The organism is Streptomyces sp. NPDC058664 (genome assembly GCF_042716635.1).
Lineage (GTDB): Bacteria > Actinomycetota > Actinomycetes > Streptomycetales > Streptomycetaceae > Streptomyces.
Map to the genome: position 1 here is coordinate 52862 of NZ_JBHXRW010000012.1, position 56818 is coordinate 109679.

Sequence of the window (56818 nt, forward strand, 5' to 3'; positions counted from 1 at the left end):
GACCCGGTCCGCGATCCTGCGGTACTCCTCCACCCGGACCCCCTCACCCCTATTGCACCGAGAGCAAAAATCTTATTGCACCGAGTAGTTGCGGCTGCCTAGCCTGCGGCCATGCCCGTTTCCAGAACAGTCCAGGCCGAGACCTTCTACGAGGACCGGGGCACCGGCCCCGCCCTCCTCCTCGTCCACGGCCACCCCTTCGACCACACCATGTGGCGGCCCCAGATCGAGCGGTTCTCCCGCACCCACCGCGTGATCGCCCCCGACCTGCGCGGCTACGGCGACACGCCCCTCGGCCCGGCGACCGGCTCCACCGACCTCGGCGTCTTCGCCGAGGACCTCGTCGCACTCCTCGACGACCTGGAGATCGAGGACTGCGTCCTCGTCGGCCTCTCCATGGGCGGCCAGATCGCCATGGAGCTCTACCGCCGCCACCCCGGACGCGTCAGCGGCCTCGTCCTCGCCGACACCTTCCCCGCCGCCGAGACCGAGGACGGCAAGGCCGCCAGGAACGCCATGGCCGACCGGCTCCTGCGCGAGGGCATGCGCGGGTACGCCGACGAGGTCCTCGACCGGATGGTCGCCCCGTACAACACCCACGCCGCACCCCACGTCCACCGCATGATGTGCGCCACCGACCCGGTCGCCGCGGCCGCCGCCCTGCGCGGCCGGGCCGAACGCCCCGACTACCGGGAGACCCTCACCACGGTCCCGTTCCCCGCGCTCGTGGTCGTCGGCCGGGACGACACGTACACCCCGGTCGCCGACGCCGAGGAGATGCACGCGCTGCTCCCCCACGCCACGCTCGCCGTGATCGAGCGGGCCGCGCACCTGCCGAACCTGGAGAGGACCGAGGAGTTCGACGCCGTACTGGAGACCTATCTCCGCTCACCCGTACGGCCCATCTGAAGATTCGCGGCCGCGCGAACGCCCCGACGATGGGGCCATGAGCCAGAACACCGCACCACCCCGCAGGCCGAACTCCTCCTCCAGCGCCTGGGCCGCAGGCGGCACGCTCTTCGCCGGCGTCCTCATGCTGGTCACCGGCTTCATGGACATCTTCCAGGGCATCGCCGGCATCGCGAAGGACGACATCTACACCCGCGTCGGCGACTACGTCTTCAAGTTCAACCTCACCACCTGGGGCTGGATCCACCTCATCCTCGGCGTCATCCTCGTGATCGCCGGCTTCGGCATCCTCAAGGGCGCCGAATGGGGCCGGGTCACCGGTATCGCACTCGCCTCCCTCAACATCCTCCTCCAGTTCCTCTTCCTGCCGTACCACCCGTGGTGGGCGCTCTTCTCCATGGCCGTCTCGGTCTTCGTGATCTGGGCGCTGGCGACGAACGAGGCGTACGGCCGCGACGAGCGACTCTGAGGACGGGCCACCCATGAGACGGTCACCCACGGGACGGTCCCTCACGAGGCGGTCGGCCACCGGGCGGTCACCCACGAGGCACACCACGGCGGTGGCCCTCTCCCTCGCCGCGACCACGGCACTCGCCCTCACCGGCTGCGACACCGTCGCCGACAAGGCGGGCGAGGTCGTCTCCTCCGCCACCGCCGCCGTCGCCTCGGCCGCCCAGGACAAGATGAACGAGGTCAAGGACGGGGCGAACGCCGGCGGCGACGTGCGCGCCGGGCCGACGAGCACCGACGGCGACCGCACGGTCGCCGAGATCACCGCGACCAACCCGAAGGACAAGAACGCCGACTACACGGTCATGGTGAACTTCCGGGACGGCCAGGGGAACTTCCTCGACTCCGTCGTCGTCAGCATCGACGGCGTCGGGCCCGGCTCGTCCAAGACCGGTACCGCACGCAGCAACCGGACGCTCTCGGGCGACACCAAGGCGGAGATCGCACAGGCGCTGCGGCACTGAGGACCGCGACGCCGAGGACTACGGCACCGAGGACTGCGAAACTGAGCTACGTGGACCGAGCCCTCACCGCCGTGCCGGAACCCCCGCCCGCGACGAGCGCCGCCCCGGCGGCCTCCGAACCACCACCGCTCCGGCCCAGGCACCGCCTCACCGCCTGGGCCGCCGGGCTGCTCCTCGTCATGCCCGCCTTCCTCACCGGCTGCCGTCTCCTCGACACCGACGGAGACACGCCCGTACCGCAGCTGCTCTCCCTCCTGCCCTGGTTCGCCGTGCCCGCCGGGCTCGCGGTGCTCCTCGCCGCCGTCGCCCGCCGCCGCGTCCTCGCCTTCACGGCCGTCGTCGTCCTCACCGCCACCGGCTGGGCCTCCCTGCCCTACATGCCGCAACTCGTCACCTCCTACGGGCTCCCCCTCACCCAGGTCCGGGTGCTCGCCGCCAACGTCGAGTTCGGCCAGGCCACCGGGGCGCTGACCGACGCCGTCCGGCGCGAGCGGCCCCAGCTGGTGTTCGTCTCCGAGTGCGACCGGGCCTGCGGGCGCGCCCTCGCCACCGCGTTCGCGGCCGAACTGCCCCACCGGGCCTCGGTCGAAGCCGACGGATCCGTCGGCTCCGTCCTGCTGAGCGCCTACCCGCTGACCGACGAGCGGGTGATCCCGGCGGCCATGGGCATGCCGGGCGCCACGGCGGAGATCGCCGGAGTGCCCGTACGCCTGCAACTCGCCCACCCGATGCCGCCGGTGCCGGGCCAGGTGGACGAGTGGAAGCGGGAGCTCCGCCGGATCGAGGACGCGGCCCTGCACCACACCGGCCCCCTCCTGGTCGCCGGCGACTTCAACGCCTCCCAGGACCACGCGGCCTTCCGCTCGCTCCTCGACGGAGGCGACCTCCAGGACGCCGCCCGCCTCGCGGACGCGAGCCGCACCCCCACCTGGCCCATGGAGGGACCCCTGCCGCCGTTCGTCCAGATCGACCACGTCCTGGTCAGCCAGGACTTCAGCGTCCGGGACCTCCGCTTCCTCGACCTGACGGGCTCCGACCACCGTGCCGTCCTCGCCGATCTCGACCTGCGCGGCGGGCGCTGATCGGCCACGCTGGAAGACATGGACAACGAGGAGATCCTGGACGACATCGGTGCCCTCGTCGAGGAAGAACGCGCCCTGCGGCAACGGACCGGCGGCCTCCTCCCCGAGGAACTCACCCGCCTCGCCGAACTGGAGGTGCGCCTCGACCAGTGCTGGGACCTGCTGCGGCAGCGACGGGCGAAGGCGGAGTTCGGCGAGGACCCGGACACGGCGACGATCCGCCCGGCCGCCGAGGTCGAGTCCTACCGCAACTGATCGGCGGACCGAGCGGCCGACGGCGCCGTCGGCCGGACGCCGTCGCCCCGGGCATCGCCGCCCTAGGACGAAAGGACCAGGGCGATCACCGCTCGGCGCCCGAGGCCGCCCCGCCTCCCGGCTGCGTAGGGTCGCGGCGTGACGAACAACGAAGACAGCGTGACGCACGACGAAGACACCCCCCGGGGCACCGCCCCGCGCCCGGACCTCGACGCCTACCTCGCCCGCGTCGGCTGGACCGGGGAGCGCCGCGCGGACGCCGCGACACTCAGGTCCCTGCACCGCGCGCACATGCACGGCATCCCGTTCGAGAACCTGGATCCGATCGGCGGCTCGGCCCCCTCCCTCGCGCTGGCCGACCTGGAGGCGAAGCTGGTCGGGGGCGGCCGGGGCGGGTACTGCTACGAGCACAACACCCTCTTCTCCGCCGTCCTCGAAGCCTTCGGCTTCGGCGTCACGCGCCTGTGCGCCCGCGTCGTCCTCGGCGCCCGCGGCGCGATCCGGCCGCGCACGCACATGCTGCTCCTCGTCGACGTGCCGGGCGAGCCGGTCCCGTACGTGGCGGACGTCGGCTTCGGCGCCTCCGGAGCGCTGCTCGAAGCGGTCCCGCTGGTCGCGGACACCGAGTTCCGTGACGCGCCCCGCCGGCACCGCCTGGTCCACGAACCGCACCGCGGGCCGCTGGAGCTGTGGGTGCTCCAGGCGTACGAGGACGAGGCGTGGACCGATCAGTACGCGTTCACCGTGGAGCCGTACGAGGCCCCGGACTTCGAGGTCATCAACTGGCACGTCGCGACCAACCCCCGCTCCCCCTTCTCCCACCTGCTCTACGTCCAGCGCACGACACCGGACGCCCATCTCGCGCTCAGCGGCCACCACCTCGTCGAGACCCGCGCGGACGGCTCCCGGAAGGAGCGGGAACTGTCGGGAGAGGACGAGATCGCGCGCGTCCTGACCGCCGACTTCGGCATCGCGGCCCCGGCCGGCCTGCCCCTGGACCGCCGGGAGCAGTAGGCGAGGGCGGGGCCCCTACGTCACCCCGGCCCGCTCCCGGGGCGACGTAGGTTGGTCGCATGGCTCGTCCCGCACGGCCCGTACGGGTCGCTCCGCCCGTCTGGCTCACCGCCGGTCTCAAGCCCGCCCCCGCGCCCGTCCCCTGGGCCGCCGTCCTCCGTGCCGCCGTCGCGCTCTCCGTGCCGCTCGCGGCGGGACTGGCCGCCGGGCAGCCGGCGTACGGGGCGCTCGTGTCGATGGGCGCGCTGTCCGGGGTGATCGGCGACACCGCCGACGCCTACCGGATGCGGATCTTCAACATCGCCGTGCCGCAGCTCTTCGGGGCCGTCGGCGTCACCCTCGGCACCCTCGTCTTCGGTCACGGCTGGCTCGCGGTCGGCGCGCTCACCCTGGTCGCGCTCGTCTCCGGGATGATCTCCTCGATCGGCGCGGTCGCCTCCGTGTCCGGCCTCCTCCTGCTCCTCAACGCCGTCGTCGGCGCCGGCCTGCCCATGCCCGACCCGTGGTGGAAGGCGCCGCTCCTCCTCGGCGTCGGCGGGCTCTTCGTCCTCGCGCTCACCCTGCTCGGCTGGCCGCTGCGCCGGGCCGTCCCCGAGCGGGCCGCCGTCGCCGCCACCTACCGGGCCCTCGCCGAGCTGTACGAGGCCACCGGCACGTCCGCGTACGAAGAGAAGCGGCAGGCCGTCACCGCCTCGCTCAACAAGGCGTACGACCTGATCCTGGCGCACCGGGCCCGGCAGCACGGCCGCGCGCCCTCCCTGGTCCGGCTGCTCGCGCAGCTGAACGTCGTCATCCCGCTCGCCGAGGCCGCGCCCGCCGCGCATCTGCGCGCCCGGCTGCACGGCCCGCTGCCCGCCTCGGTCCCGGCGGCCGTACGGGAGCTCGCCGACGCCGTCGAGGAGGGCCGCACCGGGGTCCCCGTACTCGATCTGCCGGTCCCGGAGCGGCCCTCGGAGAAGGCCGTCGACCACGCCCTGCGGCACGCGGCCGCCGTCGTCCACAAGGTCGACCCCGACCCGTACAACGTGGACGACCGGCTCGGCCGGCCCGCGGCGCTCCGGGTCCGGGTCCGCAGGAGCACCCGCGCCGTGCTGTTCTCCGGAGCGTCCTGGCGGTACGGGCTGCGGCTCGCGCTCTGCATCGGTCTCGCGCAGGCGCTGGTCTCGCTGATCGCCGTGCCCCGCTCGTACTGGGTGGCACTGACCGTCACCTTCGTCCTGAAGCCGGACTTCGGTTCGGTCTTCTCCCGGGCGGTGCTCCGCGCCTTCGGCACCGCCCTCGGCCTCCTCCTCGCCGCCCTCGTGCTCGCCGAGGTCCCGCGCGGCTGGTGGGACGTGCCCGTGATGTGCGTGCTCGCCGCCCTCATCCCGGCGTTCTCGGCGAAGGGGTACGCCTTCCAGACGGCGGCCATCACACCGGTGATCCTGCTGCTCTCCGACACCCTCAACCAGCAGGGCTTCGACCTGGTCCTGCCCCGCCTGTACGACTCGCTCATCGGCTGCGGCATCGCGCTGATCGCCGGCTACCTGCTGTGGCCGGAGTCCTGGCACACCCGGATCGGGGACCGGCTCGCGGACGCCGTCGCCGACACCGCCGCCTATGTGACCCGCGCCTTCACCGGGGACGGCGCCGATCAGGGCGAACGGATCCGGGCCCGGCGGAAGCTCTACCGGGATCTGTCGACGGTCCGTTCCGAGTTCCAGCGCGCGCTGACCGAGCCGCCTCCCACCGGGGCCCGCGCGGCCGCCTGGTGGCCGCTCGTCGTCGCCGCCGAGCGGATCGTGGACGCGACGACGGCCGCCCGGATCCGGGTCGACCACGGCGCCCCGGCCCCCGATCCGGCCGAGGTCGCCGCCGTGGAGCGGGAGTTGCGCGAACTCGCGGACGGGCTGCGCGCTTCGGACACCCTCGTGGAGGTCCGATCGGAACTCGCGGGAGACGAGAACGGAGTCCTCGCGCCGCTCCGCCAGGAGGTCCGCGCGGCCCGTGCCATCGCCGGTCCCGACCTGCGGTAAACCTTCGCGCGGGGGCGCACGGGAGGACTTACCGGCGGTCACAGAACGGAACCCTCCCCACCGCCGTTACCGGAATCCACCCGGGCGACTACGATGCGCTCGATTCACCGTGATCCGCGCCCGCCGCCGTCGGCAACCGGCCCGGCGGACGGCCCGCTCAGCCCTGCCACCGCCCCGTCACCGCCCTGCCATCACCCCGTCACCGCCGCCCCGCCTCACCACCGCCCTGCCTCACCCCCCGCGCCCCGAGGACCCCGCCATGCGCACCACCACGAGCAGAGGGCTCCAGCCCAATGTCCTCGGCACCTTCGACACGATCGTGATGGCCGTCGCCGGCAGCGCCCCCGCCTACTCGCTGGCCGCGACCACCGCCGTCCTCTTCGGCGCCGTCGGCCTCGCGGGTCCGGCGGCCCTGCTGTACTGCGCGATACCGATGCTCGGCATCGTCCTCGCGTACGCCCGCCTCGGCCGCATCGACGTCAACGCGGGTGCCGGCTACTCCTGGGTGGGCCGCACCCTCCACCCCTTCCTCGGCTTCCTCTCCGGCTGGGCGCTCGTCTTCGCCGCCACCGTCTTCATGGTGGCGGGTTCGCTGCCCGCCGGCGCCCTCACGCTCTCCCTGATCGACCCGGACCTCGCCGACAGCACCCCGCTCGCCACCGCCGTCGGTGCCGGCTGGTTCCTGATGATGCTGCTCGTCGTCCTGGGCGGCGCGCGGCTCACCGTACGGGCCCAACTGATCATGTCGGGCGTCGAGATGGTCATCCTGATCGGATTCGTCCTGGCGGCCGTCGCGCACCGGGGGCGGGCCACGGCCTTCGACTGGTCCTGGTTCGGCCTCGGCCAGTTCGACGGAACGCAGGGCTTCGCCGCGGGCGCCCTGATCGCCGCGTTCTACTACTGGGGCTGGGACGTCACCAGCAACCTCAGCGAGGAGACCCGGAACAGCCGCCGCACCGCCGGACTCGCCGCACTCGTCGGCGTCGGCTTCGTCTTCGTCCTGTTCGAGGCCTTCACCGTCGCCGTGAACGTCCTGCTGACCGCCGAGGAGATCCGCACCGCGGGGCCCAACGTCCTCGCCGTGCTCGGCCAGGAGATCTGGCCGGGCGTCGGCGGCAAGCTCCTCGTCGTCGCCGTCGTCCTGTCGACCGTCGCCACTCTGGAGACCACCCTCCTCCAGGTCACCCGCTCGCTCTTCGCCATGGGCCGCGACCGGACCCTGCCCGCCGCGCTCGGCACCGTCCACCACCGCTGGAACACCCCGTGGGTCGCCATCGCCGCCGTCGGCGGCGCCGCCCTGGTGATGTTCGCCGCCGCCGCGGCCGCCGGCTCCGTCCAGCAGATCCTCAGCGACGCGGTCTCCGCGATCGGACTGCAGATCGCGTTCTACTACGGCCTCGCGGGCATCGCCGCGGTCGTCGCGTACAAGTCCGTCCTGTTCCGCTCCGTGAAGAACCTGGTCCTCGGCGGCCTCTGGCCGCTGCTCGGCTCCGCGTTCATGCTCTGGGCCTTCGTCGAGTCGCTCGGAGAACTCTCCACGACCGCCCTCACGATCGGACTCGGCGGCCTCCTCGTCGGTCTGCTCCCCCTGCTCGTGTACTGGCGGAAGGGCAGCGACTACTACCGCCCGGCCCGCCTGGACGCCGTCCGCGCGCTGGCCGCGACGGAGGGCTCGGGCCCCGTCACGCGCACGCGTACGGGCACCAGGGACAAGAGCTACGCGACGGACTTCTGAGCCGGGCCCCACCCACGACCACACAGCACCCCACCACTGACTCGGCACTCCACACTCCACGACTTCTGACGGCAGCCGAACCGAAGGAGGCCCCCATGGCCGTACGCCGACGCTCCGCGCGCTCCGCGCGTCCGGGGCGCTTCGTGCCCGACTTCGACCAGGACTTCGGGGACCGCGCGCTGACCGAGGCGCGCCACGACATCGTCATCGGCCGCTGGCAGGGCGTACGGGACCTGCTCGCCGCCACCGGTGACGACTGGGCCCGCCGCACCCACCGGCTGCGGCTCCTGTCGCACGCCGCCGCCGGCAGCTCCACCGTGGAGACCTGGCGGGCCGCCGAACCGGGCAACCCCGACGCGGCCGTGCTGCGCGCGGCGACCGAGGTGGTACGGGTCTTCGACGCGGCCATCGCGGCCGGCCGGGGCGCCGCCGTCGAACGGGGCCGGATCGACGCCGCCGTCGACGCCTGCCGGGGCGCGGCGGACGCGGCGCCCGCCGACCCCATGCCGTGGGTGTCGCTGCTCTCGGTGGCGAGGCTGTACGAGGGCGGGGTGCCGCGCCGTGAGCTGCGGCACTGGTTCGACGAGCTGCGGCGCCGCGACCCGTACAACACGGAGGGGCACATCCAGGTGCTGCGCTACTGGTCGGCCCGGTGGCACGGGACGCACGGCAGCATGTACGACTTCGCCCGCGACGCGGCGGGCGTGGCGCCGCCCGGCTCCCCGCTGCCGGTCCTGGTGCAGGTGGCGCGGGTCGAGGAGTACCGGTACATCGCGGACGGGGCGCTCGGGCGTGGCCCGGTGCGCGGCTTCGACCAGCACTGGAAGCACGAGCTCGCGGTCACGGAGCTGCGCCGTACGCACGCGCGGTGGATCGGCGGCCGGGACCCGGGGGCGCCGGTCGCGCCGGAGGAGGTCGGTGACCTCAACTTCCTGGCGCACGCGGCCTGCTACGCGGGCCAGGTGGACATCGCCAGGGAACTCCTCGGGCTCCTCGGCACGCGGGCGGCGTGGGTGCCGTGGGCGTACACGGGGGAACCGGAGGAGCAGTTCGTACGGTTCAGGGAGGGCCTGGGGGTGACGTGAGGCCCGGGGGTGGAGCGAGGCGCTCCGCCCCCGGACCCCCGCGGTGCTACACGCCGATGTCGCGGCCGTCCGTACGCCAGACGGCGACGACCGACGGGCGGACGAGCTTCCCGGGTCCGTCGGGCCACTGGGACAGGGGGTTCTCGACGGAGGCGCCGTCGAGCTCGCCCGGGTGCTGCACGGCCACCAGGACACGACGGTCCTGGATGATCGGACCGCAGGTCTCGGCGCCCTTCGGCACGGTCAGGAACTGCTTGAGCTCACCGCGCCGCTCACCGCGCGTGGCGACGCCGAACAGGCCGTCGTGCGAGCCGAGCTGGTTGCCGTCGGTGGAGATCCACAGGTTGCCGTGCGGGTCGAAGGCCACGTTGTCCGGGCAGGAGATCGGGGAGACCTTCTCCTTGGGGTAGCCGGCGAAGTAGGTGGCCGGGTCGTCCGGGTCGCCGGCGACGAGGAAGAGACGCCAGGCGAAGCCGTCGGCGGCGGGGTCGTCCCAGTGCTCGGCCAGTTCGAGGATCTGGCCGTGCTTGTTGAGGTTGCGCGGGTTGGCCTCGTCGGCGCCCGGGTTGGTGCCCTTGCCGCGGTTGGAGTTGTTGGTGAGCGCGACGTAGACGCGGCCGGAGCGCGGGGACGGCTCGACGTCCTCGGGGCGGTCCATCTTCGTCGCGCCGACCTTGTCACCGGCGAGGCGGGTGAAGACGAAGACCTCGTCGGCGGTCATGCCGGGGACGTGCGAGACGGCACCGTCGGGACCGGCCGTGGCGATCGGGATCCACTGGCCGGAGCCGTCGAACTCGCCGTCGTTCGGGAGCTTGCCGGTGCCGTCGATCTCGGCGGCCGGGGAGTCGCCGGTCAGCTTGGCGACGTACAGGGTGCCCTCGTCGAGCAGGGTGAGGTTGTGCTCACGGGCGGCCCGCGAGCCCCCCTTCTTCATCCGCTTGCTCGACACGAACTTGTAGAAGTAGTCGAACCGCTCGTCGTCGCCCATGTAGACGACCGGGCGGCCGTCCTCGGTGAGCCGGGGCTGCGCGGCCTCGTGCTTGAAGCGGCCGAGCGCGGTCCGCTTGCGGGGCGTGGAGTCGGGGTCGTACGGGTCGAGCTCGACGACCCAGCCCTGCCGGTGCACCTCGTTGGGCTCCTGGCGCAGGTCGAAGCGCTTGTCGAACCGCTCCCACTTGCGCTCGGAGGCGCCGGTGCCGACGCCGTACCGCTTGTCGGTGGCGGAGGACCCGTACGCGAAGTACTGGTTGAAGTTCTCCTCGCCGTGGAGGGTGGTGCCCCACGGGGTGGTGCCGCCGGCGCAGTTGTTGAGCGTGCCGAGGACGGTACGGCCCTCGGGGTCGGCGGAGGTCTTGACGAGGTCGCTGCCGGCGGCGGGCCCGGTGAGCTCGAACTCGCTGGTGGTGTGGAGGCGCCGGTTGAGGTGGTGGCGGGTGACCGGCGTCAGCTTGCCGGAGCGGTGCTCCTCCTGCACGACGACGACCGAGAGGCCGTGCGCGGCCCAGGCGATCTCGACCTGCTCGCGGGTCGGGTTCTCGGCGTCGTAGCCACGGAACATGAGGACTTCGTCGGTGTACTCGTGGTTGGCGACGAGGACCTGGCGGTGGTGCTCCCCGCGCAGCGGCAGCAGGGAGAGGAAGTCGTTGTTGTAGCCGAACTGGCCGGCCTGGGCCTTCGCCGACTGCTTCTCGGAGTCGAAGGCGGGGGCGCCGCGGAGGATCGGCTCGCCCCAGCGGATGACGATGTTCTGCGCGTAACCGGCGGGGACGGTGACCTGGTCGGCGGTGTTGGGCGCGACGGGCGCGAAGCGGAGACCGCGGGCGCCGTCGGTGCCGACCGGCTTCCCCGGCTTGCCGGGCCGGGCGGTCGCCTCGGGGGCGCTCCCGAGGACGACGGCACCACCGGCGGCGGAGGCGACGGTCACGACGGCGGCGGCGCGGAGCGCGGAACGGCGGGAGAGCACACCGGCTATGACGTCGCCGACGTACTCGTTGTCGCTGGTGTTGGGCACCTCGTGGAAACAGGCGTCACCACACCGGAACCGGCAGGTGAGAGCGGAACGGCCGCCTCCGTGGGGGTTGGTGCTCAGCAGCGGCAGCAGTTTGCGCACTTCGTCCTCCTACGGCGCACCACTGCGCCGACATGGTGTCGGGATACCTTCGGCGGCGACGCTATGTGCGTAGATCTGCACAGGAACGGCGGCGGAGTGAACGCCGAATGAATGCGCGGCAACCGGGGGCGACCGGGTCACGGAGGGGGGAAGGGGCGGCCGCTAACCTTACGTGTCCGCCCTGGCCAGGGATGAACGTCCCGAAACGCCCAGTACGGACATTCCCACTGCACCCCACTCATGCGAAAGGGTTCGCCCATGGGTATTCGGAGCATGCTGCGCAAGGTATTCGGTCGGGACCGCGAGGAATCCCCGGCAACCTCCGTCCCGCCCCAGACGCGTGAGACCCCGACCCCGGACACCCCGGGCACTTCGGACGCCCCGGGCACCTCCGACGACGCGGCCCGCCGCGCGGCGGACGACCTGGTGGCGGCGTCGTTCGACAACCCGCAGATCCCCAGGGCCCGGGCGAAGACGCCTACGGCGGGAGCGGGTGCGGGTACGGGGTCGACGGCTGGGACTGCGGAGCCGAAGGCGGCGCCTGCGGCTGAGGCGAAGACGAAGACTACGGAACCGGTGAGCACCGGGGGTCCGGATTCGGCCACGGAGACGGCGGACACGGAGGTGTCGGCGACGACGACGGCGGACGACGAGGCTGCGGTTTCCGCTGTCGAGCCGGCTGCCGCCGAGACCGAGGAGTCGGCTGACGCGGACACGGCGACGGCGACGGCGACGGCGACGGCCGAGGCTGCGGCTGACGCCGACGTGGCGGAGACCGAGGAGTCGGCTGACGCCGAGGTCGAGGTTGCGGCTGACGCCGACACGGCGACGGCCGAGGCTGCGGCTGACGCCGACGTGGCGGAGACCGAGCAGTCGGCTGACGCCGAGGTCGAGGTTGCGGCTGACGCCGACACGGCGACGACGGCTGAGCCCGTGGCTGACGAGTCGGCGGAGCCGACCGAGCCGGTCGAGCCGACCGATTCGACCGAGCCGGTCGCCGAAGAGTCGGCCACCGCGACGGCGGATGCGGCGGTCGAGCCCACCCCGGCAGAGGCGGAGCCGGAGGAGACCGCCGACGCGGTGGAGGCCGAGACGGAGGCGTCCGCCGACGCCGATGGGCCCGAAATCGCTCCCGAGCAGGAAGAGGCGGCCGAGGCCGCCCCCTCCGCACCGGCCGAGGAGTCGACGCCCGAGAAGGCCGAGGCGGCCGAGTCGGAGGCGTCCGCCGATGTCGACGGGCCGGAACTCGCTCCCGAGCAGCAGGCGGCGGCGGAGCCCGAGGCGGCTTCCGACGAGCCGCAGGCCCAGGCCACCGAGCCGGCGGAGCCGGAGACGGCGGCCGACGCGGACGCCGACGCGTCCGAGGTCACGGCGGAGCCGGAGGCCGAGGCCGAGGCCGCCGAAGCGGACACCGACGCCGAGCCGCAGGCCGAGACCCCGGAAGCCGAGCCGGAGGCCGACGCCCCGGAGGCCGACGCCCCGGAGACCGAGACCCCGGAGACCGAGACCGAGACCGAGCCCCAGGCCGCCGCCCCGCAGGGCCCCGCTCTTCCCCTCGCCACCGTCAAGGCCGCCGCCCCCCACCTCGCCGACGCCTACAAGGCCGCCGGGGCCCAGCTCAAGAAGCAGGGGCTCGACGGGGCGCGGGCCGCCGTGTACCTCGTGGTGGACCGGTCGGGTTCGATGCGCGGGTACTTCAAGGACGGCTCCGTGCAGCGGCTCGCCGAGCAGGTCACGGCCCTCGCGGCGCACCTCGACGAGGACGCCGCCGTCACGACCGTGTTCTTCTCGACGGACATCGACGGCACGGCCACCCTGACGCCCGCCGATCTCACCCCCACCCGCGTGGAGGAGATCAACGGCACCCTCGGCCGCCTGGGCCGTACCAACTACCACCGCGCCGTGGAGGAGGTCCTGGCCCACCACGCGAAGGCGGACCCGGCCCGTCCGGCCGTGGTGGTCTTCCAGACCGACGGCGCGCCGGAGTCGAAGACCGCCGCGACGCAGGCCCTGGCCGAGGCCGCCGACCGTCCGCTGCACTGGCGGTTCGTGGCCTGGGGCGAGGAGGACAACAAGGCCTTCGACTTCCTCAGGAAGCTCGACGGCACGCCCCGTACCGCCGCGTACTTCCCCGGCGCGACCCCGGTCGAGACCGCGCACCCCGCCTTCTACCGCGGGCTGCTCGAAGGCCTGGAGCTCTAGGACGGAGAGCCGGGGGTGGTGGTGACCGACAAGGTCGCCGCCACCCCCGACCCGTCCCGGCGGGCCCCCGGTATATCGATGTGAGTGGATCTTCGTCCGCCCGTTAGGATTTCGACCATGGCGGCCACTGGATCCGAGAAGCAGGGGGCGAAGGCGTTCTACGTCACGACCCCCATTTACTACGTCAACGACGCTCCTCACCTGGGCCACGCCTACACGACCGTCGCAGGCGACGTGCTCACGCGCTGGCACCGTCAGCGCGGCGAGAAGGTGTGGTACCTCACCGGCACGGACGAGCACGGTCAGAAGATCATGCGCACGGCCGAGGCGAACGACGTCACGCCCCAGGCCTGGTGCGACAAGCTCGTGGAGGAGGCGTGGAAGCCCCTCTGGGAGCACCTGAACATCGCGAACGACGACTTCATCCGCACCACGCAGAAGCGTCACACCGACCGCGTGCAGGAGTTCGTGCAGGACCTGTACGACAAGGGCGAGATCTACAAGGGCGGGTACGAAGGCCCGTACTGCGTGGGCTGTGAGGAGTACAAGCTCCCGGGCGATCTCATCGAGGCGGAGGACGGCACGAAGCTGTGCGCCGTCCACAAGAAGCCGGTGGAGATCCTCAAGGAGGAGAACTACTTCTTCAAGCTGAGCGAGTACGGCCCGAAGCTCCTGGAGTTCTACGAGACGAACCCGGGCTTCATCCAGCCGGAGTCGGCCCGCAACGAGGTCCTGAACTTCGTCAAGCAGGGCCTGGAGGACCTCTCCATCTCGCGCTCGACGTTCGACTGGGGCATCCCGGTCCCGTGGGACGAGAAGCACGTCATCTACGTGTGGATCGACGCGCTCCTGAACTACGCGACGGCCGTCGGCTACGGCTCCGACCAGGCGAAGTTCGACGAGACCTTCCCGGCGAACGTGCACCTCATCGGCAAGGACATCCTCCGCTTCCACGCGATCATCTGGCCCGCGATGCTGATGGCGCAGGGCCTGCCGGTCCCGGGCCGCGTCGCCGCGAACGGCTGGCTGATGGTCGGCGGCGAGAAGATGTCGAAGTCGAACCTGACCGGCATCAAGCCGCAGGACCTGACCTCGCACTTCGGCGTGGACGCGTACCGCTGGTACTTCCTGCGGGCGATCGCGTTCGGGCAGGACGGCTCGTTCTCGTGGGAGGACTTCTCGGCCCGCTACACGAGCGAGCTGGCGAACGACTACGGCAACCTGGCGTCGCGCGTCGCGGCGATGGTCGGCAAGTACTTCGACGGCAAGCTGCCGGCCTCGGCGGCCGACGGCGACGCGGAGACGGCGATCCACGAGGGCCTGGCCAAGGCCGTCGCGACGGCGGACCAGAAGATCGGCGAGGAGCTGGACTTCCAGTCCGGCATCCTGGCGATCTTCGACTTCGTGAAGCAGGTCAACGGCTACATCACGGAGCAGGAGCCGTGGAAGGTCGCGAAGGACGAGTCGGAGGAGGGCCGGGCCCGCCTGGCGACGATCCTCTACACGGCCGCCGAGTCGCTCCGCGCGGTCGCGGTCCTGCTGAACCCGATCATGCCGGAGACCTCGCAGGCCCTGTGGGACTCGCTGGGCGCCGAGGAGTCCCTGGGCGCCCTGGCGGACCAGCCGGTGCAGACCTCCGCCACGTGGGGACAGCTCCCCGCCGGCGCGACGGTGACGAAGGGCGCGGTGCTGTTCCCCCGCCTGGAGGAGAAGAAGGACTGACGGTTTCCCGTACGGCGAAGGCCGCCGCCCCTGCCGGACAGGGACGGCGGCCTTCGCCGTGTGTCAGGCGAGTACGAGCACGGCGACGGCGGGCGCCATGTAGACCAGCGGAAAGGCCACGTGCCCGTACGAGCGGGCCCGGAGAACGGTGATGACGGCCCCGGTGAAGTACAGGACGAGCCCGGCGGCGGCGAGCGTCCCGATCACGGGCACGAAGAACCCGACGAGGAGCCCGACGGCCCCGGCGACCTTGGCGGCCCCCAGCCAGTTCCACCACGCCCGGGGCACCCCGTACGCGGCGAGCGGCCCGACGACGAACGCGGCCCTGGCGAAGACCGACGCCCCGGAGAACCCGGCCATGAGCGCGGCGACGACGGTGACGACGACGGCGGCGGTGGACATCTCGGTGAACATCTCGGCTCCTTCGGCCATCCGGACGTCCGCCTCGACCGAGCCGGACACCACACTGACGGAGCCCGCGAGGAATGTGTGACAGCCGACGACGGGCTGACCCATGGCAAACCGAGGCGGCTCCTCCCCACTCGTACGTGTGGCCCGGACGCGCGCCGCCCCGTTACCGGCGCCCAGCTACGTGATCATCGTCCACGTCGCCCGCATCAGCGGCCCCGATCACTCACGGCCATCACAGGAGCAGAGGAGCGCCCCCCATGACGGACAGCACGGCAGCGCACGAGGGACCGTCGGACCCGGGCGGGACCGTCGGCGGGTCGATCCCCCTGCCGCCGGCCGGCGTCGACGCCCCTTGCGGCATGGACGCCGCCGACGTGCCGTTGAAGCTGAACATCCTCGGTGCGCTCACGCTCGACTTCAAGGGCGGCATCAACGTCCGCGTCAGGACGAGCATGGCCGAGGGGCTCGTGCTGGAGATCCAGGGCTTCCGCATGGAGGCGGACACCAGCCCGTCCACCCCGGGCGTGGGCACGCTCGTCGCTCTCGCGATGTCGAACGCGAGTCTCACGCCGCTCAGCGTCCTCCGGACCACGACGGCCGACGGCCTGGAGATGCTCCTCCACCTCTCCCTGACCGTCGAGGTCATCGACAAGGCCACGGGCGAGACGATCAGCACGCTCGCCACGGATCCAACGAAGTACGCCACGCTGCGGGCGACGAACCTCACGTCGTTCCCGCCGGTCGACCAGCTCTGCACCCTCCAGGAACCCGTGCAGCTCTACGCGTCCCAGGGCGGCACCGTCCAGATGGACAACCCGGCGGGCGAGCTGCAGGACTTCGACGTCACGGTCAGCCAGAGCGCGTGATCGCCGCCTGCTCAGGAATCCTGCCGAAAGGAGGCCGCCGGAGAAGAGGCGGGATGAGGCCGGCCGGTTACCCGAGATCGAGGACGGCTTTGCCGTGGAGGCGCCGGCCGAGGAGAGCCTGTACTGCCTCGGAGTGGCGGGTCCAGGGGCCGCGCCAGCTGATGCCCGGATCGAGGCGGCCTGCGGCGACCTCTCCGGCCAGCCAGGTCAGATCGGTGGAGAAGTCGGTGGTGGGGGCGCCGAAGAGGAAGAAGGTGCGGATCGACCGGTCGTGCCGTCCTTCGTTGCCCAGCAGGGCATCGGGTGACAGCACCACGTCGGCCTCGGAGGAGCGGCCCACGCTGTAGAGGGTGCCACCGGCCGACAGGGTGGCGAAGGCGTCGACGAGGTACTGCCCGCCGACGTTGTCGAGAACGGCGGACACGGGCTGCCGCGCGGCGGCCGGCTCGGGGTGGACCTCGTGGGCGCCCAGGGCTCGCAGTCCGTCCGCCTGGGCGGGGTTCCGGCTGATGGCAACGACGTGCGCGCCCGAGCGGGCGGCCAACTGGACGGCGTAGCGGCCGACGCCGCCGGAAGCGCCGGTGACCATCACGCGGCGACCGAGCAGCGATCCCATCCGGCGCAGCACGTGCAGGGCGCTCAGTCCGGCGACGGGGACGGTGCTCAGTGCGCCGGGGTCGGCGTCCTTCGGTGCGGTGCCGAGCCGGGCGGCGGGTACGGCTCGCAGCTCGGCCCAGCCGGTCTCGCCGAGGGTGACGACCCTCTCCCCCTCGGCCGGGCCGGAGCCGTCGGCGGCCGCCTGGACGACCACGCCGGCCGCGTCCCAGCCGAGCACGGTGCCGTCCGGCATCTGCGGACGGGTCGCCTCATGGACCTCACCGAAGTTCAGCGATACCGCCTCGACCCGCACGAGCGCCTCGTGGGCGGCGGGCCGTGGTGCGGGGACATCCGTCAGTAACAGGTGTCCGGGTGAGGTGTGGTCGACGACGAGTGCGCGCACAGGAAGACCCCTTTCACGAAGTGCCACAGTGTGGCGTTTGCTCTAGTAGAGCATATGCGCGATCTCGGCGTGCTTGGTAAAGTGCTCACGATGACCACCTCCGAACAGCCCGCCACCCTGCGCGAACGGAAGAAGCTCCGCACTCGCCAGGCGTTGGCCGACACCGCCGTCACGCTCTTCGGCGAACGCGGCTTCGACAACACTCCGCTGGACGCGCTACTGGAGCAGGTGGAGGTGTCCCGGCGGACCTTCTTCCGCAACTTCCGCTCCAAGGAGGACGTGGCACTCACCGCCGTCAAGCAGCTCTGGGACGTCTACCTGGAGGTCTTGGACGGCATCAAGAAGTCCGGGCCGCTGGCCGACGTCTTCCTCGACACCATGCTGATCACTCTGGAGCGCATGGACGAGGACTGGTACCGGCGCTTCCCGCTCACGCTCCGGCTGATCGCCGACTCGCCCGCACTCGACGGGCACACGCTGCGGCACTGCGCCGAAATCCAGGCCGAGATCGCTCGCCGACTCGACGGACAGAGCAGCATCGAGCTCCGGCTCCTCATCGAGTTCTTCGTGGCATCCTGGCGCTGCGCTCTGGACGAATGGCTGCCCGACTGCGTACCGGGCGAACTGCCCGCCCTCTTGCGCCGGACCTGCTCATCCATGCACTCCGCCCTGAGCTTGTCCTTCACGGTCTGAGGTCGAAATGGCCACGAGGGCGACTCCGGACGCGGGCTGCTCCTGGTCGAGGCGCTGTCGGACCGGTGGGGCGTCGAGCCGGGACCCGTACCCCGGAAGACCGTATGGGCCGAACTCGATCTTCCACGCCCCTGACCTGCGCAAACGACTCAGCCACCGGATTCCGGAAACCTGGTCTTCGGCGAGTCGGGCGGTCTCCCAAGACGACAACCGGAGAGAAAGAAACCCACCAAGCCCCACCCCTCCCCCCGCTCGGGCAGGCACTCACTCACTCGGGTGAAAAACACCAACACAGCTGGCTTTGGGGCGGGTTGCCTGTCTTACGCTCTGCCCCACTGGCATATGACCGCCGGTCTCAGACATGCGTCGGCCCCCGCCGGGACTAGCGATCCACGGCGAGGGCCTGACCACCAAGGAAGTAAGAGGCTTCCCGATGGGTACCCGGCACACTAGCGCGCGCCCGCACGTCGAGTCGCGTAACGACGGGAAAAACCTCCCTTCTCGGCGAGCCGGAGCGGCCACGCGTCGCGGCGGCGTCACGCACGACAACGTCCGCCACACCACCCGCTTCACGGTGATCGGCAACCACCTCGCCCAGCACGCCGAGCTGTCGCTGACGGCCATCGGCCTGGCCGCGCACATCCAGTCGCTGCCCAGCGGCGCGGCCATCGACATCAGGAGCCTCGCCGCCCGCTTCCCGGAGGGGACGACCCGGATCGCCTCCGCGCTGCGCGAGCTGGAGGCCCACGGGTACCTGCGCCGCACCCGCGAGCGTACGAAGGACGGACTCATCGTCACCCGCACGGTGTCCTGCAACAAGCCGGGCCGGACCGCCGCCACGGAGGAACCGAAGCCCAAGCGCCCCGCGCAGCGGGAGAAGAAGCCCGAGCGCCGCGCCCTGCCCGCCGTGCCGCAGCCCGCGTACCCCCATCCCGACGTGCTTACGACCGCCCTCGGGGTCCTCTCAGGGCTCCGCCGTACGGACCCCCGGCTCCTGATCTCCGCCACGGACGCCGAACACCTCGTCCCGGGCGTCGCCGCCTGGCTGGAGCGGGACCTCACCCCCGAGGCCGTGCACCACGCCCTGACCGCCGGCCTCCCGCAGGAACCCCTCCACCGCCCGGCCGCCCTCCTGGCCCACCGCCTCGCCGCCCAGCTCCCGCCCCTGCCGCCGTTCCGCACCCCGGAGAACTCGGCCGCCCACCACCCCCTCCAGAACTGCGACACCTGCGACCGCGCCTACCGCGCCCCCGAACCCGGAAACTGCGGCGCCTGCCGCACCTGACCGACCTCCGACGCCACACCCCTGGGGAACCCCGTGGTCAACCCACCGCACGAAGCGATGCACCACATCTAAGGACCCGTCGAAGCCGGCGAGCTGGGCGTACTACGTCTCGCACCTGTGGACGAAGTACGGGCTGCCGACCACCCTCCTTGTCGTCTGCCAGGACCGCGCCACGGCGGAATGGGCGGCCCGGCCCGTGGCCAGCGGACCGACCTACATGCGACGTCCGCGCCCGCGTCACCGGCTGCGGCGACCCCGAGACGCTGCGCGTCTGGCTGGCCCGCGCCGGCACGGCGGGCGGCAGCAACGACACCGTCACCGCGGACCTCGCCACCCTGGACCAGGTCACGCACACCTGCGAGACGGTCCACCGCGGCTGACGCCCCGGCGCACCGACCGACCGTCCTCGCTCGACGTGCGGCCCTGGCCTCGCGCTTTCGGCGGGAAGTCGGAAGGGCCCGGGGACGACGTCCGTTCCCGGGCTCTCTGCGCACCGGCCGGGCCCATGGCGCGCAGCGCGGAGGCAGAACGCGTGACAGCCGAAGGACTACCGTGTCGGAGGCCGGTGTGCTCCGGATCCACACCGTGGTCGAGCACGGCCCCGACGGCGGTGCCCGCATCGTCCGCCGCGCCGGGGGTGTCCTCCGGCCCGGGCAGGTCTTCGCCGCGAGGGGGCCGACGAGGACGGTGTGTCAGATCACGGCGAACCGGTCCACCAGCAGTTCCACCCTCCGCTCGACGTCCGCCGCCGGCATCCGTCCCGCCCGGATCAGGGTGGCCACCCCGTGCAGGGCCGCCCAGAACACCTCGGTGAACAGTCCTGGGTGGACGCCCTCCCCGGCGACCTCGCCGAGGCTTTCCAGCAGGGCGGCGAAGGCGTCCTTCAGGGGCTCCGGAGTGTCCTCGTGCGCGAACGCCAGGTCGCCGTCCAGCCGGAACATGGCGTCGTAGACCGCCGGGTTGCGCTCGGCGAAGTCGAGGTAGGCGCGGGCGAGGGCGGTGACCCGGGCGCGAGGGCCGTCCGCGGCGGCGGCCGCGGCCCGCAGCGCCGCGGCCATCTCGGCGGCACCCTCGAGGGCGACGGCGCCGATTATCTCGCGCTTGCCGCGGAAGTGGCTGTAGAGGACGGGCTGGCTGTATTCGATGCGCTCGGCGAGCCGGCGGGTGGTGACCGCGTCCCAGCCCTGCTGCTCGGCGAGTTCACGGGCCGTCGCCACGATGAGGCGTTCGCGGTCCGCCCGTTCGCGCTGCTTGCGTTCCTGTACCGACATGAACCGATCCTAGCATCGCTAGACAATCGAGCGGCAGTAGTACTAGCCTTGCTTCATCAGCTAGCAACGCTAGATTCCAGAAGGGGTCACCGTGCTCAACGCACTCGAGGTCTTCACCACCGTGGTCGTCGGCCTGATGGTGGGGGTGGAGTTCGCCGTCGCCTTCGTCCTCAACCCGATCCTCAACGGACTCCCCGACGACAGCGGTCAGCTCGGCCGCGCCCACGGGGGCCGGATGCTCGGCGCCGTCATGCCGGTCTGGTACATCGGCTCGCTCGTCCTGACCGCGGTCTGGGCCGTCGCCGGATGGCATGACCCCGGCACCGGCCTCGTCGTCATCGCCGCCGCGCTGCTGATCCTGAGCGTGATCATGTCGATCCTGCTGCTCGTCCCGATCAACAACCGGGGCAAGACGTGGACCCCCGAGAACCGGCCCGAGGACTGGAAGGAGCAGATGAACCGCTGGGACCGCTTCCACTACATCCGCGTCGCCGTCATCATCGCCGCCTTCACCCTGCTGGTCACCGCCCTCACCTGAGCCGCGGGCCGATACCACGCCGCTGGCGCACGATCCCCTGGGGCAGAGCGGGAACGGTGGCGGGATCACCGGCGGGCGACCGGCCCGCCAAGTCCCCGCTCCGGGAGAGACATGACGAAGCGACACGAAGGCGAGGACCGCGGAGTTCGCGACCGGGTCGAGGAGCTCGCGCGACAGGGCCTGGTGGAGGCCGGTGGAGGGGTACCGGAAGACGCACCGGACCCCAGGAGAGCGTTCCTCGCCGTGGTCGGGTACGAGGTGAAGCCCACCACGACGGTCCTTCAGACGGACCCGAACGTACGGGAACGAGTGGACGCCCTCTGGTACGAAGAAGCGGATCGGATGGGACTGTTCGACCGGGACGGGGAGTTCCTCCTGTTCTCCTGGCCCCCGGGCAGCCCGAGCGGGGAATGGCGCAGGATGCGGGACGCGACCGGCACCCGTCTCCCCTCCCGCATCGCCACCGCGACCGGAAACCCCGAGTTCATCGCGGCCTCCCTGGACGGCAGGTCACTGTGCGCGGTCTCGGTCGAGGAGTACGAGGACTGGATCATCACGCACTCCTTCTCCTGATCCGGCCCCGCTCCTGGTCCTGATCCTGGTCCTGATCCTGGTCCTCGACGGCCTCACGGCCGCCCTGGACGGGCCGGGGACCTGAGCCCGAAAGACCCGAGGCACGTCGACCTGACGAGTTCGGGTTTTTGTTCGGCGGGACGGGTGACGGCCGTCCACGCGAACGACTGGACGGAGCGGTACGCCTACGACGAGGCGGGCAACCAGACGGAGGCGTCCTGGCCGGCCACGCACCCGCCCCAGTCCGCAACGGGCGGGCGCACCTACGAGGGCACCCGTATCACCGGCGCGGGGGCCGTCCGCTACGAACACGACGACCAGGGCCGGATCGTCCTGCGCCGGAAGACCCGTCTCTCCCGCAAGCCGGACACCTGGCGCTACGAGTGGGACGCGGAGGATCGCCTGACCTCGGTGACGACCCCGGACGACACGGTGTGGCGGTACGCGTACGACCCTCTGGGCCGCCGCATATCCAAGCAATCCCCGCTGGAAACGGTCCACTTCACGTGGGACGGCACGACCCTCTGCGACCAGACGACGGCCGACGTCACCCTCACCTGGGACCACGCGGGCCTGCGCCCCCTGGCCCAGACGGAACGCCGCACGGACACGGACGACGAACGCTTCTTCGCCATCGTCACCGACCTGATCGGCACCCCGACGGAACTCGCCGACGAATCAGGCGGCTTGGCCTGGCGAACCCGCACGCCTCTCTGGGGCACGACGACCTGGACCAGATCGGCCACCGCCTACACCCCGCTCCGCTTCCCGGGCCAGTACTTCGACCCCGAATCGGGCCTGCACTACAACCACTTCCGCTACTACGACCCGGAAAACGCCCGCTGCCTCTCCCCGGCCCCCCCTGGGGCTGACCCCGGCCCCGAACCCGGCGACGTACGTCCATAGTCCACATAAGTGGTGCGACCCGCTGGGACTTGCGCCCGACGGGTGTCCTCCCGAGGATCACCTCTTTCGCGGTACGACCACAGGATTCGGCGCCAGCGGCGGAACTGCAGCATCAGGGTTCACCCCCACGTCAACCGGCCCTGGCGTTGCGATGGCGTTCGCTCGGCATTCGGAGCAATATGGCGACGCCGTAGTGCACCTCATACCGAGAAGTGCTCTTGAAGGGATTCCGGTGGAACGCGGGTTCATTCCACCAGAGGCAGAAGTCGCAATAGGCTTTCCTGCCGCCGAGCTCGCCAGACGCGCCGGAGCGACGATTCCCTCAAGTGTCGCGAGGGACATACTCGCAGGAATGGACATACACGTCCCGAAGATCAACAACTATGGCGACATCACTGACGCTCTCAGGTTTGACATGCTCAAGCTGACTACCGACCAGGTAGCAAGGTTTATCCAGGAGGCGTACAGACGTGCCGGAAACCAGTAAGCTTCAAATCTACTCAATCGAACAGGAGAACGCCGACGGCGGCGTTTGCGTCGTCCGTTGCATCGGCGGGATCGCACGAGTAGGTCAGAATTTTCTCGAGCAGGGGGAAGAACCAGAATCATCCACCCGGCACTTCACCCTGAATCGCATTGTTCGATATAGCCGGGATGTGGAATTATTCGACCCCCCGCATAACGCCAGAGTCCATCTGACGGGCCGCCCACTCGCCGGTCTGGGCGAAGGGTCCGTGCTGGTTCCGTTCGACGAGGAAAGACAGTCATGAGGCGTCGCGAGACGTGCTGACGGCATACGGGGACGGCAGCGGGTCGCCGTGCATGCGAAAGGGCCCGGACTCCTTGCGGATTCCAGGCCCTCGCTTCGCTCATCCGTCAGGCTTACCGCGCCGCGTCCGGGTGGACCGCTTCCGTCACCGGGCGGTCGTCCGCCGGCTTCTCCGCCGTCTTCGCGACCGGCTTGCGGAGCTGGATGTTCAGCTCGCGCAGGCGGGACTCGTCCAGTTCCGTCGGGGCGCCCATCAGGAGGTCCTGGGCGTTGCCGTTCAGCGGGAAGGCGATGGTCTCGCGGATGTTCGGCTCGTCGGCGAGGAGCATCACGATGCGGTCGACGCCCGGGGCGATGCCGCCGTGCGGCGGGGCGCCGTACTCGAAGGCGCGGAGCATGCCCGCGAACTCGTGCTCGACGGTCTCGCGGGAGTAGCCCGCGATCTCGAAGGCCTTGAACATGATCTCGGGCTCGTGGTTCCGGATGGCGCCGGAGGAGAGCTCGATGCCGTTGCAGACGATGTCGTACTGCCAGCCGAGGACGTCCAGCGGGTCCTGGGTCTCCAGGGCCTCGAGGCCGCCCTGGGGCATCGAGAAGGGGTTGTGCGAGAAGTCGATCTTGCCGGTCTCCTCGTCCTTCTCGTACATCGGGAAGTCGACGATCCACGCGAAGCGGAAGACGTTCTCCTCGAACTGGCCGGCGCGCTTGGCGGCCTCGACCCGGACCGGGCCCATGATCTTGGAGACCTCGTCGAACTCGCCCGCGCCGAAGAAGATCGCGTGGCCGGGGGCCAGGCCGAGGCGCTCGGTGAGGACCTTGACGTTCTCCTCGGTGAGGAACTTGGCGATCGGGCCGGTGAGGGCGTTGCCCTCGCCGACGCGGACCCAGGCCAGGCCCTTCGCGCCGAGGGAGACCGCGAAGTCGCCGAGCTGGTCGAAGAACTTGCGCGGCTGGTCGCCGGTGTTCGGGACGGCGAGCGCGCGGACGTGCTTGCCGGCGAAGGCCTTGAACTCCGACGCCTCGAAGACGTCGGAGATGTCGACGAGTTCCAGGGACGTACGCAGGTCGGGCTTGTCGTTGCCGTACTTCAGCATCGACTCGCGGAACGGGATCCGCGGGAACGGCGAGGTGACGTGGCGGCCGCCGCCGAACTCCTCGAAGATCTCCGTCATGAGCTTCTCGATCGGCTGGAAGACGTCCTCCTGCTCGACGAAGCTCATCTCGACGTCGAGCTGGTAGAACTCGCCCGGCGAGCGGTCGGCGCGGGCGTCCTCGTCGCGGAAGCAGGGCGCGATCTGGAAGTACCGGTCGAAGCCCGAGATCATGAGCAGCTGCTTGAACTGCTGCGGGGCCTGCGGCAGCGCGTAGAACTTGCCCGGGTTCAGGCGGGACGGGACGACGAAGTCGCGGGCGCCCTCGGGGGAGGTCGCGGCGAGGATCGGGGTCGCCATCTCGTTGAAGCCGAGGGCCACCATCTTGGAGCGGATGGCGGCGATGACGGCGGAGCGCAGCATGATGTTGCGGTGCATGCGCTCGCGGCGCAGGTCGAGGAAGCGGTACTCCAGGCGCCGCTCCTCGTTGACGCCGTCGTCGGTGTTGACGGTGAAGGGGAGCGGCTTCGAGGCGCCCAGGATCTCGACCTCGGCGGCCTCGATCTCGATCTCGCCGGTGGGCAGCTCCGGGTTGACGTTCTCGGCGCCGCGCGAGACGACCTTGCCGTCCACGCGGACGACGGTCTCCTTGGTCAGCTTGTCGAGGACCTCGGCCGCGGCGGTGCCGGGGCGGGCGACGAGCTGCGTGATGCCGTAGTGGTCGCGCAGATCGATGAAGAGGATGCCGCCCAGGTCGCGCCGATTGTGCAGCCAGCCGCTCAGCCGGACGTCGGTGCCGACGTCAGAGGCGCGGAGCTCGCCGCAGGTGTGGGACCTGTACCGATGCATCGTCGTTCATCCAGTCTTCGGGATTCGTGGGTCGTGGGCCGCCGCCCGTCGCCTCTGCCATCGGTGCCACCGGCCCCGCAGGGTCGGAGTCACGGATGTCACAGGACACGCGGGCGGACCCGTCCAGGGTACCGGCCGGGCCGTGATCGCTTTTCGAATACTCTCGGTGGCGACCTGGAGTCCGATATTCATAAAGTAGGGCAATGCGCACCGAGGACGTCCTGGCCGCGATCGCGACCGGCCTGTGGCGCTGGGACAACGCGTCGGGGATCGTCTCGCTCGACGCCGAGGCCGCCCGGCTGCTCGGGCTGCCCGCCGAGCCCGCCCGGCTCAGCGAGGCGGCCGTACGCTCCCGTTTTCATCCGGTCGACTGGAACGAGATCGACGGCGTCGTCAACCTCGCCGTCGCCGAGGGCACCCTCGCCGAGGCCCGGCTGCGGATCATGGACGAGCACGGACGGGTGGTCCGTACCGTACGGAGCAGGTCGAAGCCGCTCGTCGAGGGGAACGACTACCAGTTGGTCGGCACCCTCCAGGAGGTCGCCGAGATCCTTCCGGGAACAGCCGCCCGCACTCCCGTCACAGGCGACTGGCGCCGCTCCCGCGAGGCGTTCCTCCTCGACGCGGGACGGGCGCTCGCCGAGGCCCGGTCGACGGCCGAGGTGCTGCGGGTGGCCGCCTCCCTCTCGATGCCCGGCTTCTCGCCGGACGGACTCGCCGTCTTCGGGGTGGCGGGCGACCGGCTGACGGTCATCGGCCACCACGGGCACAGCGAGGGCGACGAGGGGCCCTTCACGTCGATGTCGCTCGACACCGACTATCCGGCGGCGGAGGTCGTACGCACCGGCCGGGCGATCTACCTGTCCTCCCCCGACGATTACCTGCGCCGCTTCCCCATGACCTGGCCGCTCGCCCAGCGCTTCGGGCGCCGCTCCTGGGCCTTCGTGCCGCTGGTCGTCGCCGGGCGCACGATGGGCGCCTGGATGGCGGCCTTCAAGCACCCGGTGGTGTTCTCGCCCGACGAGCGCTCGGTGCTCACGACGGTGGCGCGGATGCTGGCGCAGGCCCTCGCACGCGCGGGCGTGGCCGAGTCCGAGCGCGAGCTGTCGCTCGGACTGCAGCGGACGATGATGCCGTTCCTCGGGCCGGGGATCCCCGGCATCCAGGTCGCCGCCCGGTACGTGCCGACCGGCGGCGGCCTCCAGGTCGGCGGCGACTGGTACGACATGATCCGGCTGCCCGGCGGCACCTCCCGCGCCGGCGGGCGCGGCCCGGGACGCATCGCCCTCGTCATCGGCGACGTACAGGGCCACGACGTGCGGGCGGCGGGGCTGATGGGGCAGCTGCGGATCGCCCTGCGCGCGTACGCCTCCGAGGGCCACCGGCCGGACGCCGTCCTCTCCCGCGCCTCGCGCTTCCTGTACGGGATCACCGACGGGGACGACGGGGAGAACACGGGCGGGCCGCGCTTCGCGACCTGCCTGTACCTGGAGGTCGACCTGGAGACGGGAACGGTCGACATCGCGCGGGCGGGACATCCGGACCCGGCGGTACGGATGAACGACGGAACGGTTCTGCTGAGGCCCACGGCCGGCGGCCTGCCGCTCGGCATCGACCCCGACACCGACTACCCCACCACCCGGCTCACCCTGGACCCCGGCGAGACCCTGATGATCTGCACCGACGGCCTCCTGGAGACCGGCGGGCACGACCTGGACACCGGCTGGGAGCGGGTCAGGAAGCTCCTGGAGTCCCACGACGGCGAGGACCTGGAGCAGCTCGCCGACACCCTCGTGGAGGCCGTCCACGGCCCCGGCTCCCACCACACGACCGGGCCGCTCGCCGACCGCCGCGAGGACGACATCGCGGTCCTGCTGCTCTCCCGCCGGCCCGTCGGCCCGGTGGTGGAGGCCCCGCGCCGCACCATCATGACGATCGCCCAGGCGGAGCCGGAACGGATCGCGGAGGCGCGGGAGCAGATACGGCAGCTGCTGCACGACTGGGCGGACGGGGACCAGCTCGACTCGGCGGTCCTCATGGTCTCCGAGATGGTCACCAACGTCCTCGTCCACACGGACGGCGACGCCCTCCTGGTCGCCGAGGTCGCATGCGCCGAGAAGTCCCGGCGGCTGCGCGTCGAGGTCGCCGACACGAGCGACGAACTCCCGCACAAGCGCCACCCGGGCGAGATGGCGTCCAGCGGCCGCGGCCTGGTCCTGATGGAGATGCTCGCGGACGCGTGGGGCGTCGACCCGCGCGGCGAGGGCAAGGCGATCTGGTTCGAGCTGAACGAGGGGTCGCCGGGAGAGCTCTGCTGCGGATAGCGGGGGCGGGACGGCGGGGGCGGCGCCCTCTCCGTACCGCGCCACAGGCAGCGGCCTCCGGCTCGCCCCGCCCCTGCGCCCGGCGCTCGTTCCCGGCGCGCGAGGGCCCGTACACCGGCGCAGACTGGTGACGTACGGCCGCCGGGGGGAGCACGGAGCTTGCCATGGACATCCACAAGGTCGGGAGCGACACCACCGTCCTGGCCGACAGCCTCGAAGCACCCGGGATCGGGCACATCCCCGCCAACGCGTACGTCCTCACCGCCGCCGAGCCCGTCGTCGTCGACACGGGCCTCTCGCTGGCGGACCGGAACTTCATCAACACGCTCGGCTCGGTCATCGACCCCGCCGACGTCCTCTGGATCTGGCTCACCCACCCCGACCGCGACCACACGGGCGGCATCTTCGACCTGCTCGTGGCCGCGCCCCGGGCGAAGGTCGTCACCACCTTCATCGGCGCCGGGATCATGACCACGGAACGCCCGCTGCCGCCGGACCGGGTCTACTTCCTCAACCCCGGCCAGTCCCTCGACGTCGGCGACCGCATGCTGCGCGCCTTCAGGCCGCCGCTCTTCGACAACCCCGCCACGGTCGGCTTCTACGACGAGAAGACCCGGATCTGCTTCAGTTCCGACTGCTTCGGCGGGCCGATGCCGACCGCCGAGCTGGCGGAGAGCGGGCACGCGAACGACCTCAAGCCCGAGGAGCTGCGGCAGACCCAGCTGCTGTGGGCGTCCGTGGACAGCCCGTGGGTGCACATCGTGGACCCGGCGAAGTACCGGGCGACGGTCGACCCGCTGCGGGACATGGCCCCGGAGATCGTGCTGTCCACGCACCTGCCGCCGGCGGTCCGGATGACGGATTCGATGATCGACACGATCATGATGGCCCCGGACGTGGACCCGTTCGTCGGCCCCGACCAGGCGGCCCTGGAGCAGATGCTGGCGTCCTTCGAGCCGGGCGGGCAGCCGGCCGCGACCTGAGCGGGAACAGGATCGGGGGCGTGGCCGAAGACGGGATCGGGTACCTCGGCGTACCCAACAGAGCGCTGTAGACGGGTGGTTGACCTCGTTCCCCGCCGAGGGCTTGACCGGTGCCGGGTCTTGGCAGAGGCCGGGCACCGGCACCGCGGGACCGACACCGCCCCGGGTGCCGAGGAGCGGCTGGAGAGCAGCGTGCGGAGGTGGGAGCGGACGACCCGGGGCAGCAGTCCGGCGGTGGTGGAGGCGATGCGGATCCTGGCCGTGCTCAAGCCCCGCTGAGCCCGCCGGGGGGCCGCTCGGTGTCCGGCCCCGGCCCGAGCCGCGGATCCGGCGGCGGCGACGGTGGCGGTGGCGGTGGCGGTGGCGGTGGCGGTGGCGACCCGTACCGCGCACGCAGCTCGACGAGGACCCCCGTCGCCGCGGCCGTCAGCGGTACGGCGAGGAGCATGCCCAGGACGCCCGCGACGGACGCGCCCGCCGTGATCGCCAGCATGACCGCGGCCGGGTGCATCTGCACGGTCCTGCTCTGTACGAACGGCTGGAGGACGTTCCCCTCCAGGACCTGGACGGCGAGGACGACGCCGAGGACCCACAGGGCGATGACGAAGCCCCGGTCGGCGAGGGCGACGAGGACGGCGACGGCGCCGGAGAGGAAGGCCCCGAGGTACGGGATGTACGCGGTGACGAAGACGAGCGCGGCGAGTCCCACCGCTCCCGGCACGTCGAGGACGAGCAGTCCCGTGCCGATGATGACCGCGTCGATGAGGGCGACGAACGTCGTCCCGCGCATGTACCCCTCGACGGCTTCGAAGGCCCGGCGTGCCATGCCCTCGACGGTGTCTCCGGTGGCACGGGGGGCGAGGGCGCGCAGGGTGCCCGAGGCCCGGTCGGAGTCCTTCAGGAAGAAGAAGATGAGGAGCAGCGCGAGGACGGCGGTGGCCATCATCTCGGCGACGACGCTGAGTCCGCTGATCACCCCGGAGGCGGCGGTGCCGCCGAACCGCTTGAGGAGACCTTCGGCGTTCGCGGCGAGGTCGTCGAGGGAGGTACCGGCCGCGCCGAAGTGCTTCGCGATGTCGGCGGCGGCCTGTCGCAGCGAGGCGACGATCTGACCGCCGGTCTCGATGAGCGCGAGGACGACGATGTACGTGACTCCGCCGACGACCGCGACGACGGCGACGACGGTGAGCGCGGCGGCGAGCGCCTTCCGCACCTTCATGCGGATCAGCCGGCGGTAGAGGGGCCCGAGGAGGGCGGTGCCGAGGATCGCGAGCAGGACGGGGGTGACGGCCGTCGGGAAGACGACGCACAGCCAGACGAAGACGGCGGCGACCCCGGCGACGAGCAGGAGGACGACACACCAGGCGGCGACCCCGGCGACGAGCAGGAGGACGACACACCAGGCGGCGACCCGTCTTGCGCCTTCGGGGACCAGCGCTGAACTCGTCTGCATCCGACCACCGCACCACGCCCGCCGGCGTGTCGTCGCTCCCTGACGGACCGTACGGGTGACGGTCCGTCAACAGTGGTGACGCCTCCCACGCGGCGGCGATGGCGCCTCTCGCGCGACAGCGGCGGCGTCTGTCGTACGACAACGGCGGCGCCTCTTGTGCGACAGCGGTGGCGCCTCCCGCTCGACAGCGGTAGCGCCTCCCGCGTCCTAGTCGCCCATCCCGTGCACCGCCGGGATCGTCCCGAGCCGGCCGGCCTGGAAGTCCTCGAAGGCCTGGCGCAGTTCGGCCTGGGTGTTCATGACGAACGGGCCGTAGTGGGCCATGGGCTCGCGGATCGGGCGGCCGCCGAGGAGGACGACCTCCAGGTCCGGCGTGTTCCCGTCCTGCTTCTCGTCGGCGCGGACGGTGAGCGCGCCGCCCTTGCCGAAGACGGCGGTCTGGCCCATGTGGACCGGTCGCCGCTCGGCGCCGACGGTGCCGCGTCCGGCCATGACGTACGCGAGGCCGTTGAAGTCCTCGCGCCACGGCAGGGTGATCTCGGCGCCGGGCCGCAGCGTCGCGTGGATCATCGTGATCGGGGTGTGGGTGATGCCCGGCCCGTCGTGCCCGTCGAGCTCGCCGGCGATGACGCGGAGCAGCGCGCCGCCGTCGGGGGAGGTGAGGAGCTGGACCTGGCCACCGCGGATGTCCTGGTAGCGGGGGGCCATCATCTTGTCGGCCGCGGGCAGGTTCACCCAGAGCTGGAGGCCGTGGAAGAGGCCGCCGCTGACGACGAGGGACTCCGGCGGGGCCTCGATGTGGAGGAGACCGGCGCCGGCGGTCATCCACTGGGTGTCGCCGTTGGTGATGGTGCCGCCGCCGCCGTTGGAGTCCTGGTGGTCGAAGACCCCGTCGACGATGTAGGTGACGGTCTCGAAGCCCCGGTGCGGGTGCCAGGGCGTGCCCTTGGGCTCTCCGGGCGCGTACTCCACCTCGCCCATCTGGTCCATCATGATGAACGGGTCGAGGTACTGGTAGCTGATCCCGGCGAACGCGCGGCGCACCGGGAAGCCCTCGCCCTCGAAGCCCGTGGGTGCCGTGGTCACGGTGAGCACGGGGCGCGAGACGGCGTCGGCGGTGGCGGCGACGCGCGGCAGGGTGAGCGGGTTCTCGACAGTCACGGCGGGCATGGCGGACCTCCTGGGTACGGCCTCGGCGGCCTTGTACGTCCACTTTAGTTGAACGCTGAACTTCTTGCCACCCGGAACGCGGAACGCCCGGGAGGAATTCCTCCCGGGCGCCCCGTACACATCAGGTCCCGTACGTCTCAGGATCGGTCAGCCGTACATCCGCCGCATCGCGAAGTCGACCATCTGCTCCACGGCCTTCGCGTCGAAGACCATCCGGTGGTCGCCCTCCATGTCGAGGACGAAGCCGTAGCCGGTCGGCAGCAGGTCGATCACCTCGGCACCGGTGATCACGAAGTACTTCGACTCCTTGCCCGCGTACCGCCGCAGCTCCTTGAGCGAGGTGAACATCGGGATGACCGGCTGCTGGGTGTTGTGCAGGGCGAGGAAGCCCGGGTTGTCGCCGCGCGGGCAGTAGACCTTGGAGGTCGCGAAGATCTGCTGGAAGTCCTCGGGCGCGAGCGTGCCGGTCGTGAAGGCGCGTACGGCGTCGGCGAGGGAGGGCGGGGAGGGCTCGGGGTAGAGCGGCGCCTGCGGCTGCCCGTACCCGCCGGCCTGCATTCCGCCCTGCATGTCGGCCTGCGGCGGGGCGTACTGCTGCTGCGGAGGCGGCGCGTACTGCTGCTGGGCACCCGGATTCTGCTCGTAGCCGTACATGGGCCCCAGACTATCGAGCGCGCCGCCCCGCCAGGGACCCCTACTCGGACGCCGCGACCTCACGGGTCAGCCGCGAGGTCCAGGGGCACCAGTAGTGACCGGGCAGGAAGGCGCCGCCGGCCTCGTCGAGGTGGTCCTCGACGTAGGGGATCGTGGCGTCGCAGACCTCGATGGCGTACGAGAAGAAGCCCACCGTCGAGGGGTCCAGGTGGTAGCTCCACTTGGTGTTGTAGGGCTGGGTCCGCTTGATGATCCGGCCGACGACGTGGGTCTCCTCCCGCTCCTCGCCGCTCAGGATCGCGCGGGCCCTGGCGATCTTCGCGTCGTCGGTGAGCTGGACGACGAAGGTCTCGCGGGTGATGTCCGTGAACTCGAAGTACGCCGGGTCGGCGGCGGAGGCCGGGGATCCGGACGCGGCGGTGGTCAGGGCGAGCAGGGTGCCGGCGAAGAGGGCGCCGAGGCGCGTGGTCAGACGTGACACGGGAGTGTCCTCCGTGAGGAAAGGGATGGGGGGTGGCCGCCCGCCAAGATCACGACGGGCGCTTCCGTCACGGAGCGTAGCGTCTCGGTTACGCAACACGCCCCGCTCGCCCGAGTTCCCCACTCCTCCGCAGGCGAGTCGCTCCAGACCCTTGACGGCGGCGATTGACGTCACAGTTGCCCCGTGAGGGGTTGCTCTTATTACCGACGGGTAGCATCATCGGAGAGAGCGTTTTGCTACTCGCTGGTACGTGTACGAGGAACCTCCCTCCCCGAGCCTTACGGAGCCGTCGCCATGGGGCACTACAAGTCGAATCTCCGCGACATCGAGTTCAACCTCTTCGAGGTCCTCGGCCGCGACAAGGTGTACGGCACCGGGCCGTTCGAGGAGATGGACGTCGAGACCGCCAAGAGCATCCTCGACGAGATCCGCCGCCTCGCCGAGAACGAGCTCGCGGAGTCCTTCGCCGACGCCGACCGCAACCCGCCGGTCTTCGACCCCGAGACCAACACCGCCCCGGTCCCGGCCACCTTCAAGAAGTCGTACAACGCCTTCATGGAGTCCGAGTACTGGCGCCTCGGCATCCCGGAGGAGATCGGCGGCACCGTCTCCCCCCGCTCCCTGATCTGGGCGTACGCGGAGCTGCTCCTCGGCTCGAACCCGGCCATCTGGATGTACTCCTCCGGCCCGGCCTTCGCCGGCATCCTCTACACCGAGGGCAACGAGCAGCAGAAGAAGGCCGCGCAGATCGCCGTCGAGAAGCGCTGGGGCTCCACCATGGTCCTCACCGAGCCCGACGCCGGCTCGGACGTCGGCGCCGGCCGCACCAAGGCCGTCCAGCAGGAAGACGGCTCCTGGCACATCGAGGGCGTCAAGCGCTTCATCACGTCCGGTGAGCACGACATGGAGGAGAACATCCTCCACTACGTCCTCGCCCGCCCCGAAGGCGCCGGCCCCGGCACCAAGGGCCTCTCCCTCTTCCTCGTCCCGAAGTACGAGTTCGACTGGGAGACCGGCGAGCTCGGCGAGCGCAACGGCGTCTACGCCACCAACGTCGAGCACAAGATGGGCCTCAAGGCCTCCAACACGTGCGAGATGACCTTCGGCGACAAGCACCCCGCCAAGGGCTGGCTCATCGGCGACAAGCACGACGGCATCCGCCAGATGTTCCTCATCATCGAGTTCGCCCGCATGATGGTCGGCACGAAGGCGATCTCCACCCTCTCCACGGGCTACCTCAACGCCCTGGAGTACGCCAAGGAGCGCGTCCAGGGCACCGACCTGGCCAACTTCATGGACAAGGCCGCGCCCAAGGTCACCATCACGCACCACCCCGACGTCCGCCGCTCGCTGATGACGCAGAAGGCGTACGCCGAGGGCATGCGCTCCCTCGTCCTCTACACGGCCTCCGTGCAGGACGAGATCGCGGTCAAGGAAGCGGCCGGCGAGGACGTCAAGGCCCTCCACGGCCTCAACGACCTGCTGCTCCCGATCGTCAAGGGATACGGCTCCGAGAAGGGCTACGAGCAGCTCGCGCAGTCGCTCCAGACCTTCGGCGGCTCCGGCTTCCTCCAGGAGTACCCGATCGAGCAGTACATCCGGGACGCCAAGATCGACACCCTGTACGAGGGCACCACCGCCATCCAGGGCCAGGACTTCTTCTTCCGGAAGATCGTCCGCGACCAGGGCGCGGCCCTGAACACGCTGTCCGAGGAGATCAAGAAGTTCCTCGCCGTCGGCACCGGCGGCGACGACCTGGCCGGCGCCCGCGACGCGCTCGCCAAGGCCGCCGTCGACCTCGAGGGCATCGTCGGCACGATGATCACCGACCTCACCGCCACCGGCGAGGACGTCAAGAACATCTACAAGGTCGGCCTCAACACCACCCGCCTGCTGCTCGCCTCCGGCGACGTCGTCGTCGGCTACCTGCTGCTGCGCGGTGCGGCCGTCGCCGCCGAGAAGCTGGCCGCCGGCGCCACCGGCAAGGACGCCGCCTTCTACCAGGGCAAGATCGCGGCCGCGAAGTTCTTCGCCGCCAACGTCCTGCCCGGCGTCACCGCCGAGCGCGCCCTCGCCGAGGCCGTCGACGGCTCGCTGATGGACCTGGACGAGGCCGCGTTCTAAGACGCGCCCACGTCCTGCAGGGAACGGCCCGTCCCCGGGGAGGGGGGCGGGCCGTACTGCCTTTTTTGGGGCTCGGTTCGCCCCCGGCGCGCCCCTTTGGCTCACTCGCCAGGTCCTACGGGCGGACGCAACCGGCCCCGGGCGCACCGACCCGCACAGCCAAGGCTCGGACGCGCAACCGCACACCGCCGGCCCACCGGCCCACCGGCCCACACGCACCGGTCCACCGACCCGCACGCCCCGCCCCGTTCACCGGGGTCTACGGGTGGCGGTGACCGTCCCGCCCGGGTGGGCAGCGGTCATCCCGCCACATCCGGCGGAGCCCCGCTGCGTAAGGTGAGCCCATGAGCAGCGCAGCTTCCCGTCCTACCGCCGGCCCCTTCGACCGCGGACACACCGACGACCTCATGGCCTTCCTGACGGCCTCGCCCTCGCCGTACCACGCGGTCGCGAGCGCCGCCGGACGGCTTGAGGAGGTCGGCTTCCGGCAGGTCGAGGAGACCGCCGCCTGGGACGGGACGAGCGGCGGGAAGTACGTGATCCGCGGCGGCGCGATCATCGCGTGGTACGTGCCGGAGGGCGCCGCCGCCCACACCCCGTACCGCATCGTCGGCGCCCACACCGACTCCCCCAACCTGCGCGTCAAGCCGCGCCCCGACATGGGCGCGCAGGGCTGGCGCCAGGTCGCCGTCGAGATCTACGGCGGCAGCCTCCTCAACACCTGGCTGGACCGCGACCTCGGCCTCGCCGGCCGGCTCACCCTCCGCGACGGCAGTCACCACCTCGTCAACGTCGACCGGCCGCTGCTGCGCGTCCCGCAGCTCGCCATCCACCTCGACCGGGGGGCCAACGACGGCCTCAAGCTGGAGCGCCAGCGCCACATGCAGCCCGTCTGGGGCATCGGCGACGTCCACGAGGGCGACCTGATCTCCTTCGTCGCCGCCGAGGCCGGCGTCGACGCCGAGGACGTCAGCGGCTGGGACCTGATGGTCCACGCCGTGGAGGCCCCCGCGTACCTGGGCCGGGACCGCGAGCTCCTGGCCGGCCCGCGCATGGACAACCTGCTCTCCGTCCACGCCGCCACCGCCGCGCTCGCCTCCCTCGCCGGCCGCGACGACCTCCCGTACATCCCGGTCCTCGCCGCCTTCGACCACGAGGAGAACGGCTCCGAGGCCGACACCGGCGCCCAGGGCCCCCTCCTCGGCAACGTCCTGGAGCGTTCCGTCTACGCCCGGGGCGGCTCCTACGAGGACCGGGCGCGCGCCTTCGCCGGCACCGTCTGCCTCTCCTCCGACACCGGCCACGCCGTCCACCCCAACTACGCGGAGCGCCACGACCCGACGCACCACCCGCGCGTCAACGGCGGCCCGATCCTCAAGGTGAACGTCAACCAGCGGTACGCCACCGACGGTTCCGGCCGCGCGGTCTTCGCCGCCGCCTGCGAGAAGGCGGGCGTGCCGTGGCAGTCGTTCGTCTCCAACAACGACATGCCCTGCGGCACGACGATCGGCCCGATCACCGCGGCCCGCCACGGCATCAGCACCGTCGACATCGGCGTCGCGATCCTCTCCATGCACAGCGCCCGCGAACTGTGCGGCGCCGAGGACCCGTACCTCCTCGCGAACGCCCTGGTCGCCTTCCTGGAGGGCTGAGCCCACCGGGTGGAGCTGCCCTGGACGGGGCCCAAGCGGGCCCGTCCAGGGCAGTGTCCGTCAGGCGTCCATGCCGGCGAGGATCAGCGGCAGGCGGGAGACGCCCGCCTCCGTGACCTTCACCGGGACGCCCCAGTCCTGCTGGTGGACGTGGCAGGCCGGGTACTCGTTGGCGGGGTCGTCGTCGCAGGACGCGGCCATCGCCGAGACGTGCAGGACGCCCTCCGTGACCTCCGGGTTCAGATCGAGCTCCCGGAAGAGGTCCGTGCCCGTGCCCTCGCCGCCGAGCAGCAGCTCGGGCGGGGTCGAGGAGACCAGGAGCCGGGTCGACGGGCCGTAGCGGTCGTCCAGCTTCTGCCCGTTCGGGGCCTGGAAGACGACGTCGAGACGGAGACGGCCGGGAGCGACCTCGGTGGCCTCGCGCCGGGTGCGGTGGGCCACGGCCTCGACCCGTACGGCCTCCTCGGGGAGCCGCAGCCGGGTCAGCCGGTGCCGGGCGGACTCGACGACCACGATGTCGCCGTCGACGAGGACCGCGTCGCTGGGCTCGCGCAGGTCGGTGGCGAGGGTGGTGACCTCGCCGGTGGCGGGGTCGTAGCGGCGCAGGGCGTGGTTGTACGTGTCGCTGACGGCCACCGAGCCGTCGGGCAGGGCGGTCACGCCCAGCGGGTGCTGGAGCAGGGCCTGGGCGGCGGGGCCGTCGCGGTGACCGAAGTCGAAGAGGCCGGTGCCGACGGCGGTGTGGACGTGGCCCTCCCGGTCGATCCAGCGCAGGGCGCTGGTCTCGGAGTCGGCGATCCACAGCCGGTCCTCGGTGGCCGAGAGCCCCGAGGGCTGTGCGAACCAGGCCTCGGCGGCGGGCCCGTCGACGAGCCCCTCGTTGGTGGTCCCGGCGGCGACCTCGGCGGTCCCGGTCTCCGGGTCGTACGTCCACAGCTGGTGGACGCCGGCCATGGCGATCCACACCTTGCCCTGCCACCAGGCCACGTCCCACGGCGAGGACAGGTCGACCTCGAGGGCGGGCCCGGAGGTGGGAGACCCCTGCCACCACTGCCTGCCGGTACCGGCGACGAGCTCGACGGCGCCGCTCTCCGGGTCGAGGACGCGCAGGGAGTGGTTCACGGTGTCGGCGACGACGACCCTGCCGTCGGGCAGCTGCGCGAGCCCCTGCGGCTCCCGGAAGACGCCCTCGCCGATCCGCCGGACGACGGTCTCGCCGTCGGCGGCGAGCTCGACGAGCTGGTGCCGGGTGGTGTCGGAGACGAGGAGGTTCCCGGAGGGCAGCCGGATCACCTTGCCGGGGAACCGCAGATCGGTGGCGACGGGCTCGGGCGCCACGTACGGCCCGTCCCCGCGCCGCAGCGTCCCCTTGGCCTCGTGCTCGGCCTCCAGCTCCTCGACGAGCGTCCGGATCGCGTTGGCGTGCCCCTCACCTGCGTGCTGGGCGACGACGTAGCCCTCGGGGTCGATCACGACGAGCGTCGGCCAGGCGCGCACGGCGTACTGCTTCCAGGTCGCGAGCTCGGGGTCGTCCAGTACGGGATGGTGCACCTCGTACCGCTCGACGGCGTCGACGACGGCCTGGTGCTCGGCCTCGTGCACGAACTTCGGCGAGTGCACCCCGACGATCACGAGCGTGTCGCGGTGCTTCTCCTCCAGGTCACGGAGCTCGTCGAGGACGTGCAGGCAGTTCACGCAGCAGAAGGTCCAAAAATCGAGCAGAACGATCTTTCCTCGCAGGTCGGCGAGGGTCAGATCGTCTCCTCCCGTGTTCAGCCAGCCACCCTTGCCGATCAGCTCGGGGGCGCGGACACGGGCACGGCGGGGCGCGGGCGCGGGCGCGGAGTCGTTCATGGGTCAAGGGTGCCGTACGGGTGGAAAGTGGGGGCCGGGTGGGGCGGGGGCGCGTGTCCAGGGGTGGGGCGGAGGCGGGGGCTGGTGAGCATGACGGACATGGTGGAGCACCTTGTCGGATCATCGGATTATTGCTGCCATCGGGTGAGCAGGAGGCTCCTGGTGGTGCTGCTCGTCCTGCTGCCCGTCGCACCCTGCCTGACCCTCCCGGCAGCCTCCGCACGGGCCGGCGGGGTCGGGAACGGGGACCTGGAACTCACCGTGACCCTGAACGGCCGGGAGAACAGCTGGCGGCGGCCGCCCGCCGCCCGGGTCGGCGGGCAGGTCGTGAAGCGGTACCGCCTCGTCAACCACGGGGAGGCGGACCTGTACGGGGTGCGGGTCGTCGACCCCCAGGTCCCCGCCGGGTCCGTGCGCTGCCCGGCCGAGCCGCTCGTCGCGCTCGGGGAGCTGGAGTGTGTCGCCCGTTTCCGGGCGGTGCCCGGACTGCGCCGGGGCACCGTGCGCGCGGAGGGCACCGTCCCCTCGCTCGGTCGGCGGCTCACCGCGACCGCCCGCGCCGGCTACGACGGGATCGCCGGAGCCCTCGGGCTCAGCGAGCGGGTGACCGTCGGGGCCTCGGGCCGGGGCGCGGCCACCGTCACGTACACCGTGACCAACCGCGGCAACCGGCCCCTTCACGCGGTACGGGTCCTGGACACCGCCCTCGGACTGCGCGGCGGCTCCGTGGACTGCGCGGGGCGGCCCGGGACCGTTCCCCTGCTCGCCCCGGGTGCCTCGGTCCCCTGCACGGCCACCGTACGGCGACTCCCCGGCACCCACCGGAGTGCGGGGGTCGCCTCCGGCAGCGACCGGGTGACCACGTACTCACCGGGAGGCAGCCGGGTCGCCGCTCCGACGCTCGTCGCCCGGTCGTCGGCCGAGTTCACGGTGGAGGGGACCCGGAGGGCGGCGGCAGGGGCGGCAGGAGCGGGGGCCTCCCGGAGGGGATCCGCAGGGAATTCCGTGGGGGAGTCCGTTGGGGAGTCCGTACAGGGGACGGGGACGGCGGGGACGGGGACAGGGACGGCGGCAGGGTCGGTGCCGGGTGCGCCTGGCGTATCGGTCCCGGGGGCCGCGGGGGCTCCCGCGGCCGGAGCAGGGGCCGGAACCGGACCGGGAGCCGCCCCGGCGGTGGGCGCCAGGGCCGGGGCCGGGGCCGCCGCGCCTGGGGCCGCCGGAGCAGGGGCCGGAGCCGTACCGGGTGCCGCCGCGCCCGGGGCCGCCGGGGCGGGAGCCGCCGCCCCTGGGGCCGCCGGGCCCGCGGCTGGCGTACCCGGAGCCGGCGCCTTGCCTCCGGCAGCCGTTCCCCCCGGGGCCGTACCACCGGGCGCCGTGCCCCCCGCCGCCCTGGACCCGGTCCTGCCCGTCGGACCGCCCGGCGCCGGGGACGGCACCGGGACCGAAGCCCGTACCGACGCCGGGGTCGGCGGCATCGACTCCGGCGTCAGTCCTCCCGTCGCCCGTCGCGCCGCCGCCCTCGACTCCGAGGGCTTCCTGGGGCGTCTGCGGCGGCGGGGGCGGGAGGCGGGTGAGCTCGGCGTCGTGACGATGCTGCTGCTGCTCCTGATCCCCGCGGCCGTCGCGGCCGCCCTCCTCGGCAACCGGCGGAGCTGACCGTGGCCCTGTTCGAAACGCTCGTCGTCGTCCTCGGCGTCGCGCTCGCCGCCGCCCTCGGCGTCTTCGTCAAGACCAAGCTCTTCCCGCTCGGCGAGGACGAGGAGGACCGCGAGGACGTCGCCGAGTACATCGCCATGATGGTGTCGGTCCTCTACGCCGTCGTCCTCGGCCTCTGCCTGGTCTCCGTCTGGGACACCCGTTCCGCCGCGGACGACCACGTACAGGCCGAGGCGAGCGCCCTCCACCAGATGTATCTGCTCGCGGACGCGCTCCCCGCCGACCGGCGGCAGCCGCTGCGCGACGCGGCCCGGACGTACGCCGGTCATGTCGTCGACGTCGAATGGCCGGTGATGGCGGCGCGCGAGCCGCTCGACATGTCCGGCTGGCGGCTCCTCGAAGACCTGCGGCGGGCCGGCGAGGTGGGGGACTCCGCGAAGGTGCCCCAGCAGATCGCCGCCCAGGAGGTCCTCGCCCAGCTCGGCTACGTCGACGACGCGCGGCGCGGCCGGGAGGCGGCGGCGCAGGAACGGCTCTCCCCCGTGCTGTGGGCGGGTCTGATCATCGGCGGCTCGCTGACGCTGGCGTTCATGTTCCTCTTCGGGATCAGGAGGAGCACGACCCATGTGGTGATGGTGATGGGCCTGGCGGGCTTCATCGCCTTCACCGTGCTGCTGATCCATCAGCTCGACTCGCCGTTCGGGCCGGTGCTCGGGGCGACCCCGGACGCGTTCACCCGCTACTTCGGGTGAGATCTCGGGGAGGGCCCAGGGGGTCTCAGGGTGCTTCGGGGAAGACTTCAGGGGGGCTTCAGGGGCGACTTCAGGTGAGAAGGCGTCCGCACCGGGCAGGCATACCACCGTGAAATATCTCGTACGGGACAAGATCTTCGCGATCGGTGACGACTACTGGATCGAGGACGAGCAGGGCCGCCACGCCTTCCTCGTCGACGGAAAGGCGCTGCGGCTGCGCGACACCCTGGAGCTGAAGGACCCCGACGGGCAGGTCCTGATCACACTGCGGCAGAAGATGTTCAGCCTGCGGGACGCCATGACCATCGAGCGCGACGAGCGGCCGCTCGCGACCGTCCGCCGAAGACGGCTCTCGCTGCTGCGCAACCACTACCGGGTGACGCTCGTCGAGGGCACCGAGCTGGACGTCAGCGGCCGGATCCTGGACCGGGAGTTCACCGTCGAGTACGAGGGCGAACTCCTGGCCCACATCTCCCGGCAGTGGTTCCACGTCCGCGAGACGTACGCGGTGAACGTGGTCCGCGAGGACGCGGACGCCGCCCTGCTCGTCGCCGTGGCGGTGTGCGTGATCCGCATGGCCGAGCGGGAGCGGGAGGACTAGGGGGGCCTGGAGAGCGAGAGGGCTAGAGGGCCTTCTGGAGGGCCTGTTCCAGATCCGTCCACAGGTCCTCGACGTGTTCGATGCCGACCGAGATCCTGACCGTGCCGGGACCGATCCCCGCCGCCGTCAGGGCCTCCGCGTCGAGCTGGTGGTGGGAGGTGGAGGCCGGGTGCATCACCAGGGTCTTCACATCGCCGAGGGAGACGCTGAGGGAGGCGAGCCGTACCGCCTCGACGAAGGTGCGGCCGGCCTCCCGGCCGCCCGCGAGGTCGACCGAGATCACCCCGCCGCCCCCGCCGGGCAGCAGTCGTTCGGCGATCTCCCGGTCCGGGTGGTTCGCGAGCGCCGGGTGGCGTACGGCCTCGACGGCGGGGTGCGCGGCGAGCCGGGCCGCGAGGTCGGCGGCGCTCGCGCACTGGCGCTCCATGCGCAGGGACAGGGTCTGCATGCCGCGCAGGGTGAGCCAGGCGGCGAACGGGTCGGTGGACGCGCCCTGTTCGACGGCGTGGTGGCGGATCCTGCCGTACAGCTCGGTGTCCTTGAAGACGGCGACACCGCCGAGCACGTCCGCGTGCCCGGCCAGGTACTTGGTGGCGGAGTGGACGACGATGTCGGCGCCGTGGTCGAGAGGGCGGCAGAGGAGCGGTGAGGCGAAGGTGTTGTCGACGGCGACGGGCACTCCGGCCTCGGCGGCGACGGCGGCGAGCGCGGGCAGGTCGGAGACGCGGGTGGTCGGGTTGGCGATGGTCTCCAGGTAGAGGAGCCGGGTCTCGGGGCGCAGGGCCGCCCGTACCTCCTCCGGGTCGGTGCCGGAGACGTAGGTGACGTCGACGCCCCAGCGGGTGGCGAGGTCGGTGAGGACCGCGTACGTCCCGCCGTACAGGCAGCTCTGGGCGATCACGTGGTCGCCGCTGGAGAGCAGGCCGAGGAGGACGGCGTTGACGGCGCCCATGCCGGAGGCGAAGGAGAGGCCGGCGGCGCCGCCTTCGAGGCGGGCGACGGCGTCCTCCAGGGTGCGGACGGTGGGATTGCCGAGGCGACTGTAGAGGAAGGCGTCCGCGGTGGTGAAGGCGGTGGCGAGGGCGTCGGCGGAGTCGAAGGCGAAGACGTGGCCCTGGTGGAGGGGGACGCCGAGGGGCCTGCTGCCCGTGATCTCGACGTGCGGCGGGTGGACGGCGAGGGTCTCGGGACGCACCGCCTCCGCACGGATCGTCTCCGCGCGAGGGGAAGGGGAGGCAGAGGACGGGGAGGCAGGGGACGCGGGGGAGGAGGACGCGGGGGAAGGAGACGCGGCTGCGGAGTCGTCGGCGTGGGTCATGAATTCAGTCTGTGGACCCGCCGTTTGCCTTCCCAGTGCCAATCCCGGCAGATTGGTCCGGCAATGGAGCCAATCGACGCGTCCCTCGACGACCTGGTCGCCCGGCTCGGCCGCTGGTCGGCCGGGCGCGGACCGCTGTACCTGCTGCTCGCGGCCCGGCTGCGCCGTCTGATCGACGAGGCCGCGCTGCCGCCGGACACGCTCCTGCCGCCGGACCGGCGGCTCGCGAAGGCCCTGGCCGTGGGCCGTACGACGGTGGTCTCCGCGTACGACACGCTGCGCCAGGAGGGGCGGCTCGTACGGCGGCAGGGCAGCGGGACGCGAGTCGCGCGGGCGGCGCTCGCTCCGGAGGCGCCCCGGGTGAAGGAGACGTCGAACCCGCTGTTCCTGCACCTCCTGGAGGCGCCGGACGACGTGATCCTGCTGAGCTGCGCGGCTCCGACGCAGCCGTCGGCCGAGCTGGCGGAGGCGTACCGCTCGCTCGTCCTGCCCGACGGGGACCTCGGCTACCACCCGGCCGGCCTGGAGGCGCTGCGGACGGCGGTGGCGGCGCGGTACGCGGCGCGGGGGGTACCGACCGGTCCGGAGCAGATCCTGGTCACCACCGGTGCGCAGCAGGGGCTTTCGCTGCTCGCCCGGCTGCTGCTCGCGCCGGGGGACGGGGTGCTCGTGGAGGCGCCGACGTATCCGGGGGCGCTCGACCTGTTCCGGGAGGCGGCCGCCGTACCGCTGCCGGTGGCGGTGGGTCCGGACGGGATCGACGTGGCGGAGGCGGTGCGGGTGATGGAGCGTCACCGTCCGGCGCTGGCATATGTCGTGGCCCGGTTCCAGAACCCGACGGGGGCGGTGCTCCCGCCGCTGGCCGGGCGCCGGCTCGTGGAGGCGGCGAGCGCCCTCGGGGTGCCGCTCGTGGACGACGAGGTCCTCGCGGACCTGGCGTTCGACACCGCGTCACCGCCGGCGCCGTCGCTCTCCTCGTACGGCTACGGCGGGGTGATCGCGGTCGGTTCGCTGAGCAAGGTCGTGTGGGGCGGGCTGCGCATCGGCTGGGTGCGCGGGCCCGCGCCCCTGGTCGCCCGGCTCGCCCGGCTGAAGGCCCTGCACGATCTGGGCTGTGACATGCCGTCCCAACTGGTCGCGACCCGGCTCCTCGACGGCTTCGCGCCCGTGCTCGACGCCCGGCTGCGCGGCCTCCGCGCGGGCCACGCCCACCTCCGCGCCGAGCTGGCGCGGCTGCTCCCGTCCTGGTCCTGCGCCCCGGCGGCCGGTGGCCAGACCCTCTGGGTGCGGCTGCCCCACGGCGACGGCGTTTCCTTCGCCCAGCTCGCCCTCCGGCACGGGGTGGCGGTCCTACCGGGCGCGACGGCCGACGCCCTCGGCGGCAGCGTGCGGCACCTGCGCCTGCACTTCCTGCTGCCGCCGGAGGAGCTCACGGAGGCGGTGCGCAGGCTGGCGGCGGCCTGGGCGGAGTACACGCCGGGCCCGGAACCGGAGCGGGCGTCCCTGCGGGGCATCACGCTCTGAGCGGGTACGTCTGGGCGGGTACGGGAGAGCTCACCTTGCGTCGCACGCTTCACCACGGAAACATACGGCGCGCCTGCAAAGTGATGATCATTCATTCATGGGGGCGCAGCGGCATGGGCTTTGACGAGGACTGGGCCGGGATACGGTCCGGCACGACGGCACAAGACCCGGTCGGTACGCGGCTGAACCAGCTCGACGGCAGCGGCGGAGGTGGCGGCGGCCTTCGGGCGGTGCGTCCGGTCTCGCCACCGCACCAGCAAAGAAAAAAGCCGCGGCAAACACCATCGAGAACGAGCTGGATCCGCGGCGCGGGTGCCGTCGGCGGCGTGGCGGCCACCGCGTACGGCGTGGCCGACCTCGCCACGTACGACACGTACATGGTCAAGGCTGATCCGGCGAAGTTCGCCTCGGACCTCACCGGGACGGCGTTCAGCGCCTCGATGACGGCGCTGACCGTGGCCCCGAACCCGGTCACCCCCGGGCTCGCCGTCGGTACGGGCGTCGCCTACGCCAGCGCGCTGGTCTGGGACAACCACGAGGCCATCAGGAAGGGCATCGAGGAGGCCGGCGACTGGATCGGTGACAAGGCCTCCGACGTGGGGCCCGGGATCGCGGACGGCGCGAAGAAACTGGGCAGTGCGCTGAACCCGTTCGACTGAGCCCGTGGCAGTGGCCGTTACCGTGGCCGCGCCCGTGACCGTGAAGGAATCCGTTCATGCACACCAGCATCACCCCGTTCGACCTCCAGGCGTGGAAGGAGGGGAACCGGCACGACTACCGCGCCGGCTGGAAGGGGGTCTCGCCGGAGTTCGGCGAGATCGTCCTGACCTGTCCCCTGACCCGGACCTCGCCCGAGTCGATCGTCTCGGAGGTGCGCGGCGGGGTGCTCCCGACCACCTCGTACGAGTCGCGCGGGATGCACGCCGAGGGGCTCAAGCTGCCGACCCTGAACCGGTCCACGCTGCGGGTCGGCGACCGGACGGTGTACGTCGACCGGAACCGTTTCGGCGCCACCCTCGAACAGCGCGCCCTGACGATGCGGTACGCGGGCGACCACTACCGGCTCGCGGCCCTCGACAAGAACGGTTACGTCCTGACCCGCCGGGCCGACGACGAGGACCCCGGGGTCACGATCACCGTCCGCGAGTCCGGGCGCGGCAAGAACCGCAGGCTCTCCGTCCAGGCCGCCGGGCGCGCCGAGGGCGGGGACCTGGCCCTCGCACTGATCTTCGCGGGCGTCGACCGCTCCGTCCTGACGCGGGTCGGTGCGGTGAAGGCGGGCCTCTCCCGCGCCACCCACTTCTGGACCGAGTCCCAGTACTGAAGTCCATGGCGCCCGCCGAGGCGCGGCTGCGGGACCGCGGGCTCACGAACGGGGCCGGGGAGCCGTCCGCGCTCCTGCCGCCCCTGATGCGGACCCTCGCGCAGCCGTCCGTGATCGTCTCTCTGGAGGCGGGCGGGCGGCGGGCGGCCCTCCCGCTCAGCGCCGGTCCGGTCCGGCCGGCGCCGGTCCGCTCAGCGTCGATCCGGTCCGGTCAACGCCAATCCGGTCACTGCGCTCGGATCCGCCTCGGCGTCGCGACTCCGAGCGCCCGGTCCTTCAGGGCCGGGAACTGTTCGCGGGTCGTGGTGACCTTCGCCGGGTCGAGGTCGACCCGGAGGATCTCCTCGTCCGGGCCCGCCTCCGCCAGCACCTCGCCCCAGGGGTCGACGACGATCGAGTGGCCGGCCTGCTCCACGCCCGCGTGGGTGCCCGCCGTGCCGCAGGCGAGGACGTACGCCTGGTTCTCGACGGCGCGTGCCTGGGCGAGGAGGGTCCAGTGGGCGCGGCGGCGGGCGGGCCAGCCGGCCGGGACGACGAACGCCTGGGCTCCGGCGTCGACGAGCCCGCGGAAGAGTTCGGGGAAGCGCAGGTCGTAGCAGGTGCCGACGCCGACGGTCAGGTGCGGCAGGTCGACGGTGACCAGGTCCTCGCCGGCCGCCATCATCACCGCCTCGCCCTTGTCGAAGCCGAAGCGGTGGATCTTGCGGTAGGAGGCGGCGAGTTCGCCGTCGGGGGAGAGGACGAGCGAGGTGTTGTAGAGGGCGCCGCCCTCCGCCTCGACGAAGGAGCCGGCGTGCAGCCAGACCCCGGCGTCGCGGGCCGCCGCGGCCATCGCCCGGTGGGTGGGGCCGTTCAGCGGCTCGGCCTCGGCGGCGAAGGACTCGTACGCGAAGGCCCCCATGGGCCACAGTTCCGGCAGGACGACGAGGTCGGCGCGGTCGGATTCCTCCCGTACGAGACGCGCCACGCGGGTGCGCCGGGCGTCGACCGGTTCGTCCTGGTCTACCGCGATCTGGATCAGCGAGGCGCGCACACTACCACCGTCCTGGCATTCGAGCCGTCAACACCGGCCTACGATCGTCACACGAAAGCACTGCCGGGGTGCCTTCGGGCAGCGTAACTTAGCGTCCGAGCCTCCCACCCAGTCGTGTTATTCAGCCCGCGCACCGAAGAACCGCCGAGGGGTCCCGTGACCGTCCATCCCAGCCTCCAGAACTACGCCGACGCCTGGACCCACTCCATCGAGGCGATAGCCGAGCTGGTGCAGCCGCTCGTGGAGGGCGAGTGGAACCGGCCGACACCGTGCATCGGCTGGTCGGTACGGGACATCGTCTCCCATGTGATCGGCATGGAGACGGAGATGCTCGGCGATCCGCGGCCGATCCACTCCCTGCCGCGCGACCTGTACCACGTACGCAGTGACTTCGCGCGCTACATGGAGGTCCAGGTCGATGTGCGGCGGCACCACACCGCGCCGGAGATGACCTCGGAGCTGGAGTACATCCTCATCCGCCGGGCCCGTCAGCTCCGCAACGAGAACCGCTCCCCCGAGCACCTGATCCGCGCGCCCCTCGGCGCCGAGCAGTCCCTGGAACTGGCGTACCGGATGCGCGCCTTCGACGTGTGGGTGCACGAGCAGGACCTGCGGGTCGCGCTCGGCGTGCCGGGCAACCTGGACTCGGCGGGCGCGCACGTGACGCGGGACGTGCTGCTCGAAGCGCTGCCGAAGGTGGTCGCCAAGGACGCGGGGGCGCCCGCCTCCTCGGCGGTGGTCGTGGACGTGAGCGGCCCGGTGGAGTTCCTGCGGACGGTGCGGGTCGACGCGGAGGGCCGGGGTTCGGTCGACGGCGCGCCCTCGCTGGGCCCCGCGGTGACGCTCGCGACGGACTGGGAGACGTATGTGCGCCTCGCCTGCGGCCGGGTCCGGCCGGCCGACGTGGCCGACCGGGTCAAGGTGGAGGGCGACGAGCAGCTGGCGCGGGCGATCCTCGACAACTTCGCGGTGACGCCCCGCTAGCACCCGCTATACGGGGACGTGGACGGCCTCCACCCGGCTGGCGACGAGCCGTTCCCGTTCCCTGCGGTGGGTGCGGGCCTTGAGGCGCAGGATCTGGACGACGCCGAGGGCCTCCAGGACGAAGACGGACGAGAACGCGATCCGGTAGTTGTCACCGGTCGCGTCGAGCAGCACGCCCACGGCGAGCAGCGTCGTCATCGAGGCCACGAAGCCGCCCATGTTGACGATGCCGGACGCGGTGCCCTGGCGCTCCGGCGGGTTCGCCGGGCGGGCGAAGTCGAAGCCGATCATCGAGGCCGGTCCACAGGCGCCGAGGACCAGGCAGAGGGTGACGAGCAGCCACATCGGCGCGTGGTCGCCGGGGTACGCGAGGGTGCTCGCCCACAGCAGGGCGGTCGCGGCGACCGTGCCGAGGGCGAGCGGGGCGCGGGCCGCGTGGTGGCGGGCGATGATCTGCCCGTACGCGAGGCCGACGACCATGTTCGAGAGGACGACCAGGGTGAGCAGACCCCCGGCGGCCGACCGGGAGAGGCCCTGCGCCTCGACGAGGTAGGGCAGTCCCCAGAGCAGCAGGAAGACCATCGCGGGGAACTGGGTGGTGAAGTGCACCCACAGGCCGAGCCGGGTGCCCGGCTCCCGCCAGGACGCGGCGATCTGGCGGCGGACGTAGGCGGCGCCCGCGTGGGTGGCCGGCTGGGGCTGGTGTCCCTCGGGGTGGTCCTTGAGGAAGAGCAGCAGCAGGACGAGGACGAGGACGCCCGCGAGGGAGCTGCCGACGAAGGTGGTCGTCCAGCCGAGGCCCTGCAGGGAGCGGGCGATGAAGACGGTGGAGACCAGGTTGCCGGCCATGCCGAAGAGGGCGGCGACCTGGCCGATGAGCGGGCCGCGGCGGGCCGGGAACCAGCGGCTGCCGAGCCGCAGGACGCTGATGAAGGTCATGGCGTCGCCGCACCCGAGGAGGGCGCGGGAGGCGAGCGCCGTGCCGTACGTGGGGGAGAGCGCGAAGCCCAGCTGTCCGAGGGTGAACAGGACGACGCCGAGGACGAGGACCTTCTTCGTGCCGAGCCGGTCGACCATGAGGCCGACGGGTATCTGCATGCCCGCGTAGACGAGCAGCTGGAGGATGGAGAAGGTGGAGAGCGCGGAGGCGTTGACGTCGAAGCGCGCGGCGGCGTCGAGTCCGGCGACACCGAGGGACGTACGGAAGATGACGGCGACGAAGTAGACGGCGACGCCGACGCCCCAGACGAGGGCGGCGCGGCGGCCGCCGGGCGGGTCGCCGGGGAGGGTGGCGGCGGATCCGTGGCCGCTCCGGCCGCTGCCGTTTCTCCTGTCACGCGCCTTCCGGCTGTCACGGCCCTTCCGGTCGTCACGGTCCTTCCGGCTCTCACGGTCCTTCCGGTCGTCGCCGCTCACCGGTCCTCGCCCCTGACCAGGACCTTGACCCAGCTGAGGTGCTGGCGGACGCAGTGCGCGGCGCCCTCCGCGTCACCGGCCTTGATCCGGTCGAGGATCTCGGCGTGCTCGGTGATGTTCTTGGCGACGCGCTCGGGATGGGACTGCATCACGGCGACGCCCATGCGCAGCTGGCGGTCGCGGAGCTGGTCGTAGAGGCGGGAGAGGATCTGGTTGCCGGCGTGGCTGACGATCTCGGCGTGGAAGCAGCGGTCGGTGACGGCGACTTCGGCGAGGTCACCGGCCTCGGCGCGGCGCTGCTGCTCCTCCAGGAGCTCTTCGAGCCGCTCGACGAGCGAGGCGGGCGCGGGCACGGCCCGGCGGACGGCGAACTCCTCGACGAGCAGCCGGGTCTCGACGACATCGGCGATCTCCTGGGCGGAGACGGCGAGGACGAGGGCGCCCTTCTTCGGGTAGAGCCTGAGCAGCCCTTCCATCTCCAGCTTGAGCAGCGCCTCGCGGACGGGTGTCCGCGACACCCCGACGGCGAGGGCGAGTTCACCCTCGGTGAGGAGGGTGCCTCCCTCGTAGCGCCGGTCGAGTACGGCCTGCTTGACGTGCGCGTAGACACGGTCGGCGGCAGGGGGCCGCTTCGTGGGCTGCGGGGCTGGGGCGGACGGCATGCGCACAGAATAGATACAACAGAGGTGCAACAGACAGCCTCGTCCGGATCCTGGACTCCTTACCGGAGCCGGAAGTCGCATCCGACAAGAAACGTCCGGCGGTGGCCTCGGCCACCGCCGGACGTTTCACGTGAAACAGACGAACGTGAGCACTACGCCCAGGTGATCAGGCGCTTCGGCTGCTCCAGGATCGCGGCGACGTCCGCCAGGAACTTGGAGCCGAGCTCGCCGTCGACCAGTCGGTGGTCGAAGGAGAGGGCCAGCGTGGTGACCTGACGCGGCTTCACCTTGCCCTTGTGGACCCACGGCTGGAGCTTGATCGCACCGACCGCGAGGATCGCGGACTCGCCGGGGTTGAGGATGGGCGTACCGGTGTCGACGCCGAAGACGCCGACATTGGTGATGGTGAAGGTGCCGCCCTGCATCGCCGCCGGGGTCGTCTTCCCCTCGCGGGCGGTGGAGATCAGCTCACTCAGGGACGCCGAGAGCTCGGGCAGGGTCTGCGCGTGCGCGTCCTTGATGTTCGGCACGAGCAGACCGCGCGGGGTGGCCGCGGCGATGCCCAGGTTCACGTAGTGCTTGAGGACGATCTCCTGCGCCGCTTCGTCCCAGGCCGCGTTGATCTCCGGGTTGCGCTTGACCGCGACCAGGACGGCCTTGGCGATGAGGAGCAGCGGGTTGACCCGCAGGCCCGCCATGTCCTTGTCGGCCTTGAGTTCCTCGACCAGCTTCATCGTGCGCGTGATGTCGAAGGTCACGAACTCGGTGACGTGCGGGGCGGTGAAGGCCGAACCGACCATCGCCGCCGCCGTGGCCTTCCGTACGCCCTTGACGGGCACACGGGTCTCCCGGGCGTCGGTCGACCCGAAGGTCTGCGCGACGGGCGCGGGTGCCGCGGCCTGTGCGGGCGCCGCAGCCTGGGCCGGGGCCGCCACGGGCGTCGGGGCCGGAGCCTCGACGGCCGGCGCGGGCGCCGGAGCGGCCGCCGCGTGGACGTCCTCACGGGTGATGACCCCGTCCGGGCCGGTCGGGGTGACCGTCGCCAGATCGACGCCGAGGTCCTTCGCGAGCTTCCGGACCGGCGGCTTGGCGAGCGGCCTGGCGGCGGCCGGCGCGTGCCCGTTGAGCTGCTCCGGTACGGAGACGGCGACGGGTGCCGCGGGGGCGGGTGCCACCGGGGCGGGTGCCACGGGGGCGGCGGCGGCCGGGGCCGTGCCCGTCGGCGCCTTGCGCGCACGGCGCTTGGTGGAGCTGGCGGCCACGCCGTAGCCGACGAGGACGGGCTGGCGGCCCTTCGGCTCCTCCTCCCCCTCGACCGGCGCGGGCGCGGGTGCGGCGGCTGCCGGAGCGGCCTCGGCCGCCGGAGCCTCGGGCGCCGCCCCGCCGCCGACGTTCACCGAGATGATGACCTGGCCGACGTCGACCGTCGTCCCCTCGGGGAAGCACAGCTCGTGGACGGTGCCGTCGAAGGGGATCGGCAGCTCGACCGCGGCCTTGGCCGTCTCCACCTCGCACACGACCTGCCCGTCGGTGACCGTGTCACCGGGCTGGACGTACCACTTGAGGATCTCGGCCTCGGTCAGGCCCTCGCCCACGTCGGGCATCTTGAATTCGTGGATCGTCACGGTGCTCTCCTCAGTACGCCAGCGAGCGGTCGACGGCGTCGAGCACGCGATCGAGACCCGGCAGGTACTCCTCCTCCAGGCGCGCCGGCGGATACGGCGCGTGGTAGCCGCCGACCCGCAGGACGGGGGCCTCCAGGTGGTAGAAGCAGCGCTCGGTGATCCGGGCGGCGATCTCCGCGCCGGAGCCGAAGAAGACGGGCGCCTCGTGGACCACGACCAGGCGGCGGGTCTTCTCGACCGAGGCCTGGATGGTGTCGAAGTCGAGCGGTGAGATGGAGCGCAGGTCCACGACCTCGACCGACTTGCCCTCCTCGGCGGCGACGGCGGCCGCCTCCAGGCAGGTCTTCACCATCGGGCCGTAGGCGGCGAGGGTGAGGTCCGTGCCCTCGCGGGCGACACGGGCCCTGTGCAGCTCGCCGGGGAAGGCCTCGGTGTCGACCTCTCCCTTGTCCCAGTAGCGGCGCTTGGGCTCGAAGAAGATGACCGGGTCGTCGCTCTGGATCGCCTGCTGGAGCATCCAGTAGGCGTCGGAGGAGTTCGCCGGGGTGACGACCTTGAGGCCCGCGACGTGCGCGAAGAGCGACTCGGGGGACTCGGAGTGGTGCTCGACCGCACCGATGCCGCCGCCGTACGGGATGCGGATGACGACCGGCATCTTCACCGTGCCGAGCGAACGGGCCCGCATCTTCGCCAGCTGGGTGACGATCTGGTCGTACGCCGGGAAGACGAAGCCGTCGAACTGGATCTCCACGACCGGCCGGTAGCCGCGCAGGGCGAGGCCGATCGCGGTGCCGACGATGCCGGACTCGGCGAGCGGGGTGTCGACGACCCGGTCCTCGCCGAAGTCCTTCTGCAGGCCGTCGGTGATCCGGAAGACGCCGCCGAGCTTGCCGACGTCCAGGCCCATGATGACGACCTTGGGGTCGGTCTCCAGGGCCTTGCGCAGCGACTCGTTGAGCGCCTTCGCGAGAGGAAGATTCTGAACAGCCATGGTTACTCGCCCTCTCCGGCCGCGAAGGACGCCTGGTAGGCGGCGAACTGCGCGCGCTCCTCGTCGACGAGCGCGTGCCCGTCCGCGTACGTGTGGTCGAAGATCGCCATGTGCTCCGGTACGGGCATGGCGCGGACGGCCTCGCGGACGCTCTTGCCGAGCGCCTCGCTCTCCGCCTCCAGCTCCTCGAAGAAGGCCGCGTCGGCGTGGCCCTCGTTCTCCAGGTACGTCTTCAGACGCAGGATCGGGTCCTTGGCCTCCCACTCCGCGCGCTCCGCGTCACGGCGGTAGCGCGTCGGGTCGTCGGAGGTGGTGTGGGCGCCCATGCGGTAGGTGAACGCCTCGACGAGGGTCGGGCCCTCGCCGCGGCGGGCACGCTCGAGGGCCGAACGGGTCACGGCCAGACAGGCCAGGACGTCGTTGCCGTCGACACGGACACCGGGGAATCCGAAGCCACTGGCCCGCTGGTAGAGCGGGACGCGCGTCTGCTTCTCGATGGGCTCGGAAATGGCCCACTGGTTGTTCTGGCAGAAGAACACGACGGGGGCGTTGTAGACCGCGGAGAAGACGAACGACTCGTTGACGTCACCCTGGCTGGAGGCGCCGTCACCGAAGTACGCGAGCACGGCGGAATCCGCGCCGTCCTTGGCGATACCCATGGCATAGCCGGTGGCGTGCAGGGTCTGCGAACCGAGAACGATCGTGTACAGATGGAAATTGTTGCTGTTGGGATCCCAGCCACCGTGGTTCACACCACGGAACATTCCCAGCAGATTCGTCGGATCGACGCCACGGACCCACGCGACACCGTGCTCGCGATAGGTGGGAAAGACGTAGTCGTCGTCCCGCAGGGCACGGCCCGAACCGATCTGGGCCGCCTCCTGGCCGAGCAGCGACGCCCACAGGCCCAGCTCGCCCTGACGCTGCAGCGAGGTGGCCTCGGCGTCGAAGCGACGGGTGAGCACCATGTCGCGGTAGAGACCGCGCAGCTCCTCGGCGCTCAGGTCGATGTCGTAGTCGGGGTGCTGGACGCGCTCTCCCTCGGGCGTCAGCAGCTGGACGAGCTCGGGCTCCGTGGCTTCCGCCCCGGCGCGCGCGCTGGTCTTCTTGGTGGTGCTCGTGCTGGCGCTTGCGGTGCGCTTGGTGCCGCTGCTGCGTCGCGTCGTCTTGCGCGCGGCAGTGCTCTCCACGGTCACGTGCGTGCTCCTCCGTCGGTCCGGCCTCCGGGTTCGCCGGGAAGGCCAGTGCGGCTCTCCGCCTTATCCGTACCCTTCGCACGGGGTGGGTGCGACGCGGCCGGGGTCGGGCGTGACAGGTGCCCCGGCGAGCGCCCTGTCATAGGCACGTTACCCACAGCGTGCCATTCCTGCGAAACCCCACTTGACCTGCGATTTTGCTTGGATTTCCAAGTAAATCGAGAAAAGTGGGAACAGCGGCTGGTCAGCGCGTCGGCAACGGCCGAGAGGGCCGCCGGAACATCCGGCACGTTATCCCGCGCACCCCGGGCACGGGAAGAGCCAATATGTGAGACTGACCGCGTGCGCGAAGAAGGAAAAATCCGGGTATTTCTGCTGGACGACCATGAAGTGGTCCGGCGCGGCGTCCACGAGCTGCTCTCCGTGGAGGACGACATCGAGGTGGTCGGCGAGGCCGGGACGGCGGCGGACGCGCTGGTCAGGATCCCCGCGACCCGTCCCGACGTCGCGGTGCTCGACGTCCGGCTGCCGGACGGCAGCGGGGTCGAGGTGTGCCGCGAGATCCGTTCGCGGGACGAGGACGTCAAATGCCTGATGCTCACCTCGTACGCGGACGACGAGGCGCTGTTCGACGCGATCATGGCCGGGGCCTCGGGTTACGTCCTCAAGGCCATCCGGGGCAACGAACTGCTGAGCGCCGTACGGGACGTGGCGGCCGGCAAGTCGCTGCTCGACCCGGTGGCGACCGCCCGTGTCCTGGAGCGGCTGCGCGACGGCAACAACCCGAAGGGTGACGACAAGCTCGCCAATCTGACGGAGCAGGAGCGCAGGATCCTGGACCTGATCGGCGAGGGCCTCACCAACCGGGTCATCGGCGAGCGGCTGCACCTCGCGGAGAAGACCATCAAGAACTACGTCTCCAGCCTGCTGTCGAAGCTGGGCATGGAGCGGCGCTCGCAGGCCGCGGCGTACGTGGCACGGCTCCAGGCGGAGCGCCACTGAGGGGCTTGGGGCCGGAGAGCGCCGCTGAGGCGTTCCCGGGACCTCGGGACCTACGTCCCGGCGGAAGCGGGGCAGGGGTCCCTTTTCCGGCACGGTGCCGGTGACGGAGAGTGGATTCCATGTCCACCGACGAGATCCGCGCCATCGAGCTGCTCAACCGCGTGTCGTACGGCCGGGTGGCGACGAACATGCGGGCGATGCCGTTCGTCGCCCCCGCCCGGCACATCGTGGTCGACGGCCGTGTCCTGCTCCGGATGCACCGGGGGCTCGACTACCACCGCGCCTGCAACGGCAGTGTCGTCGCGTACGGCGCGGACAACTTCAACTCCGGGTCCGAGAACCTCTGGTCCGTGCAGTTCACCGGCACGGCCGAGATCGTCGAACCGACCGAGGAGGAGCTCGCCGCCTTCGGGCCCGAGCCGGAGCTGGTGGACGGCGAGGCCTTCGCGGCCGTCCACATGCGGATCGAACCGCAGTTCGTGACGGTGCACGCGCTCGACTACGCGAGTGAGAGGCCGATGCCCCGGCCCGCCGCCCACTCCACGGGGCGACACCTCCGCCACGTAGCGTGATCTAACATCTGGCGGGTGCCGCGCTCATCTGAACCGCTCACCCGGCCGACCGCCCCACCGGCCGCCACCCACCGCCCCGAGAACACCCGACCCACCGCCGTGCCCGCCCGGCGGGGTGGTGTCTCTCCCGGTCCGCACGGCGTCGCGCCCGCCCCACCCGTCGGCGCGCTGCTGCGCCGCCACCGGCACGCCGGCGAGCCGCTGGCCTGCGTGCCCGTCGCCGAGGGGCTGCTCAACCGGGGTTTCCGGCTCTCCACCACCCGCGGCACCTACTTCCTCAAGCAGCACCTGGACGCCCCCACCGCCGACCGTGCCACCATCGCCCGTCAGCACCGAGCCACCCAGCGGCTGCACGCCCTCGGCCTGCCCGTCGCCCCGCCGCTGCCCGACGCCACCGGCCGTACGGTCGCCGTCATCGGCGGCCACTGCTACGCCCTGCACCCCTGGGTCGACGGCCGCCACCGCGACGGCGCCCAGCTCTCCACCGGCTGCTCCCGGCGCCTCGGCACGCTGCTCGGGCAGGTCCACACCGCCCTGGACCGGGTGATGGAGCCCCCGGGGCCCGACGGGACGCCCGAGGGCGCCGACGACGGCGTCCGCGCGAGCGCCGACCTCCAGGACACCTTCCGGGCCATCGACGAACTGATCCGCCTCGCCCGCGCGCACCGCCCCCACGACAGCTTCGACGCACTCGCCGAGCACCGGCTCAGGGAGCGGCGCCGGCTGCTCGCCCAGCACGCCCACCACCGCCCGCCGCCCGCCGCCGCCGCGGGCTGGGTGCACGGCGACTTCCACCCGCTGAACCTGCTCTACCGGGGCGCGGAACCCGCCGCGATCGTCGACTGGGACCGGCTCGGGGTCCGCCCCAGGGCCGAGGAGGCGGTCAGGGCCGCCGCCATCTTCTTCGTACGGCCCGGGGGCGAGCTGGCCCTGGACAAGGTGCGGGCGTACGCGCGCGCGTACCGCCGGGCGACGGGTGCCGACCGCGCCGAGCTGGCGGCGGCGGCGCACCGGGTGTGGTGGGAGCGGCTGAACGACTTCTGGACCCTGCGCTGGCGCTACCAGCTGCACGACCGAAGGGCCGACCCGCAGTTTCCCGCGGTGTCGGCCCTGGCGGTCTGGTGGACCCGTGAGTACGCGTCGGTGCGCGACGCGTTCACCGGCTGAGCGGCCGGCGCCGCCCGGAGGACGGAGCCGCCGGGCACGGACGCCGGGGACGGTCGCCGGGCGTGAGCGCCGGGCACGGACGCCGGAGACGGTCGCCCGACGCGTCAGCCGACCTGGGGGTCGACGACCGGCGGCGTCGTGCCGGTGTTGCCGTTGTTGCCGCCGGTGGGCTCGCCGCCGCCCGTCGTCTCACCGCCGGTGGGCTCGCCGCCGCCCGTCGTCTCACCGCCGGTCGGCTCGCCCGTCGGCTCCGTCGGCGTGCCCGTGGTCTCGGTGGGCGCGGTGGTCGTCGGCTCCGTGGGTTCCTGGGTCGACGGCTCGGTGGTGGGGTCCGGCGGCACGTACGTCGTCTCCGGCGGCCAGGGGGCCTGGCTCTGGCCGCCACCGGACGTGCCCGGGTCCTGCGTCTGCTCCTCGGTGGTCTCCTGCGAGGGGGTGGGCTCCTCGGAGACCGTCGACGGGGACTTGCTGACGGTCGGCGTGATGACGCCCGTCTCCCCGCCCTTCTTGCCCGTCTGGTCGAGGGCGAAGACGACACCGGCGACGACCGCGATCAGCGCGAGCGCCGCGAACAGCCACATCTTGCCGCGGCCGCCACTGCCGCCGCCCTGCGGGCCGTAGGCCCCGTCCTGGCCGTAACCGCCGGTGCCGACCGTGCCCGCGTCGTAGCCGCCGTACCCGCCGTCCTCCGGGTTGACCGGCGGAAGGATCGGTCCCTGCGAGGTCTCGCCGTGCGCCGGGTGACCCATGGCGGTCGTCGCGGCCATGCCGCCGACCGGGGTGTACCCGCCGTCGTGCGCCTCGACCGGTCCGGTGTTCCAGGTGCCGGTGTGACCGCCCTGCTGCTGGAGCATCTGCAGCCCGTACTGAATGAGGCCGCGCATCTCCTCGGCGCTCTGGAACCGGTCGTCCGGGTCCTTCGCGAGCGAGCGCATCACCAGGCCG

Annotated in this window: 53 protein-coding genes and 2 pseudogenes (2 of these 55 cut by a window edge); 36 read left to right on the forward strand and 19 right to left on the reverse strand. The window is 71.8% G+C overall.

The window, feature by feature from the left end; genetic code table 11:
- On the reverse strand, nt 1–33 hold the 5' end (the start) of the coding sequence (locus ACFWUY_RS12590) for a PLP-dependent aminotransferase family protein (protein WP_384106258.1). The gene continues 1296 nt to the left of window position 1, outside the view; 33 of the gene's 1329 nt are visible here — the first part of the coding sequence; the start codon lies at nt 31–33; its stop codon lies beyond the left edge, outside the window.
- A 78-nt stretch (nt 34–111) separates the two neighbouring features.
- On the opposite strand from ACFWUY_RS12590, the gene ACFWUY_RS12595 reads away from it, so the two are divergent.
- From ACFWUY_RS12595 to ACFWUY_RS12635, 9 genes are all read left to right on the forward strand, one after another.
- Complete coding sequence (locus ACFWUY_RS12595; protein ID WP_384106261.1) at nt 112–909, forward strand: alpha/beta fold hydrolase; 798 nt, start codon at nt 112–114, stop codon at nt 907–909.
- Between the two features lie 37 nt (nt 910–946).
- Nucleotides 947–1378, forward strand: coding sequence for a hypothetical protein (locus ACFWUY_RS12600; protein WP_384106266.1), 432 nt, complete (start codon nt 947–949; stop codon nt 1376–1378).
- 91 nt (nt 1379–1469) lie between these two features.
- Complete coding sequence (locus ACFWUY_RS12605; RefSeq protein WP_384106271.1) at nt 1470–1883, forward strand: hypothetical protein; 414 nt, start codon at nt 1470–1472, stop codon at nt 1881–1883.
- A 50-nt stretch (nt 1884–1933) separates the two neighbouring features.
- Nucleotides 1934–2965 (forward strand): endonuclease/exonuclease/phosphatase family protein, encoded by a 1032-nt coding sequence (locus tag ACFWUY_RS12610; RefSeq protein WP_384106277.1) that lies wholly within the window; start codon nt 1934–1936, stop codon nt 2963–2965.
- Between the two features lie 18 nt (nt 2966–2983).
- The gene (locus tag ACFWUY_RS12615; protein ID WP_384106281.1) at nt 2984–3220 is read left to right on the forward strand and encodes a DUF2630 family protein; all 237 of its coding nucleotides are present in this window, start codon (nt 2984–2986) and stop codon (nt 3218–3220) included.
- Between the two features lie 159 nt (nt 3221–3379).
- Nucleotides 3380–4234, forward strand: coding sequence for an arylamine N-acetyltransferase (locus ACFWUY_RS12620; protein WP_384106542.1), 855 nt, complete (start codon nt 3380–3382; stop codon nt 4232–4234).
- 59 nt (nt 4235–4293) lie between these two features.
- Nucleotides 4294–6249 carry an FUSC family protein gene (locus ACFWUY_RS12625; RefSeq protein ID WP_384106285.1) on the forward strand — a complete coding sequence of 652 codons (1956 nt, stop codon included), beginning with the start codon at nt 4294–4296 and terminating at the stop codon, nt 6247–6249.
- A 259-nt stretch (nt 6250–6508) separates the two neighbouring features.
- The gene (locus tag ACFWUY_RS12630) at nt 6509–7984 is read left to right on the forward strand and encodes an APC family permease (protein ID WP_384106288.1); all 1476 of its coding nucleotides are present in this window, start codon (nt 6509–6511) and stop codon (nt 7982–7984) included.
- Nucleotides 7985–8079: 95 nt separating this feature from the next.
- Entirely contained in the window at nt 8080–9069 is a 990-nt protein-coding gene (locus ACFWUY_RS12635; RefSeq protein ID WP_384106291.1) for a hypothetical protein, read from the forward strand.
- A gap of 46 nt (nt 9070–9115) precedes the next feature.
- On the opposite strand, the gene ACFWUY_RS12640 is transcribed toward ACFWUY_RS12635, so the two are convergent.
- Complete coding sequence (locus ACFWUY_RS12640) at nt 9116–11179, reverse strand: PhoX family protein (protein WP_384106294.1); 2064 nt, start codon at nt 11177–11179, stop codon at nt 9116–9118.
- Between the two features lie 258 nt (nt 11180–11437).
- On the opposite strand from ACFWUY_RS12640, the gene ACFWUY_RS12645 reads away from it, so the two are divergent.
- Nucleotides 11438–13381: a VWA domain-containing protein gene (locus ACFWUY_RS12645; RefSeq protein WP_384106297.1), complete on the forward strand. Its 1944-nt coding sequence runs from the start codon at nt 11438–11440 to the stop codon at nt 13379–13381.
- A gap of 117 nt (nt 13382–13498) precedes the next feature.
- Nucleotides 13499–15103 (forward strand): methionine--tRNA ligase, encoded by a 1605-nt coding sequence (gene metG, locus ACFWUY_RS12650; RefSeq protein WP_384106300.1) that lies wholly within the window; start codon nt 13499–13501, stop codon nt 15101–15103.
- A gap of 63 nt (nt 15104–15166) precedes the next feature.
- Here metG and ACFWUY_RS12655 read toward each other — a convergent pair whose 3' ends face one another.
- On the reverse strand, nt 15167–15517 hold the full coding sequence (locus ACFWUY_RS12655) for a DoxX family protein (RefSeq protein ID WP_384106303.1): 351 nt from the start codon (nt 15515–15517) through the stop codon (nt 15167–15169).
- Nucleotides 15518–15771: 254 nt separating this feature from the next.
- On the opposite strand from ACFWUY_RS12655, the gene ACFWUY_RS12660 reads away from it, so the two are divergent.
- On the forward strand, nt 15772–16380 hold the full coding sequence (locus ACFWUY_RS12660) for a hypothetical protein (protein WP_384106306.1): 609 nt from the start codon (nt 15772–15774) through the stop codon (nt 16378–16380).
- A gap of 67 nt (nt 16381–16447) precedes the next feature.
- Here the strand turns inward: ACFWUY_RS12660 and ACFWUY_RS12665 are convergent, their stop codons facing one another.
- Nucleotides 16448–17380, reverse strand: coding sequence for a zinc-binding dehydrogenase (locus ACFWUY_RS12665; protein ID WP_384106309.1), 933 nt, complete (start codon nt 17378–17380; stop codon nt 16448–16450).
- A gap of 90 nt (nt 17381–17470) precedes the next feature.
- Here ACFWUY_RS12665 and ACFWUY_RS12670 point away from each other — a divergent pair, with 90 nt between their 5' ends.
- The 4 genes and pseudogenes from ACFWUY_RS12670 (at nt 17471) to ACFWUY_RS12685 (ending at nt 19738) form a co-directional block, all read left to right on the forward strand.
- Nucleotides 17471–18073: a TetR/AcrR family transcriptional regulator gene (locus tag ACFWUY_RS12670; protein ID WP_384106312.1), complete on the forward strand. Its 603-nt coding sequence runs from the start codon at nt 17471–17473 to the stop codon at nt 18071–18073.
- A 15-nt stretch (nt 18074–18088) separates the two neighbouring features.
- Nucleotides 18089–18208, forward strand: a pseudogene (locus ACFWUY_RS12675) (ATP-binding protein); the annotation flags it as partial.
- Between the two features lie 298 nt (nt 18209–18506).
- Complete coding sequence (locus ACFWUY_RS12680) at nt 18507–19358, forward strand: helix-turn-helix domain-containing protein (RefSeq protein ID WP_384106314.1); 852 nt, start codon at nt 18507–18509, stop codon at nt 19356–19358.
- Nucleotides 19359–19507: 149 nt separating this feature from the next.
- A complete protein-coding gene (locus ACFWUY_RS12685; RefSeq protein WP_384106317.1) occupies nt 19508–19738 on the forward strand; it encodes a hypothetical protein in 231 nt (76 codons plus the stop codon).
- A 312-nt stretch (nt 19739–20050) separates the two neighbouring features.
- Here ACFWUY_RS12685 and ACFWUY_RS12690 read toward each other — a convergent pair whose 3' ends face one another.
- Entirely contained in the window at nt 20051–20629 is a 579-nt protein-coding gene (locus ACFWUY_RS12690; protein WP_384106319.1) for a TetR/AcrR family transcriptional regulator, read from the reverse strand.
- 91 nt (nt 20630–20720) lie between these two features.
- On the opposite strand from ACFWUY_RS12690, the gene ACFWUY_RS12695 reads away from it, so the two are divergent.
- From ACFWUY_RS12695 to ACFWUY_RS12715, 5 genes and pseudogenes are all read left to right on the forward strand, one after another.
- Entirely contained in the window at nt 20721–21167 is a 447-nt protein-coding gene (locus tag ACFWUY_RS12695) for a DUF1772 domain-containing protein (protein ID WP_384106322.1), read from the forward strand.
- Nucleotides 21168–21278: 111 nt separating this feature from the next.
- Nucleotides 21279–21740: a hypothetical protein gene (locus ACFWUY_RS12700; RefSeq protein WP_384106325.1), complete on the forward strand. Its 462-nt coding sequence runs from the start codon at nt 21279–21281 to the stop codon at nt 21738–21740.
- A gap of 132 nt (nt 21741–21872) precedes the next feature.
- Nucleotides 21873–22686: pseudogene (locus tag ACFWUY_RS12705) on the forward strand (RHS repeat-associated core domain-containing protein); the annotation flags it as partial.
- Between the two features lie 192 nt (nt 22687–22878).
- Complete coding sequence (locus tag ACFWUY_RS12710; protein ID WP_384106560.1) at nt 22879–23133, forward strand: hypothetical protein; 255 nt, start codon at nt 22879–22881, stop codon at nt 23131–23133.
- A complete protein-coding gene (locus tag ACFWUY_RS12715) occupies nt 23117–23416 on the forward strand; it encodes a hypothetical protein (RefSeq protein WP_384106328.1) in 300 nt (99 codons plus the stop codon). Before ACFWUY_RS12710 ends, ACFWUY_RS12715 begins: the two co-directional genes overlap by 17 nt.
- Before the next feature lie 112 nt (nt 23417–23528).
- Here the strand turns inward: ACFWUY_RS12715 and aspS are convergent, their stop codons facing one another.
- Entirely contained in the window at nt 23529–25355 is a 1827-nt protein-coding gene (gene aspS, locus ACFWUY_RS12720; RefSeq protein WP_384106330.1) for an aspartate--tRNA ligase, read from the reverse strand.
- A 203-nt stretch (nt 25356–25558) separates the two neighbouring features.
- Here aspS and ACFWUY_RS12725 point away from each other — a divergent pair, with 203 nt between their 5' ends.
- The 3 genes from ACFWUY_RS12725 to ACFWUY_RS12735 all read left to right on the forward strand — a co-directional run bounded on the left by ACFWUY_RS12725 (nt 25559) and on the right by ACFWUY_RS12735 (nt 28941).
- A complete protein-coding gene (locus ACFWUY_RS12725) occupies nt 25559–27679 on the forward strand; it encodes a SpoIIE family protein phosphatase (RefSeq protein WP_384106332.1) in 2121 nt (706 codons plus the stop codon).
- 164 nt (nt 27680–27843) lie between these two features.
- The gene (locus tag ACFWUY_RS12730) at nt 27844–28662 is read left to right on the forward strand and encodes an MBL fold metallo-hydrolase (protein ID WP_384106334.1); all 819 of its coding nucleotides are present in this window, start codon (nt 27844–27846) and stop codon (nt 28660–28662) included.
- Between the two features lie 120 nt (nt 28663–28782).
- Nucleotides 28783–28941, forward strand: coding sequence for a hypothetical protein (locus ACFWUY_RS12735; protein ID WP_384106337.1), 159 nt, complete (start codon nt 28783–28785; stop codon nt 28939–28941).
- On the opposite strand, the gene ACFWUY_RS12740 is transcribed toward ACFWUY_RS12735, so the two are convergent.
- The 4 genes from ACFWUY_RS12740 to ACFWUY_RS12755 form a co-directional block, all read right to left on the reverse strand.
- A complete protein-coding gene (locus ACFWUY_RS12740) occupies nt 28928–30115 on the reverse strand; it encodes an AI-2E family transporter (RefSeq protein ID WP_384106340.1) in 1188 nt (395 codons plus the stop codon). The two genes, ACFWUY_RS12735 and ACFWUY_RS12740, sit on opposite strands and share 14 nt — an antisense overlap.
- 207 nt (nt 30116–30322) lie before the next feature.
- Nucleotides 30323–31285, reverse strand: coding sequence for a pirin family protein (locus ACFWUY_RS12745; RefSeq protein WP_384106344.1), 963 nt, complete (start codon nt 31283–31285; stop codon nt 30323–30325).
- A gap of 147 nt (nt 31286–31432) precedes the next feature.
- Nucleotides 31433–31939, reverse strand: a complete 507-nt coding sequence (locus tag ACFWUY_RS12750) for an SseB family protein (RefSeq protein WP_384106347.1) — start codon at nt 31937–31939, stop codon at nt 31433–31435.
- Between the two features lie 40 nt (nt 31940–31979).
- Complete coding sequence (locus tag ACFWUY_RS12755) at nt 31980–32420, reverse strand: calmodulin-binding protein (protein WP_384106350.1); 441 nt, start codon at nt 32418–32420, stop codon at nt 31980–31982.
- 294 nt (nt 32421–32714) lie between these two features.
- Between ACFWUY_RS12755 and ACFWUY_RS12760 the strand changes: the two genes are divergently transcribed.
- The gene (locus ACFWUY_RS12760) at nt 32715–34544 is read left to right on the forward strand and encodes an acyl-CoA dehydrogenase (protein ID WP_384106354.1); all 1830 of its coding nucleotides are present in this window, start codon (nt 32715–32717) and stop codon (nt 34542–34544) included.
- Nucleotides 34545–34888: 344 nt separating this feature from the next.
- Entirely contained in the window at nt 34889–36196 is a 1308-nt protein-coding gene (locus tag ACFWUY_RS12765) for a M18 family aminopeptidase (RefSeq protein ID WP_384106357.1), read from the forward strand.
- Nucleotides 36197–36256: 60 nt separating this feature from the next.
- On the opposite strand, the gene ACFWUY_RS12770 is transcribed toward ACFWUY_RS12765, so the two are convergent.
- The gene (locus ACFWUY_RS12770; RefSeq protein WP_384106360.1) at nt 36257–38050 is read right to left on the reverse strand and encodes an NHL domain-containing thioredoxin family protein; all 1794 of its coding nucleotides are present in this window, start codon (nt 38048–38050) and stop codon (nt 36257–36259) included.
- A 144-nt stretch (nt 38051–38194) separates the two neighbouring features.
- Between ACFWUY_RS12770 and ACFWUY_RS12775 the strand changes: the two genes are divergently transcribed.
- The 3 genes from ACFWUY_RS12775 to ACFWUY_RS12785 all read left to right on the forward strand — a co-directional run bounded on the left by ACFWUY_RS12775 (nt 38195) and on the right by ACFWUY_RS12785 (nt 41059).
- Nucleotides 38195–39706 (forward strand): hypothetical protein, encoded by a 1512-nt coding sequence (locus ACFWUY_RS12775; protein WP_384106363.1) that lies wholly within the window; start codon nt 38195–38197, stop codon nt 39704–39706.
- 2 nt (nt 39707–39708) lie between these two features.
- A complete protein-coding gene (locus ACFWUY_RS12780) occupies nt 39709–40458 on the forward strand; it encodes a hypothetical protein (protein ID WP_384106366.1) in 750 nt (249 codons plus the stop codon).
- Between the two features lie 109 nt (nt 40459–40567).
- Complete coding sequence (locus tag ACFWUY_RS12785) at nt 40568–41059, forward strand: LURP-one-related/scramblase family protein (protein WP_384106368.1); 492 nt, start codon at nt 40568–40570, stop codon at nt 41057–41059.
- 22 nt (nt 41060–41081) lie between these two features.
- On the opposite strand, the gene ACFWUY_RS12790 is transcribed toward ACFWUY_RS12785, so the two are convergent.
- Nucleotides 41082–42377, reverse strand: coding sequence for a trans-sulfuration enzyme family protein (locus ACFWUY_RS12790; protein ID WP_384106371.1), 1296 nt, complete (start codon nt 42375–42377; stop codon nt 41082–41084).
- Between the two features lie 63 nt (nt 42378–42440).
- Between ACFWUY_RS12790 and ACFWUY_RS12795 the strand changes: the two genes are divergently transcribed.
- The 3 genes from ACFWUY_RS12795 (at nt 42441) to ACFWUY_RS12805 (ending at nt 45225) form a co-directional block, all read left to right on the forward strand.
- Complete coding sequence (locus ACFWUY_RS12795) at nt 42441–43901, forward strand: PLP-dependent aminotransferase family protein (protein ID WP_384106374.1); 1461 nt, start codon at nt 42441–42443, stop codon at nt 43899–43901.
- Nucleotides 43902–44227: 326 nt separating this feature from the next.
- The gene (locus ACFWUY_RS12800; protein ID WP_384106377.1) at nt 44228–44560 is read left to right on the forward strand and encodes a hypothetical protein; all 333 of its coding nucleotides are present in this window, start codon (nt 44228–44230) and stop codon (nt 44558–44560) included.
- A 56-nt stretch (nt 44561–44616) separates the two neighbouring features.
- Complete coding sequence (locus ACFWUY_RS12805; RefSeq protein ID WP_384106380.1) at nt 44617–45225, forward strand: hypothetical protein; 609 nt, start codon at nt 44617–44619, stop codon at nt 45223–45225.
- Between the two features lie 226 nt (nt 45226–45451).
- Here the strand turns inward: ACFWUY_RS12805 and ACFWUY_RS12810 are convergent, their stop codons facing one another.
- Nucleotides 45452–46258, reverse strand: coding sequence for a carbon-nitrogen family hydrolase (locus tag ACFWUY_RS12810; protein WP_384106383.1), 807 nt, complete (start codon nt 46256–46258; stop codon nt 45452–45454).
- Between the two features lie 156 nt (nt 46259–46414).
- Between ACFWUY_RS12810 and ACFWUY_RS12815 the strand changes: the two genes are divergently transcribed.
- Entirely contained in the window at nt 46415–47242 is an 828-nt protein-coding gene (locus ACFWUY_RS12815) for a maleylpyruvate isomerase family mycothiol-dependent enzyme (protein WP_384106386.1), read from the forward strand.
- Nucleotides 47243–47248: 6 nt separating this feature from the next.
- On the opposite strand, the gene ACFWUY_RS12820 is transcribed toward ACFWUY_RS12815, so the two are convergent.
- From ACFWUY_RS12820 to pdhA, 5 genes are all read right to left on the reverse strand, one after another.
- Entirely contained in the window at nt 47249–48658 is a 1410-nt protein-coding gene (locus tag ACFWUY_RS12820) for a nitrate/nitrite transporter (protein ID WP_384106389.1), read from the reverse strand.
- Nucleotides 48655–49320 (reverse strand): GntR family transcriptional regulator, encoded by a 666-nt coding sequence (locus ACFWUY_RS12825; RefSeq protein ID WP_384106392.1) that lies wholly within the window; start codon nt 49318–49320, stop codon nt 48655–48657. Before ACFWUY_RS12825 ends, ACFWUY_RS12820 begins: the two co-directional genes overlap by 4 nt.
- Nucleotides 49321–49472: 152 nt before the next feature.
- Nucleotides 49473–50924 carry a dihydrolipoamide acetyltransferase family protein gene (locus tag ACFWUY_RS12830; protein ID WP_384106544.1) on the reverse strand — a complete coding sequence of 484 codons (1452 nt, stop codon included), beginning with the start codon at nt 50922–50924 and terminating at the stop codon, nt 49473–49475.
- Between the two features lie 31 nt (nt 50925–50955).
- On the reverse strand, nt 50956–51936 hold the full coding sequence (locus ACFWUY_RS12835; RefSeq protein ID WP_384106394.1) for an alpha-ketoacid dehydrogenase subunit beta: 981 nt from the start codon (nt 51934–51936) through the stop codon (nt 50956–50958).
- Between the two features lie 2 nt (nt 51937–51938).
- The gene (gene pdhA / locus ACFWUY_RS12840; protein WP_384106397.1) at nt 51939–53132 is read right to left on the reverse strand and encodes a pyruvate dehydrogenase (acetyl-transferring) E1 component subunit alpha; all 1194 of its coding nucleotides are present in this window, start codon (nt 53130–53132) and stop codon (nt 51939–51941) included.
- A 342-nt stretch (nt 53133–53474) separates the two neighbouring features.
- Between pdhA and ACFWUY_RS12845 the strand changes: the two genes are divergently transcribed.
- The 3 genes from ACFWUY_RS12845 (at nt 53475) to ACFWUY_RS12855 (ending at nt 55873) form a co-directional block, all read left to right on the forward strand.
- Nucleotides 53475–54134, forward strand: a complete 660-nt coding sequence (locus tag ACFWUY_RS12845) for a response regulator (protein ID WP_384106400.1) — start codon at nt 53475–53477, stop codon at nt 54132–54134.
- 119 nt (nt 54135–54253) lie between these two features.
- Nucleotides 54254–54706: a pyridoxamine 5'-phosphate oxidase family protein gene (locus ACFWUY_RS12850; protein WP_384106403.1), complete on the forward strand. Its 453-nt coding sequence runs from the start codon at nt 54254–54256 to the stop codon at nt 54704–54706.
- Between the two features lie 99 nt (nt 54707–54805).
- Entirely contained in the window at nt 54806–55873 is a 1068-nt protein-coding gene (locus ACFWUY_RS12855) for a phosphotransferase (RefSeq protein WP_384106549.1), read from the forward strand.
- A gap of 104 nt (nt 55874–55977) precedes the next feature.
- Here the strand turns inward: ACFWUY_RS12855 and ACFWUY_RS12860 are convergent, their stop codons facing one another.
- Nucleotides 55978–56818, reverse strand: the 3' portion of a protein-coding gene (locus ACFWUY_RS12860) for a protein kinase (protein ID WP_384106406.1). The gene runs 800 nt beyond the window's last position; the window shows 841 of its 1641 coding nt (coding positions 801–1641); the start codon falls outside the window, past its right edge; it ends in the stop codon at nt 55978–55980.

Excerpts from the sequence above, each read along its gene's own strand:
- ACFWUY_RS12595 (WP_384106261.1), top strand. The coding sequence starts at position 112 with ATGCCCGTTTCCAGAACAGTCCAGGCCGAGACCTTCTACGAGGACCGG.
- ACFWUY_RS12600 (WP_384106266.1), top strand. The coding sequence starts at position 947 with ATGAGCCAGAACACCGCACCACCCCGCAGGCCGAACTCCTCCTCCAGC.
- ACFWUY_RS12615 (WP_384106281.1), top strand. The coding sequence starts at position 2,984 with ATGGACAACGAGGAGATCCTGGACGACATCGGTGCCCTCGTCGAGGAA.
- ACFWUY_RS12625 (WP_384106285.1), top strand. The coding sequence starts at position 4,294 with ATGGCTCGTCCCGCACGGCCCGTACGGGTCGCTCCGCCCGTCTGGCTC.
- ACFWUY_RS12630 (WP_384106288.1), top strand. The coding sequence starts at position 6,509 with ATGCGCACCACCACGAGCAGAGGGCTCCAGCCCAATGTCCTCGGCACC.
- ACFWUY_RS12635 (WP_384106291.1), top strand. The coding sequence starts at position 8,080 with ATGGCCGTACGCCGACGCTCCGCGCGCTCCGCGCGTCCGGGGCGCTTC.
- ACFWUY_RS12645 (WP_384106297.1), top strand. The coding sequence starts at position 11,438 with ATGGGTATTCGGAGCATGCTGCGCAAGGTATTCGGTCGGGACCGCGAG.
- metG (WP_384106300.1), top strand. The coding sequence starts at position 13,499 with ATGGCGGCCACTGGATCCGAGAAGCAGGGGGCGAAGGCGTTCTACGTC.
- ACFWUY_RS12655 (WP_384106303.1), bottom strand. The coding sequence starts at position 15,517 with ATGTTCACCGAGATGTCCACCGCCGCCGTCGTCGTCACCGTCGTCGCC.
- ACFWUY_RS12660 (WP_384106306.1), top strand. The coding sequence starts at position 15,772 with ATGACGGACAGCACGGCAGCGCACGAGGGACCGTCGGACCCGGGCGGG.
- ACFWUY_RS12670 (WP_384106312.1), top strand. The coding sequence starts at position 17,471 with ATGACCACCTCCGAACAGCCCGCCACCCTGCGCGAACGGAAGAAGCTC.
- ACFWUY_RS12680 (WP_384106314.1), top strand. The coding sequence starts at position 18,507 with ATGGGTACCCGGCACACTAGCGCGCGCCCGCACGTCGAGTCGCGTAAC.
- ACFWUY_RS12690 (WP_384106319.1), bottom strand. The coding sequence starts at position 20,629 with ATGTCGGTACAGGAACGCAAGCAGCGCGAACGGGCGGACCGCGAACGC.
- ACFWUY_RS12700 (WP_384106325.1), top strand. The coding sequence starts at position 21,279 with ATGACGAAGCGACACGAAGGCGAGGACCGCGGAGTTCGCGACCGGGTC.
- aspS (WP_384106330.1), bottom strand. The coding sequence starts at position 25,355 with ATGCATCGGTACAGGTCCCACACCTGCGGCGAGCTCCGCGCCTCTGAC.
- ACFWUY_RS12725 (WP_384106332.1), top strand. The coding sequence starts at position 25,559 with ATGCGCACCGAGGACGTCCTGGCCGCGATCGCGACCGGCCTGTGGCGC.
- ACFWUY_RS12730 (WP_384106334.1), top strand. The coding sequence starts at position 27,844 with ATGGACATCCACAAGGTCGGGAGCGACACCACCGTCCTGGCCGACAGC.
- ACFWUY_RS12740 (WP_384106340.1), bottom strand. The coding sequence starts at position 30,115 with ATGCAGACGAGTTCAGCGCTGGTCCCCGAAGGCGCAAGACGGGTCGCC.
- ACFWUY_RS12745 (WP_384106344.1), bottom strand. The coding sequence starts at position 31,285 with ATGCCCGCCGTGACTGTCGAGAACCCGCTCACCCTGCCGCGCGTCGCC.
- ACFWUY_RS12750 (WP_384106347.1), bottom strand. The coding sequence starts at position 31,939 with ATGTACGGCTACGAGCAGAATCCGGGTGCCCAGCAGCAGTACGCGCCG.
- ACFWUY_RS12760 (WP_384106354.1), top strand. The coding sequence starts at position 32,715 with ATGGGGCACTACAAGTCGAATCTCCGCGACATCGAGTTCAACCTCTTC.
- ACFWUY_RS12765 (WP_384106357.1), top strand. The coding sequence starts at position 34,889 with ATGAGCAGCGCAGCTTCCCGTCCTACCGCCGGCCCCTTCGACCGCGGA.
- ACFWUY_RS12770 (WP_384106360.1), bottom strand. The coding sequence starts at position 38,050 with ATGAACGACTCCGCGCCCGCGCCCGCGCCCCGCCGTGCCCGTGTCCGC.
- ACFWUY_RS12790 (WP_384106371.1), bottom strand. The coding sequence starts at position 42,377 with ATGACCCACGCCGACGACTCCGCAGCCGCGTCTCCTTCCCCCGCGTCC.
- ACFWUY_RS12795 (WP_384106374.1), top strand. The coding sequence starts at position 42,441 with ATGGAGCCAATCGACGCGTCCCTCGACGACCTGGTCGCCCGGCTCGGC.
- ACFWUY_RS12805 (WP_384106380.1), top strand. The coding sequence starts at position 44,617 with ATGCACACCAGCATCACCCCGTTCGACCTCCAGGCGTGGAAGGAGGGG.
- ACFWUY_RS12825 (WP_384106392.1), bottom strand. The coding sequence starts at position 49,320 with ATGCCGTCCGCCCCAGCCCCGCAGCCCACGAAGCGGCCCCCTGCCGCC.
- ACFWUY_RS12830 (WP_384106544.1), bottom strand. The coding sequence starts at position 50,924 with ATGCCCGACGTGGGCGAGGGCCTGACCGAGGCCGAGATCCTCAAGTGG.
- ACFWUY_RS12835 (WP_384106394.1), bottom strand. The coding sequence starts at position 51,936 with ATGGCTGTTCAGAATCTTCCTCTCGCGAAGGCGCTCAACGAGTCGCTG.
- ACFWUY_RS12850 (WP_384106403.1), top strand. The coding sequence starts at position 54,254 with ATGTCCACCGACGAGATCCGCGCCATCGAGCTGCTCAACCGCGTGTCG.